55 protein-coding genes and 2 tRNA genes (2 of these 57 cut by a window edge) are annotated in these 55380 nt (G+C 67.1%); 18 read left to right on the top strand and 39 right to left on the bottom strand.

All coding sequences use genetic code 11. The features are described 5' to 3' along the window. The 4 genes from guaA to guaB all read right to left on the bottom strand — a co-directional run. A protein-coding gene (guaA, locus tag ABIC63_RS05655; RefSeq protein WP_354318995.1) for a glutamine-hydrolyzing GMP synthase crosses the window boundary here: on the bottom strand, window positions 1-1060 show its 5' portion. Its footprint begins 560 nt before the window's first position; only the first 1060 of its 1620 coding nucleotides appear in the window; its start codon is at window positions 1058-1060; its stop codon lies off the left edge, out of view. Between the two features lie 44 nt (window positions 1061-1104). Then, window positions 1105-1521 (bottom strand): type II toxin-antitoxin system VapC family toxin, encoded by a 417-nt coding sequence (locus ABIC63_RS05650; RefSeq protein WP_354318994.1) that lies wholly within the window; start codon window positions 1519-1521, stop codon window positions 1105-1107. Beyond that, complete coding sequence (locus ABIC63_RS05645; protein ID WP_354318993.1) at window positions 1508-1852, bottom strand: type II toxin-antitoxin system Phd/YefM family antitoxin; 345 nt, start codon at window positions 1850-1852, stop codon at window positions 1508-1510. The genes ABIC63_RS05650 and ABIC63_RS05645 overlap by 14 nt, the downstream gene beginning before the upstream one ends. A 97-nt stretch (window positions 1853-1949) precedes the next feature. After that, complete coding sequence (gene guaB / locus ABIC63_RS05640) at window positions 1950-3416, bottom strand: IMP dehydrogenase (RefSeq protein ID WP_017760531.1); 1467 nt, start codon at window positions 3414-3416, stop codon at window positions 1950-1952. Between the two features lie 59 nt (window positions 3417-3475). Between guaB and ABIC63_RS05635 the strand changes: the two genes are divergently transcribed. Next, on the top strand, window positions 3476-3967 hold the full coding sequence (locus tag ABIC63_RS05635; protein ID WP_294365060.1) for a DUF4124 domain-containing protein: 492 nt from the start codon (window positions 3476-3478) through the stop codon (window positions 3965-3967). A gap of 67 nt (window positions 3968-4034) precedes the next feature. Here ABIC63_RS05635 and ABIC63_RS05630 read toward each other — a convergent pair whose 3' ends face one another. After that, on the bottom strand, window positions 4035-4364 hold the full coding sequence (locus ABIC63_RS05630; protein ID WP_354318992.1) for an RnfH family protein: 330 nt from the start codon (window positions 4362-4364) through the stop codon (window positions 4035-4037). After that, complete coding sequence (locus ABIC63_RS05625; protein WP_354318991.1) at window positions 4361-4819, bottom strand: type II toxin-antitoxin system RatA family toxin; 459 nt, start codon at window positions 4817-4819, stop codon at window positions 4361-4363. Before ABIC63_RS05625 ends, ABIC63_RS05630 begins: the two co-directional genes overlap by 4 nt. A 62-nt stretch (window positions 4820-4881) precedes the next feature. On the opposite strand from ABIC63_RS05625, the gene smpB reads away from it, so the two are divergent. The 4 genes from smpB to ABIC63_RS05605 all read left to right on the top strand — a co-directional run bounded on the left by smpB (window position 4882) and on the right by ABIC63_RS05605 (window position 7242). Beyond that, the gene (gene smpB, locus ABIC63_RS05620; protein WP_294365049.1) at window positions 4882-5361 is read left to right on the top strand and encodes an SsrA-binding protein SmpB; all 480 of its coding nucleotides are present in this window, start codon (window positions 4882-4884) and stop codon (window positions 5359-5361) included. 113 nt (window positions 5362-5474) lie between these two features. Next, window positions 5475-5999 (top strand): sigma-70 family RNA polymerase sigma factor, encoded by a 525-nt coding sequence (locus tag ABIC63_RS05615; RefSeq protein WP_294365046.1) that lies wholly within the window; start codon window positions 5475-5477, stop codon window positions 5997-5999. Window positions 6000-6015: 16 nt separating this feature from the next. Further along, complete coding sequence (locus tag ABIC63_RS05610; protein ID WP_354318990.1) at window positions 6016-6747, top strand: anti-sigma factor family protein; 732 nt, start codon at window positions 6016-6018, stop codon at window positions 6745-6747. 102 nt (window positions 6748-6849) lie between these two features. Next, complete coding sequence (locus tag ABIC63_RS05605) at window positions 6850-7242, top strand: COG4315 family predicted lipoprotein (RefSeq protein WP_294365040.1); 393 nt, start codon at window positions 6850-6852, stop codon at window positions 7240-7242. Window positions 7243-7358: 116 nt separating this feature from the next. Here the strand turns inward: ABIC63_RS05605 and ABIC63_RS05600 are convergent, their stop codons facing one another. The 12 genes from ABIC63_RS05600 to ABIC63_RS05545 form a co-directional block, all read right to left on the bottom strand. Continuing rightward, window positions 7359-8210, bottom strand: a complete 852-nt coding sequence (locus ABIC63_RS05600; protein WP_294365037.1) for a DMT family transporter — start codon at window positions 8208-8210, stop codon at window positions 7359-7361. Window positions 8211-8262: 52 nt separating this feature from the next. Further along, window positions 8263-10089, bottom strand: a complete 1827-nt coding sequence (gene typA, locus ABIC63_RS05595; RefSeq protein ID WP_294365034.1) for a translational GTPase TypA — start codon at window positions 10087-10089, stop codon at window positions 8263-8265. After that, window positions 10086-11078: a tRNA pseudouridine(55) synthase TruB gene (truB, locus tag ABIC63_RS05590; RefSeq protein WP_294365031.1), complete on the bottom strand. Its 993-nt coding sequence runs from the start codon at window positions 11076-11078 to the stop codon at window positions 10086-10088. Before truB ends, typA begins: the two co-directional genes overlap by 4 nt. Before the next feature lie 4 nt (window positions 11079-11082). Beyond that, window positions 11083-11454 carry a 30S ribosome-binding factor RbfA gene (gene rbfA, locus ABIC63_RS05585; RefSeq protein ID WP_114804132.1) on the bottom strand — a complete coding sequence of 124 codons (372 nt, stop codon included), beginning with the start codon at window positions 11452-11454 and terminating at the stop codon, window positions 11083-11085. Window positions 11455-11478: 24 nt separating this feature from the next. Beyond that, on the bottom strand, window positions 11479-14469 hold the full coding sequence (gene infB / locus ABIC63_RS05580; RefSeq protein ID WP_294365026.1) for a translation initiation factor IF-2: 2991 nt from the start codon (window positions 14467-14469) through the stop codon (window positions 11479-11481). 23 nt (window positions 14470-14492) lie between these two features. Continuing rightward, window positions 14493-15980, bottom strand: a complete 1488-nt coding sequence (gene nusA / locus ABIC63_RS05575; RefSeq protein ID WP_294365023.1) for a transcription termination factor NusA — start codon at window positions 15978-15980, stop codon at window positions 14493-14495. 25 nt (window positions 15981-16005) lie between these two features. Beyond that, entirely contained in the window at window positions 16006-16620 is a 615-nt protein-coding gene (gene rimP, locus ABIC63_RS05570; protein ID WP_294365019.1) for a ribosome maturation factor RimP, read from the bottom strand. Between the two features lie 316 nt (window positions 16621-16936). After that, on the bottom strand, window positions 16937-18073 hold the full coding sequence (locus tag ABIC63_RS05565) for a YbfB/YjiJ family MFS transporter (protein ID WP_354319037.1): 1137 nt from the start codon (window positions 18071-18073) through the stop codon (window positions 16937-16939). 65 nt (window positions 18074-18138) lie between these two features. Further along, on the bottom strand, window positions 18139-19755 hold the full coding sequence (locus ABIC63_RS05560; RefSeq protein ID WP_354318989.1) for an ABC transporter ATP-binding protein: 1617 nt from the start codon (window positions 19753-19755) through the stop codon (window positions 18139-18141). A 3-nt stretch (window positions 19756-19758) separates the two neighbouring features. Then, window positions 19759-20802, bottom strand: a complete 1044-nt coding sequence (locus tag ABIC63_RS05555; protein WP_294365014.1) for an ABC transporter permease — start codon at window positions 20800-20802, stop codon at window positions 19759-19761. 2 nt (window positions 20803-20804) lie between these two features. After that, window positions 20805-21839, bottom strand: coding sequence for a microcin C ABC transporter permease YejB (locus ABIC63_RS05550; protein ID WP_294365011.1), 1035 nt, complete (start codon window positions 21837-21839; stop codon window positions 20805-20807). 10 nt (window positions 21840-21849) lie between these two features. Next, the gene (locus tag ABIC63_RS05545; RefSeq protein WP_354318987.1) at window positions 21850-23646 is read right to left on the bottom strand and encodes an extracellular solute-binding protein; all 1797 of its coding nucleotides are present in this window, start codon (window positions 23644-23646) and stop codon (window positions 21850-21852) included. A gap of 37 nt (window positions 23647-23683) precedes the next feature. On the opposite strand from ABIC63_RS05545, the gene fabI reads away from it, so the two are divergent. From fabI to ABIC63_RS05530, 3 genes are read left to right on the top strand one after another with little or no spacing between them, the layout of a single operon-like run. Continuing rightward, window positions 23684-24478, top strand: a complete 795-nt coding sequence (gene fabI / locus ABIC63_RS05540) for an enoyl-ACP reductase FabI (protein WP_017762261.1) — start codon at window positions 23684-23686, stop codon at window positions 24476-24478. Window positions 24479-24503: 25 nt separating this feature from the next. Further along, window positions 24504-25340 carry a DNA ligase gene (locus ABIC63_RS05535; protein ID WP_294365927.1) on the top strand — a complete coding sequence of 279 codons (837 nt, stop codon included), beginning with the start codon at window positions 24504-24506 and terminating at the stop codon, window positions 25338-25340. A gap of 5 nt (window positions 25341-25345) precedes the next feature. Next, the gene (locus ABIC63_RS05530; RefSeq protein ID WP_294364998.1) at window positions 25346-25765 is read left to right on the top strand and encodes a YbaN family protein; all 420 of its coding nucleotides are present in this window, start codon (window positions 25346-25348) and stop codon (window positions 25763-25765) included. Window positions 25766-25852: 87 nt separating this feature from the next. Here ABIC63_RS05530 and phnX read toward each other — a convergent pair whose 3' ends face one another. From phnX to ABIC63_RS05505, 5 genes are read right to left on the bottom strand one after another with little or no spacing between them, the layout of a single operon-like run. Beyond that, on the bottom strand, window positions 25853-26671 hold the full coding sequence (gene phnX, locus ABIC63_RS05525; RefSeq protein WP_294364997.1) for a phosphonoacetaldehyde hydrolase: 819 nt from the start codon (window positions 26669-26671) through the stop codon (window positions 25853-25855). 20 nt (window positions 26672-26691) lie between these two features. Next, the gene (locus ABIC63_RS05520; protein WP_354318986.1) at window positions 26692-27825 is read right to left on the bottom strand and encodes a TIGR03364 family FAD-dependent oxidoreductase; all 1134 of its coding nucleotides are present in this window, start codon (window positions 27823-27825) and stop codon (window positions 26692-26694) included. 19 nt (window positions 27826-27844) lie between these two features. Further along, window positions 27845-29545, bottom strand: a complete 1701-nt coding sequence (locus tag ABIC63_RS05515) for a putative 2-aminoethylphosphonate ABC transporter permease subunit (protein ID WP_354318985.1) — start codon at window positions 29543-29545, stop codon at window positions 27845-27847. A gap of 2 nt (window positions 29546-29547) precedes the next feature. Beyond that, a complete protein-coding gene (locus ABIC63_RS05510) occupies window positions 29548-30675 on the bottom strand; it encodes a putative 2-aminoethylphosphonate ABC transporter ATP-binding protein (protein WP_354319036.1) in 1128 nt (375 codons plus the stop codon). Window positions 30676-30713: 38 nt separating this feature from the next. Then, the gene (locus tag ABIC63_RS05505; protein ID WP_294364991.1) at window positions 30714-31751 is read right to left on the bottom strand and encodes a putative 2-aminoethylphosphonate ABC transporter substrate-binding protein; all 1038 of its coding nucleotides are present in this window, start codon (window positions 31749-31751) and stop codon (window positions 30714-30716) included. 158 nt (window positions 31752-31909) lie between these two features. On the opposite strand from ABIC63_RS05505, the gene ABIC63_RS05500 reads away from it, so the two are divergent. From ABIC63_RS05500 to ABIC63_RS05490, 3 genes are read left to right on the top strand one after another with little or no spacing between them, the layout of a single operon-like run. Further along, window positions 31910-32647, top strand: coding sequence for a phosphonate utilization associated transcriptional regulator (locus tag ABIC63_RS05500; RefSeq protein ID WP_354318984.1), 738 nt, complete (start codon window positions 31910-31912; stop codon window positions 32645-32647). Window positions 32648-32655: 8 nt separating this feature from the next. Next, window positions 32656-33210 (top strand): phosphonate degradation HD-domain oxygenase, encoded by a 555-nt coding sequence (locus tag ABIC63_RS05495; RefSeq protein WP_294364985.1) that lies wholly within the window; start codon window positions 32656-32658, stop codon window positions 33208-33210. Next, window positions 33207-34073, top strand: coding sequence for an EamA family transporter (locus ABIC63_RS05490; protein WP_354318983.1), 867 nt, complete (start codon window positions 33207-33209; stop codon window positions 34071-34073). The genes ABIC63_RS05495 and ABIC63_RS05490 overlap by 4 nt, the downstream gene beginning before the upstream one ends. 46 nt (window positions 34074-34119) lie before the next feature. Here the strand turns inward: ABIC63_RS05490 and ABIC63_RS05485 are convergent, their stop codons facing one another. Further along, window positions 34120-36414: an Orn/Lys/Arg family decarboxylase gene (locus ABIC63_RS05485; protein WP_354318982.1), complete on the bottom strand. Its 2295-nt coding sequence runs from the start codon at window positions 36412-36414 to the stop codon at window positions 34120-34122. Between the two features lie 135 nt (window positions 36415-36549). On the opposite strand from ABIC63_RS05485, the gene ABIC63_RS05480 reads away from it, so the two are divergent. The 5 genes from ABIC63_RS05480 (at window position 36550) to xth (ending at window position 40000) form a co-directional block, all read left to right on the top strand. Continuing rightward, on the top strand, window positions 36550-36975 hold the full coding sequence (locus ABIC63_RS05480) for an NfeD family protein (protein WP_114804118.1): 426 nt from the start codon (window positions 36550-36552) through the stop codon (window positions 36973-36975). Window positions 36976-37032: 57 nt separating this feature from the next. After that, a complete protein-coding gene (locus ABIC63_RS05475; protein WP_294364976.1) occupies window positions 37033-37959 on the top strand; it encodes an SPFH domain-containing protein in 927 nt (308 codons plus the stop codon). A gap of 15 nt (window positions 37960-37974) precedes the next feature. After that, a tRNA-Ser gene (locus tag ABIC63_RS05470) sits at window positions 37975-38065 on the top strand. Between the two features lie 686 nt (window positions 38066-38751). After that, complete coding sequence (locus tag ABIC63_RS05465) at window positions 38752-39075, top strand: hypothetical protein (protein WP_234194213.1); 324 nt, start codon at window positions 38752-38754, stop codon at window positions 39073-39075. Between the two features lie 145 nt (window positions 39076-39220). Then, window positions 39221-40000 (top strand): exodeoxyribonuclease III, encoded by a 780-nt coding sequence (gene xth / locus ABIC63_RS05460; protein WP_294364973.1) that lies wholly within the window; start codon window positions 39221-39223, stop codon window positions 39998-40000. A gap of 33 nt (window positions 40001-40033) precedes the next feature. Here xth and ntrC read toward each other — a convergent pair whose 3' ends face one another. The 10 genes from ntrC to ABIC63_RS05410 form a co-directional block, all read right to left on the bottom strand. Continuing rightward, window positions 40034-41617: a nitrogen regulation protein NR(I) gene (gene ntrC, locus ABIC63_RS05455; RefSeq protein WP_294364972.1), complete on the bottom strand. Its 1584-nt coding sequence runs from the start codon at window positions 41615-41617 to the stop codon at window positions 40034-40036. Window positions 41618-41641: 24 nt separating this feature from the next. Further along, window positions 41642-42718, bottom strand: a complete 1077-nt coding sequence (glnL, locus tag ABIC63_RS05450) for a nitrogen regulation protein NR(II) (protein ID WP_114804115.1) — start codon at window positions 42716-42718, stop codon at window positions 41642-41644. Beyond that, on the bottom strand, window positions 42718-43215 hold the full coding sequence (locus ABIC63_RS05445; protein WP_294365923.1) for a hypothetical protein: 498 nt from the start codon (window positions 43213-43215) through the stop codon (window positions 42718-42720). Before ABIC63_RS05445 ends, glnL begins: the two co-directional genes overlap by 1 nt. A gap of 167 nt (window positions 43216-43382) precedes the next feature. Then, window positions 43383-44798 carry a type I glutamate--ammonia ligase gene (glnA, locus tag ABIC63_RS05440; protein WP_234194210.1) on the bottom strand — a complete coding sequence of 472 codons (1416 nt, stop codon included), beginning with the start codon at window positions 44796-44798 and terminating at the stop codon, window positions 43383-43385. 153 nt (window positions 44799-44951) lie between these two features. Continuing rightward, window positions 44952-45764 carry a competence/damage-inducible protein A gene (locus ABIC63_RS05435; protein WP_294364964.1) on the bottom strand — a complete coding sequence of 271 codons (813 nt, stop codon included), beginning with the start codon at window positions 45762-45764 and terminating at the stop codon, window positions 44952-44954. Beyond that, the gene (locus ABIC63_RS05430; RefSeq protein WP_354318981.1) at window positions 45761-46651 is read right to left on the bottom strand and encodes an EI24 domain-containing protein; all 891 of its coding nucleotides are present in this window, start codon (window positions 46649-46651) and stop codon (window positions 45761-45763) included. Before ABIC63_RS05430 ends, ABIC63_RS05435 begins: the two co-directional genes overlap by 4 nt. Window positions 46652-46701: 50 nt before the next feature. Then, complete coding sequence (locus ABIC63_RS05425) at window positions 46702-47685, bottom strand: sterol desaturase family protein (RefSeq protein ID WP_354318980.1); 984 nt, start codon at window positions 47683-47685, stop codon at window positions 46702-46704. Window positions 47686-47712: 27 nt separating this feature from the next. Further along, window positions 47713-48534 (bottom strand): polysaccharide deacetylase family protein, encoded by an 822-nt coding sequence (locus tag ABIC63_RS05420; RefSeq protein ID WP_294364955.1) that lies wholly within the window; start codon window positions 48532-48534, stop codon window positions 47713-47715. Beyond that, window positions 48524-49519 carry a YncE family protein gene (locus tag ABIC63_RS05415; protein WP_502935848.1) on the bottom strand — a complete coding sequence of 332 codons (996 nt, stop codon included), beginning with the start codon at window positions 49517-49519 and terminating at the stop codon, window positions 48524-48526. The genes ABIC63_RS05420 and ABIC63_RS05415 overlap by 11 nt, the downstream gene beginning before the upstream one ends. A gap of 35 nt (window positions 49520-49554) precedes the next feature. Continuing rightward, window positions 49555-50319 carry a pseudouridine synthase gene (locus ABIC63_RS05410; protein WP_354318979.1) on the bottom strand — a complete coding sequence of 255 codons (765 nt, stop codon included), beginning with the start codon at window positions 50317-50319 and terminating at the stop codon, window positions 49555-49557. A gap of 109 nt (window positions 50320-50428) precedes the next feature. Here ABIC63_RS05410 and ABIC63_RS05405 point away from each other — a divergent pair, with 109 nt between their 5' ends. Then, the gene (locus ABIC63_RS05405) at window positions 50429-50884 is read left to right on the top strand and encodes a DUF192 domain-containing protein (RefSeq protein ID WP_294364945.1); all 456 of its coding nucleotides are present in this window, start codon (window positions 50429-50431) and stop codon (window positions 50882-50884) included. A 178-nt stretch (window positions 50885-51062) separates the two neighbouring features. Next, a complete protein-coding gene (locus ABIC63_RS05400; protein WP_234194202.1) occupies window positions 51063-51311 on the top strand; it encodes a CsbD family protein in 249 nt (82 codons plus the stop codon). A 6-nt stretch (window positions 51312-51317) separates the two neighbouring features. On the opposite strand, the gene ABIC63_RS05395 is transcribed toward ABIC63_RS05400, so the two are convergent. The 5 genes from ABIC63_RS05395 to hscA form a co-directional block, all read right to left on the bottom strand. Then, window positions 51318-52697, bottom strand: a complete 1380-nt coding sequence (locus ABIC63_RS05395) for a sensor domain-containing protein (RefSeq protein WP_354318978.1) — start codon at window positions 52695-52697, stop codon at window positions 51318-51320. A 153-nt stretch (window positions 52698-52850) separates the two neighbouring features. After that, a tRNA-Val gene (locus tag ABIC63_RS05390) sits at window positions 52851-52925 on the bottom strand. 59 nt (window positions 52926-52984) lie between these two features. Next, the gene (gene dnaQ / locus ABIC63_RS05385; protein ID WP_354318977.1) at window positions 52985-53707 is read right to left on the bottom strand and encodes a DNA polymerase III subunit epsilon; all 723 of its coding nucleotides are present in this window, start codon (window positions 53705-53707) and stop codon (window positions 52985-52987) included. A gap of 46 nt (window positions 53708-53753) precedes the next feature. Beyond that, window positions 53754-54092, bottom strand: a complete 339-nt coding sequence (gene fdx, locus ABIC63_RS05380) for an ISC system 2Fe-2S type ferredoxin (RefSeq protein WP_017756979.1) — start codon at window positions 54090-54092, stop codon at window positions 53754-53756. Between the two features lie 5 nt (window positions 54093-54097). Continuing rightward, on the bottom strand, window positions 54098-55380 hold the 3' portion of the coding sequence (hscA, locus tag ABIC63_RS05375) for a Fe-S protein assembly chaperone HscA (RefSeq protein ID WP_354318976.1). The gene runs 574 nt beyond the window's last position; 1283 of the gene's 1857 nt are visible here — the last part of the coding sequence; the start codon falls outside the window, past its right edge — the gene reads right to left on this strand; it ends in the stop codon at window positions 54098-54100.

Genomic DNA, 55380 nt, shown 5'->3' with positions numbered 1-55380 from the left:
CGCCGCCCGACTCGATCACGTCCGGATAGATGGTGCCCTGGGCCAGGAAGGTCGCGCCCTTGTGTCCGCCGGTGCCGGCCTTGAGCTTGGCGGCCTCGGCCTTAAAAACCTCGACGAACTCGCGGCCGATGATCTTGCGCTTCTGTTCGGGGTCGCTCACGCCCTTCAGGTGCCCCAGGAACTGCTCGCTGGCATCGACATGGATGACGCGCGCATGCAGCTTGCCAGCAAACATCTCCATCACCATCTTGCCTTCGTCCAGGCGCAGCAGGCCGTGATCGACGAACACGCAGGTCAGCTGGTCGCCGATCGCCCGATGGATCAGGGCCGCGGCCACCGACGAATCGACACCGCCCGACAGGCCGAGGATCACCTCTTCGTCGCCGACCTGCTGGCGAATGGCTTCCACCGCCTCGGCGATGTGGTCCTTCATGACCCAGTCGGGCTGGGCCTGGCAGATGCCGAGCACGAAGCGCTCCAGGATCGCCTTGCCCTGCTGGGTGTGCGTGACTTCGGGGTGGAACTGCACCGCGTAGAACTTGCGCGCCTCGTCGGCCATGCCGGCGATGGGGCAGCTGTCGGTGCTGGCCATCAGCTTGAAACCGGGCGGCAGTTCGCTGACCTTGTCGCCATGGCTCATCCAGACGTTGAGCATGCCGTGGCCTTCGTCGGTCGTGAAGTCGGCGATGTCGCGCAGCAGCTCGGTGTGGCCGCGGGCGCGTACCGCCGCGAAGCCGAATTCGCGCTTGTGGCCACCCTCGACCTTGCCGCCCAGCTGGTGTGCCATGGTCTGCATGCCGTAGCAGATGCCCAGCACCGGCACGCCCAGTTCGAAGACGGCCTGGGGTGCCTTGTCGGTGGTCTCTTCGTACACGCTGGCATGGCTGCCCGACAGGATCACGCCCTTGAGCGAACCATCGGCCGCGTATTGGCGCACCCAATCGTCGGTCACGTCGCAGGGATGCACTTCGCTCAGCACATGGGCTTCGCGCACGCGGCGGGCGATCAGCTGCGTGACCTGCGAGCCGAAGTCGAGGATGAGGATCTTGTCGTGTTGCATGGTGGGCTCCGAAAGAAGGGAGATGCGGCCGCGTTGGCGCCGCGTCAGGTCAGGTCGGTGATGACGGGATGGTCCAGCTGAAGGCAGGCGCGGTGCAGCGCAGGCGCCATGGTGACCAGCGGCGCCTTGAGGTCGACGGCCAGCTTGAGGTAGGCCGCATCGTGAGGGCCGAGCTGCATCGACTGCGCCCAGGTCCAGAACTCCAGCGGCGAGATGCGCATGGGCGCCAGGGCCACCGGCAGCCGGCTCAGCAGCCGCAGCACGTGCTGGTGGACGGCCGTCGTGAACCGGCCGGTGGCCAGCGCGCAACCGGTGGCGTGGAGCACATCGAGCGGGAAGGTGGCGGCGCTGGTTGCGCTTTCTTCCTCCGTCATGACGCGGATCAGCGCCTGCGACACGCGATCGCTGCCTTCGGACGGGAAGGCCCAGCGGGTGAAGGCGGAGGCGTCAATGACCAGCATCGTCGTCCTTCGGGTGCCCGGCCGTGGGGGGGTCGCTCTTGACCCATGACCCCGTGCGCGCTGCCTGCGCGGCCTCGTGCTGCTGCCACAGCAGGTCGAAGCCGGCACCCTGCTCTGCCGCCGTCGCGGCCACCTTGGCGCGCAGCGCCTGCAGCTCTGCCACGATGGCCTGTCGACGCGCCTCGATGCTGGGTTGCACCGACTCGGGCTCCTTGATCAGCCGGATCACCCGCTTGCCGTGGCGAGTCAGCACGACTTCCTCTCCGTTCTCGACAGCGCGGATCAGTTCGGAAAGCTGGCTCTTGGCTTGGTGGATCGGGACGGTGTGCATACCGAATCTGGCCCGTCTATGGGGAATTCGGACCATATTCTAACGGAGGAAGAAAAAAGGGCCAGAAAAATCTGGCCCTTTTCAAGATGCAACTGGATCACTCCGCCCGGTAGTTCGGTGCTTCCTTGGTGATTTGCACATCGTGCACATGGCTTTCGCGGATGCCGGCTGCCGTGATTTCCACGAACTCGGCGTTCGACTTCATCTCGTCGATGGTGGCGCAACCGCAGTAGCCCATCGAGGCCCGCAGGCCGCCGGCCATCTGGTAGACGATGGACAGCATCGACCCCTTGTAGGGCACACGGCCTTCGATGCCTTCGGGCACCAGCTTGTCGGCATTGGGGTTGCCCGTGCTCGACTCCTGGAAGTAGCGGTCGGCGCTGCCCTGCTGCATCGCACCGATGGAGCCCATCCCGCGATAGCTCTTGTAGCTGCGGCCCTGGAACAGGATGATCTCGCCCGGCGCCTCTTCGGTGCCGGCAAACATGCCGCCCATCATCACGGTGCTGGCGCCGGCCGCGATGGCCTTGGCGATGTCGCCCGAGTAGCGGATTCCGCCGTCGGCGATCAGCGGAATGCTGTCGCCCAGCGCCGTGGCCACGTTGTCGATGGCCATGATCTGCGGCACGCCCACGCCGGCCACGATGCGCGTGGTACAGATGGAACCCGGGCCGATGCCGACCTTGACCGCATCCGCGCCCGCCTCCGCCAGCGCCTTGGCAGCCGCGCCGGTGGCGATGTTGCCGCCGATCACATCGACCTGCGGATAGTTCTGCTTGACCCAGCGCACGCGCTCGATCACGCCCTTGCTGTGGCCGTGGGCGGTGTCGACCACGATGGCGTCCACGCCGGCCTTGACCAGGGCCTCGACACGTTCCTCGGTGCCTTCGCCCACACCCACCGCCGCGCCCACGCGCAAGCGGCCCGATGCGTCGCGCGCCGCGTTCGGGAAACTGGTCTGCTTGGTGATGTCCTTGACGGTGATCAGGCCCTTGAGCTCGAAGTCGTCGGCCACAACCAGCAGACGTTCGAGCTTGTGCTTGTTCAGCAGTGCCTTGGCCTCGGCGGGCGAGGTGCCCTCGCTCACCGTGATGAGCTTGGCCCGTGGCGTCATGATCTCGGTGACGGGCACGTCGTAGCGGGTCTCGAAGCGCAGGTCACGGCCGGTGACGATGCCGACGACCTTGCCGCCGTCGATCACCGGGAATCCGGAAATGCCCAGCTCTTCCGACAACTGCAGCACCTGCAGCACCGTGTGCTGGGGCGTGATCACGACCGGGTCGCGCAGCACGCCGGATTCGTAACGCTTGACCTTCGCCACCTCGGCCGCCTGCTGCTGGGCCGTGAGGTTCTTGTGCACGATGCCGATGCCGCCTTCCTGGGCGATGGCAATCGCCAGGCGGGCTTCGGTCACGGTGTCCATCGCCGCCGAAACCAGGGGCAGGTTCAGCTCGATGTTGCGGGAAAGGCGGGTCTTGAGGGAGGCGTCCTTGGGCAGGACCTGGGAGAACGCAGGCACCAGCAACACATCGTCGAAGGTGAGCGCTTTGCCGAGAAGGCGCATGGTGAAGCTCCAAAAGACGGATTGTAACGAGCCGCCATTGCTGCCACTACACTGGCCGGATGAGACCCGCAACCTGCGTCCTGTTGGCCCTGCTGGCACTGCCGCTGGCCGCCCAAGCCCAGTGGCAGTGGATCGATGGCAACGGACGCAAGGTGTTCAGCGACCGGCCACCGCCCGCGGATGTTCCGGCGCGCAACATCATCGGCCGGCCGGCAGGCGGCGGCGCTGGCGTGCCGGCGATGGCTGCGCCGCAGGCCCCCGTCCCCGCTGCGCCCGCCTCCGCGCCGCGCGTGGACCGGGCGCTGGAAGAAAAGGCCCGTCAGGCGGAAGAGGCCGAGAAGGCCAAGCGGGCGGAGGCCGAGGCCAAGGCAGCCAAGGCCAGGCAGGACAACTGCGCCCGCGCCCGCCAGGGGCTGGCCACCCTCGACAGCGGCATCCGCATTGCCCGCGTCAATGGCCAGGGCGAACGCGAGATCATGGACGACGCCGCACGCGCGGCCGAACAGCGACGGCTGCAGGGCGTGGTCCAGAGCGATTGCTTGGCGCGCTGAAGTCCGCCGCAGGGATGTGCCGCCGGCGCACCGGCGTCCGCGCTGGCGAAGCCCTGGCCAATGGGCCTCAGTAGCCCGCCTTGGCGCCCTGCCTTCGTTTGGCAAACAGCCCAGCCGTCCGAGAACCTTGCCGTTGAAAGCGTTCGCGCCGCGCCACCTTCGGATCCACCAGCAGAGGGCGGCACAACTCGACGCGGTCTCCAGGACGCAATGGCGTCTCCCAGGGCACTGCTCGCCCCCAGATGCCAGGGCTGGCTTCATGGGCCCAGCCGGGCCACTGCTCGCCCACGGCGCTTGCAGCGGCTGCCTGGCGCAGCGTCGTGCCTTCGGCCAGTTGCAACCGCTGCTCGCCCACCTGTCGCGGCGCGGCCGACCAGCACACGACGATGTCGATCATGCAGCCGGGCCGCCCTCGCCATAGACCTGCTCGGCCCGCTTGACGAAGGCCTCGACCAGCGTCGATGCGATCTTGTCGAACACCGGGCCCACCAGCGCCTGCAGCGCGAAGTTGTCGAAGCCGTAGTTCAGGTCCAGCGTGACGCGGCAAGCCCGTTCACCCTCCTGGCCGACAGGGGCGAACTTCCAGATGCCTTCGAGTTGCGAGAACGGCCCCTTGACGAGCTTGAGTTGCACTTGGCGGCCGGGCACATGGGTGTTGCGCGTGGTGAAGCTCTGACGCATGCCGCCGAAGGCGAGGCCGACTTCGGCCGTCATGCCTGCCTCGTCCTGCTCGATCACCTGGGCCCGGTCGCACCAGGGAAGGAACTCGGGGTAGCGGGCCACATCGGTCACCAGGTCATACATCTCGGTGGCGCTGTACCAGATCAGGACGGACTTATGGACACTTTTCATAGAATCTGCACGTGTGTGCGGGCCGATTGTAGGAATGCCATGCGCCCCCAAATGGAATCCACATGGCCAACAAAAAGCAGGACAACACCAATCCCCGCATCGCCGACAACAAGAAGGCGGCGTACAACTACTTCTTCGAGGAGCGCTACGAGGCCGGCATGGTCCTGGAGGGCTGGGAGGTCAAGGCGCTGCGCGAAGGCAAGGTGCAACTGACCGACGGCTACGTGCTGATCCGCGACGGCGAGATGTTCATCGTCGGCTGCCAGATCAACCCCCTCAAGAGCGCGTCGACCCACGTCAACCCCGACGCCATCCGCACCAAGAAGCTTCTGCTGCACAAGGAAGAGATCCGGCGCCTGACCGGCAAGGTCGAGCAGAAGGGCTACACGCTGGTGCCGCTCAACCTGCACTGGAAGGCCGGCAAGGTCAAATGCGAGATCGCCCTGGCCAAGGGCAAGGCCGAGCACGACAAGCGCGACACCATCAAGGACCGCGAGGGCAAGCGCGAGGTCGAGCGGGCGCTCAAGGTGCACAACCGCTGAGGGCCAGACGGGCGGATGCGCGCCAGCGCGAATCCAGCAGCCGGGCACCGCGCCCGCACACTTTTTTCGGCTCGCCTGGAATAAACCGCGATGCGCTGGCGTTCATGCAGTCAATGAGCGCCTCCCACGCCATCGTCGGCCAGATCCCCGCCCTGCGGCGCTACGCCCGCGCGTTGACGGGCGACGCCTGGGCCGCCGACGATCTGGTGCAGGACACGCTGGAGCGCGCCTGCCACAAGTGGTCGCTGTGGACGCCGGGCACCGATCTGCGGGCTTGGCTGTTCACCCTGATGCACAACCTGCACGCTAGCCAGCTGCGGCGAGCGCCGGCACCCGCGGTGGATATCGACGCGCTGGAAGCGGAACCCGCGGCCATGTCCTCGGCAGCCGACGGATCGCTCGACCTCCAGCGCTGCCTGTTGCTGCTGCCCGACGAACAGCGTGCGGTCCTGCTGCTGGCTGCGCTGGAAGACCTCTCCTATGCCGAGATCGGCCGCGTGCTCGGCGTGCCCATCGGCACCGTGATGTCGCGGCTGTCCCGCGCCCGCGAGCGGCTGCGCCAGCTCATGGATGGCCATCCCCCCGAGCGCGCCGGCGCGGGCCCCAGCGGCCGCCCTGCCCTGCGGCGCCTCAAATGAGCCCCCGACCCGCGCCATGAACCGCCCCGACCCACCGCCAACGCACCACTCCCCCGACGAGGAATGGGATCGCCTGCGCCAGCAGTTGCGGCAGCTGCACGCGCCGGTGCTGGAGGAAGCCCCGCCCGCTGGCCTCCTGGCCGCCGCCAAGGCATTCGAAGAAGCCGTGGCGCGCAAGCGCCGCCAGGCCCAGGCGCTGCGATGGAGCGGCATGGCCGCCGCCCTCGTGCTCGCCTTCGGCGCCGGCTGGTCGGCCAATGGACTGCAAGGTGCAACCGGCGGACACACCATGGCCGCAACCCAGGCGCCGCCCCTGCGTGGCTTCGTCCGCGAAGCCGCGGTGGCCTACAGCCTCTACGTGCCCGAGAAGCGCCACCCTGTCGAAGTCGGGGCCGCGGAGGAGCAGCACCTGGTGCAATGGCTGTCTCGTCGGCTGGATCGGTCCCTGAAACTGCCTGACCTGGTATCGCAAGGCTACGCGCTGGTCGGCGGCCGCCTGCTGCCGGGCACGGCGGGCGCGCGTGCGCAGTTCATGTATCAGAACGCCGAGGGCCAGCGCCTGACGCTCTACCTCGGGCAGCTCGATGCCGGCACACCCGAAGCCAGGGGCGCCGCCTTCCGCTTCGAGGCCGGCCCGCAGCTGTCGACCTTCTATTGGGTGGACGACGGCTTCGGCTATGCGCTGAGCGCGCCCCTCGGCCGCGACCGCCTGCTTGCGCTGGCGCAAACCGTCCATGGGCAGCTGTGAGACAGGCACCGAATTCGCCCTGCGCCTACGCGGCAGGCCCCGACCCCCTTCCTACACTCGTCCCGCTGTCTTTCGTTCAACCAGGAGAACCACATGATTGCCATGAAGAAGACCACCCTGATCGGCGTACCCGCCCTCGCACTGGCTGCGCTGCTGGCCGGCTGCGCCACCACCCCCGCGCCCGACATGCCCACCCGCACCGTGGACGGCGTGCTGATCGGCCCGAACGGCAAGACGCTCTACACCTTCGCCCGCGATGCGCAGAACAGCGGCAAGTCGATGTGCAATGCCCAGTGCGCCGCCAACTGGCCGCCGCTGATGGCCCCGGCCGATCCCAAGCCGATGGGCGGCTACACCATCGTGATGCGCGATGACGGCAGCAAGCAGTGGGCCTACAACGGCTGGCCGCTCTACTACTGGTCCAAGGACGCCAAGCCGGGCGACCGCACCGGCGAAGGCATGCTCAACGGTGCCTGGAAGGTTGCCCGTCCTTGAGAAGAGGCTGAAAAGCGCCGCGGTCGCACTTGAAGGGCGACCAGGTCAACAAAAGCACGAAGGGGGCATTCCGCCCCCTTTTCTTTTGCTGCGCGGCCACGCCGCGCCATTGAGGGTCAGCACGGCCCACGCGCCGCACGCCATCCAAGCCATTCGTTGGCCACCAGCGCACCGATCACCAGCAAGCCACCGCTGAACACCGTCGGCGCCGGCACCTCGCCCGCTCCGACCCAGGCGAGCGCGATGCCGAAGAGCACTTCCAGCAGGGCCAGCAGTGCCACCTCGGGCGCCTTGAGCACGCCCGCGGCCATCATCGACAACATGCACGGAATGGCAAGCTGGAACACGCCCAGAAAGCCCAGCAGCGCCAGGTCGCGTCCGCTGGCCGTGAAGGGCCAGGCCAGCGGCAGCGTGCAGGTGGCCGACACGGCGGCCCCGATGAGCACGGCTGGCAGGAGATCGACGTCAGCCCCGCTGGCATGGGCCTGCTGCACGTTGGTCCAGTGGCAAGCCCCGGCGATGGGCACGCACAGGGCCACCAGCGTGCCCGCCAGCGCGCCGTCGTCGCCGATCTGCGCGCCATACATCCAGGCGATGCCCGCACCGGCCACGGCAATGGCCGCCCAGGTGCGCGCCGGCAGGCGGTGGCCGATGAAGAGGCGCGCCGCCAGGGCCGCGAGCAGCGGCCCGGTAGCCAGCGTGACCAGCACGTTGGCCGTCGTGGTCAGCGTGAGCGCCACCATGAAGGCGGTGAACATCACGCTCCAGCAGGCGCCGGAGATCCAGAGGTGACGTCCGCCCTCGCGCAGGCTGCGCCAGAGGCCACGGCCGCGCCAGGCACCGAGGATCAGCACCATGGCCAGCAGCGTGAAGAAGCTGCGCCAGAAGGTGACCTCGAAGCTGACCGCCCGCTCCAGCTGGCGGGTGACGACGCCAGCCGTCGCCCACATGAGCGTGACCAGCACCATCAGGGCGACAGCGCGCCCATGTGTGAGGCCGCGCCGCGCCGAGCGCGCAGGATCAGGCTTCGCGGCTGGCGCGCTTGCGCTCATGTTCCTTCAGGAAGCGCTTGCGCAGGCGGATGCTCTTGGGCGTGATCTCGACCAGTTCGTCGTCCTCGATGAACTCGACGCCGTATTCGAGCGTCAGGTCGATGGGCGGCGTGATCTTGATCGCGTCTTCCTTGCCGCTGACGCGGAAGTTGGTCAGCTGCTTGGTGCGCGTGGCGTTGACAACCAGGTCGTTGTCGCGGCTGTGGATGCCGACGATCATGCCTTCGTACACCGGATCATTCGCCTTCACGAACATGCGGCCACGGTCGTCCAGCTTGCCCAGGGCGTAGGTGAAGATTTCACCGTCATCCATGGAGATCAGCACACCGTTCTTGCGGCCGCCGATGTCGCCCTTGTGCGGCTCGTAGCTGTCGAAGATGTTGCTGATGAGGCCCGAGCCGCGCGTCAGGTTCAGGAACTCGTTGGTGAAGCCGATCAGGCCGCGCGCCGGAATGCGGTATTCCAGGCGCACACGGCCGCGGCCGTCCGGCTCCATGTTGACCAGCTCGCCCTTGCGCTCGCCCAGGGCCTGCATCACGCCGCCCTGGTGGCCTTCCTCGATGTCGGCCGTCACCAGCTCGATGGGCTCGTGACGCTCGCCATCAATCGTCTTGAAGACCACGCGCGGCTTGGAGACGGCCATTTCATAGCCCTCGCGGCGCATGTTCTCCAGCAGGATGGTCAGGTGCAGTTCGCCGCGGCCCATGACCTCGAACACGCCTTCCTCGTCCGTCTCGTTCACGCGCAGCGCGACGTTGTGCTGCAGTTCCTTCTGCAGGCGGTCCCAGATCTGACGGCTGGTCACGAACTTGCCTTCGCGGCCGGCCAGCGGGCTGGTGTTGACGCAGAAGTTCATGGTCAGGGTGGGCTCGTCCACCTTGAGCATGGGCAGCGGCATCGGGTTGGCCGGGTCGGTCACCGTGACGCCGATGCCGATGTCGGCGATGCCGTTGATCAGCACGATGTCGCCGGGGCCGGCCTCGGTGGCCTGAACGCGGTCCAGGCCCTGGAAGGTCAGCACCTGGTTGACGCGGCCCTTGTAGCTCTTGCCGTCCGGGCCTTCGCACACGAGCACGTCCTGCATGGGCTTGAGCGTGCCCTGGCTGATGCGGCCCACGCCGATGCGGCCCACGAAGGTGGAGAAGTCGAGCGCCGAGATCTGCAGCTGCAGCGGCGCAGACGGGTCGCCCTTCTGCGACGGCACGTGCTTGAGCACGGTGTCGAACAGGGCCGACATGTCGGGGCCCCACTGCTCGCCCGGCGCACCCTCTTCCAGCGAGGACCAGCCGTTGATGCCCGAGGCATAAACGACCGGGAAGTCCAGCTGCTCGTCGGTCGCGCCCAGCTTGTCGAACAGGTCGAAGGCGGCGTTCACCACCTTGTCGGGGTTGGCGCCGGGCTTGTCCACCTTGTTGACCACGACGATGGGCTTGAGGCCGAGGGCGAGGGCCTTCTTGGTCACGAAGCGCGTCTGCGGCATCGGGCCTTCCTGCGCATCGATCAGCAGCAGCACGCCGTCCACCATGGACAGCGCCCGCTCCACCTCGCCGCCGAAGTCCGCGTGGCCGGGGGTGTCGACGATGTTGATGTGGGTGCCCTTCCAGCTCACGGCGCAGTTCTTCGCCAGGATGGTGATGCCCCGTTCCTTTTCGATGGCGTTGTTGTCCATCACCGTGTCGACCACCTTCTCGTGGTCGGCGAAGGTGCCGGACTGGCGCAGCAGCTGGTCCACCATGGTGGTCTTGCCGTGGTCGACGTGGGCGATGATGGCGATGTTGCGGATCTGTCGGGTCATGGTGTCGTTACCTCCTGCGAGGGCTCTGGTGACTTTGAATGGGTTTGCAATAGGGTCTGCTGGATTTCGAGCGGGCTCAGCAGTCGCCCGGGAATCAATTCGCCGGCCTTCACATGGGCACTGCCCAGGAAGGCTTTGGGCTGTGCGCCAAAGACGGCCACCGCCTCGGCATCGGTCCAGTGGCCACGCCGGCGCATGCCGGACAGGAAGCGACCAGCATCGTCCGTGCCCAGCGTGACGGGCACATGGCCGGCCACGAGCGCATCAGTGGGCAGCAGTGCTTCGAGGCGCTGCGCGTCGTCCATGGCCTCCAGCGCCTGCAGCGACACGCACTGGTGGGCCGCGAAGGGTCCGGTGCGAGTGCGGCGCAGGGCCGTCAGGTGGCCGCCGCAGCCCAGCGCCGCGCCGATGTCGGCGCCCAGCGTTCGGATGTAGGTGCCTTTGGAGCACTGCACCGCCAGGCGCAGGAAGGGCTCCGGCCCCTCCAGTTGTGCGTCGAGCAGCGTCAGCGCATGGATCACGACCGCGCGCGGCTCGCGCTCCAGCACGATGCCTTGCCGGGCGTATTCATAGAGCGCCTTGCCGTCCTTCTTGAGGGCGCTGTGCATCGGCGGCACCTGCGAGATGGGTCCGCGAAAGCGCACCAGCACCGCCTGCACTTGCTCGGGCGTGCAGTCGACCGGCTGCTCGCTGGTCACCTCGCCCTCGGCATCGCCCGTGCTCGTCGTGCGGCCCAGGCGGACCGTGGTCTCGTAGCACTTGTCGGCGTCCAGATGCAGCTGGCTGAACTTGGTGGCAGCGCCGAAGCACAGCGGCAGCACGCCGGTCGCAAGCGGATCCAGCGTGCCGGTGTGGCCGGCCTTTTCGGCGCGCAGCAGCCATTTGGCCTTCTGCAGCGCCTGGTTGCTGGACAGGCCCAGCGGCTTGTCGAGCAGCAACACCCCATGCACAGGGCGCCGCTGCACCCTGACACGGGATGGCGACGTCATCGGTCTACTCTTCTTTCGAGCGCGAGGACACCGCCTTGGCGATCAAGGCGTTCATGTCCGCCGCACGCTCGGTGGTGCGATCGAACACGAAATGCAGCGTCGGCACGGTGTGAATGTGCAGCCGCTTGAACAGGCCGTTGCGCAGGAAGCCGGCAGCCTGGTTCAAGGCCTCCTGCGTCTCCTGCGGATCACCCACCAGCAGGCTGAAGAACACCTTGGCGTGGGCATAGTCGGGCGTGACCTCGACGGCCTGCAGGGTGACCATGCCCACGCGCGGATCCTTCAGCTCGCGGGCGATCAGCTCCGACAGATCGCGCTGGATCTGGTCCGCGACCTTGAAGCCGCGGTTGGGGACGGATGACTTCTTCGCTGGCATGGCGTAGGGACCTCTGACCGGCGCTTACAGCGTCCGGGCGATTTCTTTGATCTCGAAGAGCTCCAGCTGATCACCCTCGCGGATGTCGTTGTAGTTCTTGAGCTTGATACCGCACTCGAAGCCTTCGCGCACTTCCTTGACGTCGTCCTTCATGCGCTTGAGCGAATCGAGCTCGCCGGTGTAGATCACCACGTTGTCGCGCAGCAGGCGGAAGTGGGCGTCGCGCTTAACCACGCCGTCCAGCACATACGAGCCGGCCACCGTACCGATCTTCGTGGCCACGAACACCGTGCGGATCTCGGCGTGGCCGATGACCTCTTCGCGACGCTCGGGCGCCAGCATGCCGGCCATCGCAGTCTTCAGCTCGTCCACGGCGTCGTAGATGATGCTGTAGTACTTGATGTCCACGCCATTGCCTTCGGCGAGCTTGCGCGCGCCCGAATCGGCACGCACGTTGAAGCCGATGACGATGCCCTTGGAGGCGATCGCCAGGTTGACGTCCGACTCGCTGATGCCGCCGACACCAGCGTACACCACCTGCACGCGCACCTCTTCGTTGCTCAGCTTGAGCAGCGACTGCGACAGCGCTTCCTGCGAGCCCTGCACGTCCGCCTTGATGATGATCGGCAGCGTCTTGACCTCGCCGGCCGTCATCTCGGAGAACATGTTCTCCAGCTTGGCGGCCTGCTGACGGGCCAGCTTGGTGTTGCGGAACTTGCCCGCACGGTAGGTGGCGATCTCGCGCGCACGGCGCTCGTCGGCCATGACCATGAAATCGTCGCCGGCCTGCGGCACCTCGGTCAGACCCTGGATCTCCACCGGGATGGAGGGACCGGCCGACTTGGTGTTCTTGCCGTCTTCGTCGGTCATGGCACGGACACGGCCGAAGGTCGCGCCCGCCAGCACCACGTCGCCCACCTTGAGCGTGCCCGACTGCACCAGCACCGTGGCCACGGGGCCGCGGCCCTTGTCCAGCTGGGCTTCGATCACCAGACCCTTGGCGGCGGCATCCACCGGCGCCTTGAGCTCCAGCACTTCGGCCTGCAGCAGCACCTGCTCCAGAAGCTCGTCGATGCCCTTGCCGGTCTTTGCCGAGACCTCGACGAAGGGCGAGTCGCCGCCAAATTCTTCCGGCACCACCTCTTCGGCCACCAGCTCGCTGCGCACGCGCTCGGAGTTGGCGTCGGGCTTGTCGATCTTGTTGATCGCCACCACGATCGGCACCTTCGCCGCCTTGGCATGCTTGATGGCTTCCTTGGTCTGGGGCATGACGCCGTCGTCCGCCGCCACCACCAGGATGACGATGTCGGTGGCCTGCGCACCACGGGCACGCATGGCCGTGAAGGCCTCGTGGCCCGGGGTGTCCAGGAAGGACACCATGCCGCGCGGCGTCTCGACGTGGTAGGCGCCGATGTGCTGCGTGATGCCGCCGGCCTCGCCCGCCGCCACCTTGGTGGTGCGGATGCGGTCCAGCAGCGAGGTCTTGCCGTGGTCGACGTGACCCATGACGGTGACCACCGGTGCCCGCGGCAGCGCGTCGGCCGCTGCGGCTTGCACTTCTTCCTCGGTGAAGGCTTCGGGATCGTCCAGCGCGGCCACGACGGCCTTGTGGCCCATTTCCTCGACGAGGATCATGGCCGTGTCCTGGTCCAGCGACTGGTTGATGGTCGCCATCTGGCCCAGCTTCATCAGCTGCTTGATCACCTCGGAGGCCTTGATGGCCATCTTGTGCGCGAGCTCGGAGACGGTGATCGTCTCGGGCACATGCACTTCGATGATGCGTTGCTCGACCGGTGCCGACTGTTGCGGCGAGTCGTCGCGATCACCGCCGCCACGGCGGCTGCGGGGCCCGCTGCGCCAGTTGTTGCGGCCCACGCCGCCGCTGGCATCGCCGCGGGTCTTGATTTCCTTCTTCTTGGCGTTGTCGTTCGCCCAGCTGGAGGACAGCTTGGCCGACTTGACCTCCTTGCCGGCGCCAGGCGCGGCAGCCGGCGCGGCCGTCGTGCCAGCAGGACGCGTGCCGGTACCGGTGGCAGGCTTGTGCAGCGTGCCCTTGACGGCCGGCTTGGCCTCGACGGGCTTCGGCTCTTCCTTCTTGGCGACGAGCACGCGCTTGGGCGCGTTCATCATCTGGCGGATGGCCTCGGCCTCGGCCAGGGCCTTGCGGCGGCGCTCGTCCAGGTCGCGGGCACGGGCGGCCTCGGCGTCGGCGGCCGCCTTGGATTCGGCGGCGGCCTTGGCGCGCGCCTCTTCGCGGGCGTCCTCGCGGGCCTTCTCGGCAGCGGCGCGGTCGGCAGCGACCTTGTCGGCGCTGGCCTTCGCGGCGGCTGCGGCATCGGCTTCAGCCTGGGCGCGGGCACTGGGTGACGACGCCACGCGGGCCTGGTGCGCGGCGGCGTTCAGCGCGGCAGCCTCGGCGCGCGCACGCTCGACCTGCACCTCGCGATCACGGCGGGTACGGTCCACGGCGTCCACGGCATCGGCCTTTGCACGGGCAGCCGCCTCTTCAGCGTCTTCTCTTGCTTGGCGCTCGCGCTCGGCAGCCTCGGCCGCCTCACGCTCGGCGCGCTGCCGGGCGAGTTCCTCTTCCTGCCGGCGCAAGGCCTCGGCGGCCTGACGGGCCTCCTCCTCGCGGCGGGCCAGCTCGGCCGCACGGCGGGCGAGTTCGGCCTCTTCCTCCTGCTGCGCGGCGGCGTTGTCGACCGGCGCATCGTCGCGCTGCATGAAGGTGCGCTTCTTGCGCACCTCCACCTGGATCGTGCGCGCACGGCCCAGGGCGTCGGCCTGCTTGATTTCGCTGGTCGATTTCTTGGTCAGCGTGATCTTCTTGCGCTCAGGCGGCGCGGCAGTGCCATGGCTCGCCTTGAGGTGGCTGAGCAGGCGCTGCTTGTCGCCCTCGGTGAGGGCATCCGAAGCGGCAGACTTGGCCACGCCGGCGCTGCGGAGTTGGTCAAGCAAGGTTTCGGGCGTCTTCTTGAGTTCTTGTGCGAACTCTGCAACGGTAGTGCTGGACATAGGATCTGGTGCCTCCCATCACATCACTCTTGCGCGCCGTCGAACCAATGTTCGCGTGCCTTGAGGATGAGGGACTTTGCTTCGTCGGCGGTCTGGCCGGTGATTTCGGTGAGTTCGTCGACGGCGAGGTCGGCCAGGTCGTCGCGGGTGTGGATGCCGGCTTCCGCCAGCTTGCCGATCAGTTCGGGCGTCAGGCCTTCCAGGTCGCGCAGGTTCTGCGACACGGCCTCCACCTTCTCCTCGCGGGCGATCTCCATCGTGAGCAGCACGTCCTTGGCACGGGCGCGCAATTCGTTGACGGTATCTTCGTCGAAGGCCTCGATCTCGAGCATCTCGGCGATGGGCACGTAGGCCACCTCTTCCAGGCTGGAGAAGCCTTCCTGGATCAGGATGTCGGCGATTTCTTCATCGACATCCAGCTTCTCCATGAAGAGCTGGCGCGTGACGGCGGTTTCCTCGGCCTGTTTCTGGGCCGATTCGTTCGCGTCCATGATGTTGATCTTCCAGCCCGTGAGCTCGGAGGCGAGCCGCACGTTCTGGCCGCCGCGGCCGATGGCGATGGCGAGGTTTTCCTCGTCCACCACCACGTCCATGGCGTGCTTCTCTTCATCGACGACGATGGACTGCACGTTGGCCGGGGCCAGCGCGCCGATGACGAACTGGGCCGGATCCTCCGACCACAGCACGATGTCCACGCGCTCGCCGGCGAGCTCGTTGGTCACGGCGTTGACACGGGTGCCGCGCACGCCGACGCAGGTACCGATGGGGTCCACGCGCTTGTCGTGGCTCAGCACGGCGATCTTGGCGCGGCTGCCGGGGTCGCGGGCGCAGCTCTTGATCTCGAGCAGGCCCTGCTCGATCTCGGGCACTTCGTTGCGGAAGAGCTCCATCATGAACTCCGGCGCCGAGCGCGACAGGATGATCGGCGCGCCACGCAGCGTCAGGTCGACCTCCATGATCATGGCCCGCACGCGGTCGCCATTGCGCAGGTTTTCCTTGGGGATCATCTCGCCGCGGCGCAGGCGCCCCTCGACCCGGCCGGACTCGACGATGATGTCGCCCTTGTCCATGCGCTTGACGGTGCCGGTGAAGATTCGCTCGCCGCGCGACATGAAGTCGTTGAGCAGCATCTCGCGTTCGGCGTCGCGGATCTTCTGCAGGATGACCTGCTTGGCGGCCATGGCGCCGATGCGGCCGATGGGCAGTGACTCGACGGGCTCCTCGATGTATTCGTCGACCTGGATGTCCGCCACTTCTTCCTTGGCTTCGAACAGCAGGATTTCCTGGTCGGGTAGCTGCAGGCCGGCCTCGTCGGGCACGACGTGCCAGCGGCGGAAGGTTTCATAGGCGCCGGTGTCGCGGTCGATGGCCACACGGATGTCCACATCGCCCGGATACAGCTTCTTGGTCGCCTGTGCCAGGGCGGATTCCACGGCGGCGAAGACGACGTCGCGCTCGACGTTCTTCTCGCGCGAGATCGCATCCACCAGCATCAACATTTCGCGATTCATTCGATGACCCTACTGTTCGTTCTTGTCACTGCGGCGTCGCCGCGCCGCTCTTGGGCTTGCGCCCCTTGAAATCCACGATGGGGGCGAGTCGCGCCTCGCGCAACTCGTCCAGGGTGAAACCCAGCGCCTGCAGCGTGGCGGGCGCGCGCTTCTTGCTGATCTTCTGGCCCGGCTTGGCGGGCGTGGGCTCGTCGCTCCAGACGATCTGCCAGCCATGGCTGCCGTCGGCCGCCTCCACGCGCTCGAGCGTGCCGCGGAACTTCTTGCGGTTGGCGCTGACCTGGCCGGCGGCCGCCTGGCCCATGGGCGCCTTGAGCACGATGTCGATGACCTCGCCCACGAAACGCTCGAAATCGCGGTCGTGGCGAAGGGGGCGGTCGATGCCGGGCGAGGAGACCTCGAGCCGCTGGTAGTCGACGCCTTCGACCTCGAGGGTGTATTGCAACTGGCGGGTGACCTTCTCGCAGTCCTCGACGGTCACGAAGGCTTCTTCAACGCCTTCGGCAACGGGGCCCGCCCAGGGCAGATCGATCGTGACACGCAGCAGCCCACCGGCCGAGCGCTCGATCTCGACCAAGTCGTAACCCAGCCCAGACACTGTCTGGGCTACCGTTTTTTCTACCGTCTGCTGCAATGCCACCGTTCGCGTGCGTCCTTCTGACTGAGAGCCCTGGCCGATCTTTGCTGCCGCACCAGAACCGAAGGCCTGCCGGACGGCAGTGCATCCGGCGGGCCTGAACATCAAGTACCCGAGGCGGCGAAGAAGGGGGGACAACCAAAAAAAAAGGGCGGTGAGTACCCGCCCGTTTGGTCGTGAGCCTCCGATTATAGGGAATTTGTGTCGCAATTGCACCTGCTGCGCAGCAGGGCGGCCAACACTCACGCAGAAAGGCAAATAGGAGCCCGAATGGCCGCTCTTTCCTTTCGCATTCCTTGCCGTACCGAGCGCGCCGGATTCAGCGCCCTCGCCCCTTGGATGCAGTGCGGTGCCAGACGATCACGAACAGCAAAGCCCCCAGCATCAGCGCTGCCGCAGCCACCCACAGTGCCGGCGCAAAGCTGCCCCAGCGCTGCGCCACCGGTGCGGCGAAGAGCGGCCCCACGATCTGCCCCAGTCCGTAGGAGGCCGTGGCATAGCCGATCAGTCCGGCCGCGGCATTGCCGCGCAACCGGCGCGCCTCCCGCACCGCGAACAGGGTGACCGCGGTGAAAGGCAGGCCCAGGAGCATGCTGCCGACCGCAAAGCCCGTGATCGTCGGCCACGTCACCGACAGCAGGACACCCAGCGCCTGCATGACATAGCCACTGGCGAGCAGCAACCGATTGTCCCAGTGCTGCGGTGCCCGGCCGCCGATCAGCACCCCCGGCACCACGGCCAGCCCGAAAAGCGGCCAGAACAGGTCGGGCCAGGTCGAGCCCGGCAACGCCTGCCGGGCGATGACCGGCAGGAAGGTCGCCGTGATGATGTAGCCGAAGCCCGCCAGGCCGTAGAGCCCGACCAGCCAGGCCGCCTCGGCGCCGCCGCTGGCCGCGGCCGGCGGGATGGGCGAAGCCGCTGCGGACGCAGGCACTCCCTCGCGCCCATCGTCGAAAACACGCCACACCAGCGCAATCAAGGCCATGGCCAAGCCGCCATATACGCACCAGGCGATCGAAGCCCCCCAACGCCCTGCCGGCCCACCCAGGAAGCCCGTGATCGCAATGCCCAGGCCCGGCCCCGCATAGATGACGCCCCCCAGTCCGGGCGCATGCGCCTCGGCCAGGCGGCGCGCACCCCATCCGCTGGCAAAGACGAAGACCCAGGCGCTCGCGAGCCCGGCCGCCGTGCGCAAGGTGGCCCAGGCGGCAAAGCCATGCAGCAACCCCATGCCGACCAGCAGCGCGGCCGTGGCCATCAGCCCCCCGCGAACCAGCGTGCGCGCAGGCGCACACAGCCAGGCGCTGGACAAGGCGCCGAGGAAATAGCCCAGGTAGTTGAGCGAGGCCAGCACGCCGCCCGCCTGCAGATCGATCTGTCCCTCGCCGAGCATGACCGGCAGCATGGGCGTGAAGGCGAAACGGCCCAGACCCATGGCGACCGCCAGCGCCACCATGCAACCCAGGGCGGCGCGCCAGGCCTGGGCGCTTTCGGAGCGCGGGCCGCCCTGGCCGGCGCCGCTCACGTGGAATGCCCCATCAGCGCCGCGGAGACGAGCTGACGGGTATAGGCATGGACCGGTGCGCCGAGCACGGCATCGACCGGCCCCTGCTCGACGATGCGGCCATCCTTCATGACGACCACGCGATGCGCCATCGCCTGGACGACCTCGACGTCGTGCGTGATGAGCAGGTAGGCCAGGCCCTGCTCGCGCTGCAGCCGCTGCAACAGGGCCAGCACCTGCTTCTGGATGGTGACGTCCAGCGCGCTGGTGGGCTCGTCCAGCACCAGCAGGCGCGGCTGCACGATCAGCGCGCGCGCAATGGCGATGCGCTGGCGCTGTCCGCCCGAGAACTCGTGCGGATAGCGCGACAGCAACTGCGGGAACTGCGCTTCTTCGAGCCCGACTTCTGCGAGCGCCTGCACGACCCGCGCATGCCGTTGCGGCGCCTGCAGTTCGGGGGCGTGGACCGACATGCCCTCCCCCACGATCTGCGCCACCGTCATGCGCGGCGACAGCGACGAAAAAGGATCCTGGAACACGGCCTGCACCTGCCGCCGCAGCGCCCGGTCGGCCCTGGCGCCGCGGCGCCACGCCAGCCCGGCCACGCGCATCTCGCCCGCAAAGGGCAGCAAGCCCAGTGCAGCCAACGCCAAGGTCGACTTGCCGGATCCGGACTCGCCGACGACGCCCAGCGTCTCGCCGGGTCGGATCAGAAGGTCGGCGTCCTGCACCGCGACGAACCGGTCGCGGCCGAACCAGCCGCGAACGCCCGGACGCGGCACGGGATAGCTGACCGCGACCTCGCGGGCCGACAGCACCGGCGCTTCGTCGCCCTTCGCCGGCACCTCGGCCACGCGCCGCTCGGGCCGGCTGTCGATCAGCTTGCAGGTGTAGGGATGCCGCGGCGCGTCGAAGACCTGCCGCACACTCCCCTGCTCCACCATGCGCCCATGCTCCATCACGGCCACACGGTCGGCAAAGCGCCGCACGAGGTTGAGGTCGTGCGTGATCATCAGCACCGCCATGCCATGGCGCTGCTGAAGGGTGTCGAGCAGGTCGAGGATCTGCACGCGCAAGGTGACGTCCAGTGCCGTCGTTGGCTCGTCGGCGAGCAGCAGCCGCGGCTTGCAGGCCAGCGCCATGGCGATCATGGCGCGCTGGCGCTGCCCGCCCGACAGCTGATGCGGAAAGGCGCGCGCGCGCCGCGCCGGCTCCGGCACGCCGGTGTCGGCCAGCAGTTGCACGGCCGCCTCATGGGCGGAGCGGGCGTCGAGGCCTTCGTGCAGCCGCAGCACCTCGGCGATCTGGTCGCCCACCGGGTAGAGCGGGTTCAGGGCCGTCATCGGCTCCTGGAAGATCATGGCGATCTCGCGGCCACGGATGCCGCGCAACGCGCGTTCGGGCAGCGCCAGCAGATCGCGCGGCGGATCGCCCGCCAGCCGGGCCTCGCCGCTGACCTGCGCATCGGGCAGCAGACGCAGCAGACTGAGCGCCGTGACGGTCTTGCCCGAACCGGACTCGCCCACCAGCGCCAGCTTCTCGCCCGGTGCCAGCTCGAAGTCGACGCCATGCACCACCGGTTTGCCGTCGAACGCGATGCGCAGGTTGTTCACACGAAGAAGCGCTTCGGTCATGAATCAGGCCTTCCGCGGATCCATGGCGTCGCGCAGCGCGTCACCCATGAAGGTGAGCAACATCAGCGTCACCACCAGCACACCGAAGGTGGACAGCGAGATCCACCAGGCGTCGATGTTGGCCTTGCCCTGGTTGAGCAGTTCGCCCAGGGACGGCGTGCCCGGTGGCACCCCGAGGCCGAGGAAGTCCAGCGAGGTCAGCGCCAGGATGGCCGCGCTCATGCGAAAGGGCAGGAAGGTCACCACCGGCACCAGGCTATTGGGCAGGATGTGTCGCCACATGATGGCCAGGTTGCCCACGCCCAGGGCGCGGGCCGCGCGCACATAGTCCATCTGTCGGTTACGCAGGAACTCGGCCCGCACATAGTCCGACAGTCCCATCCAGCCGAAGAGCGAGAGCAGCACCAGCAAGAGCGCCACGCTGGGCGCGAAGATCGCGCTGAAGATGATCAGCAGGTAGAGCTCGGGCATGGAGCCCCAGATCTCGATGAAGCGCTGGAAGGCCAGGTCGGTCCTGCCGCCGAAGAAGCCCTGGATGGCGCCGGTGATCACGCCGAGCACCACGCCGATGGCTGTTAGCGCCAGCGCGAACAGCACGCTCACCCTGAAGCCGTAGATGAGCTGTGCCAAGAGGTCGCGGCCGCGGTCGTCGGTGCCCAGCAGGTTCTCGGACGAGGGCGCAGCCGGGTTCGGCCGGCTGGCGAAGTAGTTCAGGGTGCGGGGCCCGTACGGGTTCGGCGCGTACAACGCCCAGTTGCCCCCCTGCGTGATGCGCTCACGGATGAATGGGTCGAGGTAGTCGGCCGGTGTCTCGAAGTCGCCGCCGAAGGTCTTCTCGGAATAGTCGGTCAGCACCGGAAAATAGAGCTGGCCGTCGTAGCGCACCACCAGCGGCCGGTCGGACGACAGCACCTCGGCGAAGAGGCTCAGCACCACCAGCACGGTGAACAGCACCAGGCTGACGAAGCCCAGCCGGTTGCGGCGAAAGCGCCGCCAGGCACGGCGCCCTGGCGACAAGGGAACGGAAGGCGCGGAGGTGTCGCTCATGCTCAGTCGAACTTCACGCGCGGATCCACCCACACGTAGCAGAGGTCGCTGATCAGCTTGGTCACCAGGCCGATCAGCGTGAAGAGGTAGAGCGTGCCCAGCACCACGGGATAGTCGCGGCGGATCACGCTCTCGTAACTGAGCAGGCCCAGGCCGTCGAGCGAGAACAGCGTCTCGATCAGCAATGAGCCGGTGAAGAAGGCACCGATGAAGGCGGCCGGGAAGCCCGTGATGATGGGGATCAGCGCATTGCGCATGACGTGCTTCCACAGGATCTGCTTCTCGCGCAGGCCCTTGGCGCGGGCCGTCAGCACGTACTGCTTGCGGATCTCTTCGAGGAAGGCGTTCTTGGTCAGCATGGCCGTGACGGCAAAGCTGCCCAGCACCATAGCCGTGATGGGCAGCGCGATGTGCCACAGGTAGTCAACGATTCGCGCGCCCCAGGACATCTGCTCCCAGTTGGCCGAGGTGAGCCCGCGCAGCGGAAACCACTGCAACTGGCCGCCAAAGATCACGAGAAGGGCCACGCCAAGTACGAAGCCCGGAATCGCATAGCCCACCAGCACGAGCAGCGTTGTCACGAAGTCGAAGCGCGTGCCCGCCCGCACCGCCTTGGCGACGCCCAGCGGCACGGCGATGAGGTAGCTGATGAAGAAGGTCCACAGGCCCAGGCTGACAGACACCGGCAGCTTCTCCTTGACCAGGTCCCACACCGCCTTGCGCTGGTAGAAGCTCTGGCCGAGGTCGAAGCGCGCGAAGGCTTTAAGCATCTGCCAGAAGCGCTCGGGCGCCGGCTTGTCGAAGCCGTAGAGGGCCTTGATCTCGGCCACCTGCTGCGCGCTGAGCCCTTGCCGGCCGCGGTAGGCCGACCCACCGGCAGAAGGCCCCTCGCCCCCGGCCGATCGGCCCTGCAGTTGCGACACCATCTGCTCGACCGGACCGCCCGGCACGAACTGGATGACCGCGAAGCTCACCAGCAGCACGCCCAGCAGGGTCGGCACCATCAGCAGCAGACGTTTGAGGATGTAGATGGGCATGCCGCGCTGCCTACTTGTTGCTGGGGGACGCCCACCACGTTGCCGCGGCCCAGCTGTCCGGTTCGTAGTAGGGCGGGACGCTCGGCGGCAGCACGAAGCCGGCGGGCCGGTAGCCCACCAGGAAGCCACTGCTGTACCACTGCGGGATGCCGTAGTAGCCGTTGGTGAGCACGCGGTCGAGCGCGCGCATGGCGGCGCCCAGCTCGTCGCGCGTGGTGGCGGCCAGCACGCGGCGAATGAGCGCGTCCACCGCCGGATCCTTCAGGCCCCAGTAGTTGGCCGACCCATGCGTGCCGGCTGCTTCGGAGCCGAAGTATTCGAGCAGTTCGCTGCCCGGCGTGGTCCGTGCCGGGATGCGGATGCTGCCGAGCTCGAAATCGAAGTCGTTCATGCGCTGCTGGTACAGCGCACCGTCGACGTTGCGCACCGTCATCTGGATGCCCAGCTTGGCCATGGCGGCCTGCATCGGCAGCACCAGCCGCACGCCCGAAGGCTGGGCGTTGAGGTATTCGAGCGCGAAGGCTTCGCCCTTGGCATTGCGCAGCGCGCCGTCGCGATAGGTCCAGCCCGCTTGGGCGAGCAGATCGCGGGCCTTGCGCAGGTTCTCGCGCAGGCTGGAGGGCGGCACGGTGCTGGGCGACAGCGGCACCGGCCCGAAGACCTCGGGCCGGAGCTGGCCGCGCAGCGGCTCCAGCAAGGCCAGTTCATCGGCGCCCGGGAGGCCCTTGGCCTGGAAGGGGCTGTTGGGAAACCAACCCTGCACGCGCGTGTAGATGCCATAGAACATCTGGCGGTTCAGCCATTCGAAGTCCATGGTCAGGGCCAGCGCCTGGCGCACCCGCACGTCCTGCAGCTTGGGGTTGCGCAGGTTGAAGATGTAGCCCTGGTAGTCGCCCGGTGCCCCGCTGGGAAAGACCTGCTTCTTCACCTCGCCGCGGTCGAAGGCGCGGCCGGTGTACTGGCGCGCCCAGTTGCGCGAGATGAACTCGCGCTTGAGGTCGTACTCGCCCGCCTTCAGGCCCTCGAAGCGGGCCGTATCGTCCAGGTAGAGCTTGTAGGTGATGCGGTCGAAGTTGTACTGCCCGCGGCGCACCGCGAGGTCACGCCCCCAGTAGTTCTTGTCGCGCACGTAGGTGATGTCACGGCCCAGCCGGGCGCTGGATGGCCGATACGGACCAGAGCCGATGGGCAGTTCGGTGATGACTTGGTCGAAGGGCTTGCCCTGGCCCCAGCGCTGGCTGAAGACCGGGATGCCACCGGCCAGCAGCGGCAACTCGCGGTTGTCCGAATCGAAGTCGAAGCGCACCACGCGCTCACTGACGGCCTTGACGCTGCGGATGCCCGCCAGCAGCGTGCGGTACTGCGGCGCCGCCTGCTTGCTGATGAGCGTACGCCACGAATACACGACGTCTTCGGCCAGCACTGGCGTGCCGTCGCTGAAGCGCGCCTCGGGCCGCAGGCGGAATACGGCAGAGCGATGGTCGGGCGCCACCTCCACATCCTCGGCCAGCAGGCCGTAGGCCGTCGAGGGCTCCTGCAGATTGCCCACGAGCAGCGACTCGAGCACCAGGTCCGTGAGGCCTGCGGGCGCGGTGCCTTTGAGTGTGAAGGGATTGAACTTGTCGAACTGCGTGACCGCGATCGGCGGCACCAGCCGGATCTCCCCGCCCTTGGGTGCGTCCGGATTGACGTAATCGAAGTGGGTGAAGCCGGCGGAGTACTTGATGTCGCCGAACTGGGCATAGGCGTGCGCACCCCACACGGGCAGCGCCGCAACCAGGAGGGCCGGGAGCAGCCAGAGTCGCATGCGAGAATTCTGCCCAAGTTTTTCTCAAGGCAGACCCATGGGCTTTCTCAGCGGCAAGAAACTTCTGATCACCGGCGTCCTCTCCAACCGTTCCATCGCCTACGGCATCGCCAAGGCCTGCCATGCGCAAGGCGCAGAACTCGCCTTCAGCTACGTGGGCGAACGCTTCAAGGACCGCATCACCGAGTTCGCTGCCGACTTCGATTCCAAGCTGGTCTTCGACTGCGACGTGGGCGACGATGCCCAGATCGCCAAGCTGTTCGAGGACCTCTCGCAGACCTGGCCCAAGTTCGACGGCTTCGTCCACAGCATCGGCTTTGCGCCGCGCGAGGCCATCGCCGGCGACTTCCTCGAAGGCCTGTCGCGCGAGGCTTTCAAGATCGCGCACGACATCAGCGCCTACAGCTTCCCGGCCATGGCCAAGGCCGCCCTTCCCTACCTCAACGACCAGGCCGCGTTGCTCACGCTGACCTACCTGGGCGCCGTGCGCGTGGTGCCCAACTACAACACGATGGGCCTGGCCAAGGCCAGCCTGGAAGCCTCGGTGCGCTACCTGGCCGGCTCGCTGGGCCCCAAGGGCGTGCGCGTCAACGGCATCAGCGCCGGCCCCATCAAGACGCTGGCTGCCAGCGGCATCAAGGGATTCGGCAAGCTGCTGCCCGCAGTGGCGGCCGTCTCGCCCATCCGCCGCAACGTGACCATCGACGACGTGGGCAATGTGGCGGCCTTCCTGCTGTCCGACCTGGCCGGTGGCGTGACCGCCGAGATCACCTACGTGGATGGCGGCTTCAGCAACGTGGTCGGCGGCATCGACGAGCCGTCCGAAGGCTGATCATCCATCTCCTCGCGTGACGGTCATGTGGCGTCGCGGTTTTCTGCTGGCGACGTTGTCGGCCGCCCTGTGCGCGCCGGCATGGGCCGCGCCGCCTGCCCTCATGCTGGCAGAGGTCTGGCGCCCGGGCATGCCGCTCGACGGCTACTGGGTCAGCGAGAAGTACGACGGCGTTCGCGGCTTCTGGGACGGGCAGGCCTTGTGGACGCGCGGCGGCGAGCGTATCGCCGCGCCGGCGTGGTTCACGGCCGGCTGGCCGCAGCAGCCCATGGATGGCGAGCTCTGGGCCGGCCGCGGGCGCTTCGAGCATGCCTCCGGCACGGTACGCAGCCAGGCACCTGACGATGCAGCGTGGCGCGCCATGCGCTTCATGGTCTTCGACCTGCCCGCCGAATCCGGTGACTTCGACCATCGGCTGCAGGTGCTGCAGCGGCTGCTGCCGGTCAAGGCCACCCCCTGGCTCGAGCCCGTTCGGCAGGAACGCGCCACCACGGCCGAGGCACTCCGGCGGCAGCTCGACGCCACGGTGCGGGCTGGCGGCGAAGGACTGATGCTGCATCGGGGCAGTTCGCTCTATGGCGCAGGCCGCAGCGCGGACCTGCTCAAGGTCAAGCCCTACGATGATGCCGAGGCGGTGGTGCTCGCGCACCTGCCGGGCCAGGGCCGGCATGCGGGCCGGATGGGCGCGCTGCAGGTGCGAACGCCCGAAGGCCTGGTCTTCAAGCTGGGCGGTGGCTTCACCGATGCACAGCGCGACGATCCGCCGCCGGTGGGCAGCACGGTGACCTACCGCTACAACGGGCTCACGGCACAGGGCGTTCCACGCTTCGCGCGATTCATGCGCGTGCGCACGGACCGCTGAAGCCCGTGGAGCCCAATCCGCCGCCCTCGCCGCCACGGCAGTACGAGGCGCCGCGCCATCTGCGTGGCCCGGCGCGCTGGCTGATGATGGCGCTGGCCGTGGTGGCGTTGGCCCTGGCCGTGGCCGGTGTCGTCCTGCCGGGCCTGCCGACCACGCCCTTCGTGCTGCTGGCCGCCTGGGCGGCCGCCCGCAGTTCGCCGCGGCTCGCGGGCTGGCTCGAAAGGCATCCGCTGTTTGGGCCGCTGATCTTGAACTGGCGCGCCGGCGGCCGCGTCAGCCGACGGGCCAAGCGCAGCGCGGCGGCGGCCATGGTCGTGTGCGCCGTCGTGCTGATCTGGCTGTCGCCCTCCCGCTGGGGGGCCGCCGCAGGGATCGGCGCCATGGCCTGCGTGCTGATCTGGCTCTGGCGGCGGCCGGAGCCTTGAGACTCGGATCGTGTCAGCGGCCGGGGGCATCGACGTGGATGGCCGCCTCGGCGGCACGCCAGGCTCGCGTCGCGCGCCGACAGGGGTTCAGGCCGACGGCCGTTCGCCGCGCGCCATCCGCGCGTCGATGTCGTCCAGCAGCGGCATCAGTTCCGCCACGCTGTCGATCACGTAGTGCGCCCCGGCGCTCTTCAGCTCCGCCGTCGCACGGGTGCGCACTGCTGTCTGGCCTGCGGCATCGAGCGCCTGCCACTCGGCCAGCGTCAGGCCCGCCGCATTGCCGCTGATCGCCAGCCCCACTGCCCAGGCGCCGGCATTCAGGCCCTCCTGCACGCCCACGCCGGTGTCGTCGACCTTCACCACCGTATGGGCCGGCCACACGCCGAGGTCGGCGAAGCAGCGGTACATCATCAAGGGCGAAGGCCGGCCGGCCGCCAGGTCGCCCGCGCACACGAGGTTGTCCGGCACATAGCCGGCTTTCGCGGCGATGGGCGTCACCACCTCCATGATCGGCCGGTTGTAGCCGGTGGTGGAGCCGATGCGCAGGCCACGCGCACGCACGGCGGCCACGGTGTCGAGCGCGCCCGGGATGAAGTCGCAGAAGTCGGGCACCACGGCCGCGTTCATGGGCGTGAACACCTCGTAGAGCTCGTCGATGTCGGCCCGCGTGAAGCCGCGGCCGAAGCGCGCCTCCCACTGGGCCGCCACGCTTGGCAGTTGGCTGAGCGCATGAATGTGGTCCCACTTGGCCACGCCCATGGGGCCGCGCGCCTCGGCGATGCTGAGGTCGATGCCGTAGCGCTCGAACAAGCGCACGAAGGCGCCCATGGGCGCGCAGGAGCCGAAGTCGATGATGGTGCCGGCCCAGTCGAAGACGACGGCCTGGAGTTTTTGCTGGTCAGTCATGGGATATGCGGAGGTCCGGCCTACCAAGCGGCGAAGACTTCTTCGGCGATGCCGAAGGCCGTGCTGGCGCCGGTGCCGCTGGTGACGATCACCAGCCGGGTGGCGTCGTCCGGCGCGTCGATCAGGCAGTCAGTGTCGGGCGACGAGGGATAGGTGCCCACCCAGCGTTGGGTGACGGTGTAGTCGGGCAGGTGCAGCGCCTCCTGCATGTGACGCAGCATCAACGCGTCTACCTGCGTGTCGGCGAAGGGTTCAAGCACCGGGCCGTAGTGGTGGGAGTCCCCCACCACCAGCGAGCCGTCGGCGCTCTGCACCACGATCAGGTGGATGCCATGAGCCAGCGACCCGCCCTCCTCCGCCTCCAGCTGGGCCCGCAGCGCCTGCGCCGCCGGCAGCTTGCTGTAGCCGTGGTAGCGCACCAGGCTCAGGTCGGCCATGACCGAGCCGGGCAGCTTGAACCCCTTGGGTGGCTGAACACGCAGCATGTGCAACTGACACAGCTGCAGGCGATGCGGCGCCAGCCGCTCGGCAAACAGGCCGTTCAGTTCGATGTTGGTGCAGACGACCACGCGCTCCGCATGCAGCGTGGCGCGGGCGGTGCGCACGCGCGGCGTCGCCACCTCCAGCACCTGTTCGCTGAAGCGGAAGACCACGCCATGCGCCTCGGCCAGCCAGGCCGCCAGCAGGCCGATGGCGGTGCGCGACTCCACACGCGCCTCGTGCGGGCTGTAGAGGACCGCACGGGCCGGGCCTTCGGGCCCGTCCAACCGCAACGTCGGTGCGCGCTGCGCGGCCTCGGCCACGTCCAGCAGTTCGCAGCCTTCGGCCATCTCGGTGTCCATGAACTGCTCCAGCACCGCCAGCGCCTTGTCGCGGAAGGCCGTGAGGTACAGGCCCTGGTGGACCACCTCGACGCCAGCCTGCGGCGCCACCTCGCCCCACACCTCGCGTGCGCGTCGGGCGCGGCGCCAGGTGTCGCCGGCGCCCTGTCCGGTCACGGTCACGAAGCCGAAGTTGCGGATGGACGCACCGACGCAGGCGGCGTCCTTCTCGATCACGCAGACATTGAAGCCGCGCCGCGCGGCGGTGTACGCATGGGCCAGGCCGACGATGCCGGCACCGACCACGATCAGGTCGAAATGGGTGTTGCTCATTCGTGGGAATCCCTTTGGCTCATCGCAGCCGCCAGCGCTGGGTGCGGCGGTCCACCCAACGGCCGAGCAGCAGGTACAGCACGTTCACGATCGCCGAGGTCCCGGCGATCAATACCGCCATGGCGGCGGCAGCGCCGATCTCGCCCGCCTCGTCGAGGTTGAGGATGGCGACCGAGGCCAGGCGCGTCTCGGGCGAGTACAGGAAGACGACCGCCGAGATGGTGGTCATCGCGTTGATGAAGAAGTAGCGCGACACGTCCAGCAGCACGGGCAGGCAGATCGGCAGCGTGACGCGGCGCACGGTGGTGAACACCGGCACCTTGAGTGAGGCGGCGACGGCCTCGAACTCGCCGTCGATGGCCTTCAGGGCCGTCACCATGGTCAGGTGACCCGTCGTGTAGAAGTGCACCACCGTGCACAACACCAGCAGGCCCATGGTCTGGTACAGGCCATTGAGCGGGTTCCACGGCGCGTTGAAGAAGAAGATGTAGCCCAGGCCGAGGACCAATCCCGGCACCGCCATGGGCAGCATGGCCATCAGCCGGATCAGGGGACGCAGCACATCCAGGCCGCGCGTCTTCTCCAGCAGGTAGGCGCCGCAGAACACCACGGCTGTGCCGACCACGGACGTACAGGCTGCCAGCAGCAGGCTGTTGAGCACCGCGCCGCCCAGTTCGGCATCGACGATGCCGGCGACGTAATGGTCGAGGCTGGGCGTGAGGTTGTAGGGCCACAGCTTGGCAAAGGAAGCGAACACCGCCATGCCGAACATCGCCACCATCAGTGCGCACACGAGCAGGCAATAGGCAGTCATGGCAGCATCGAAGCCCTTTGCAGGCCGGGGCGCCAGCGCCACGGCGCGCGCCGTGAGCATGGCCGTCTGCTTGCGCTGCACCAGGTGATCGACCGCGAAGGTCAGCAGCGCGGGCGCCAGCAGCAGCAGGGCGACGACGGCGCCACGCTGGAAGTCCTGCTGGCCGATCACCAGCTTGAACACGTCGGTCGCCAGCACGTTGAAGTTGCCGCCGACCACCTTGGGGATGCCGAAGTCGGTGATGACCAGCGTGAACACCACCAAGGCGGCGGAGATCAGCCCGTACTTCGCGCCCGGGAGCGTGATGGTGAAGAAACGCCGCAGGGTGCGCGTGCCCATCGCGTCGGCGGCTTCATAGAGCCGTGCGTCGGCCAGCGACAGCGCCGTCACCAGAATCATCAGCGCATGCGGAAAGGTGGCGAAGCATTCCGCCAGCACGATGCCCGGCGCGCCATAGATGCTCTCGAAGCCCAGCGCCTGCCACAGCCCCTTGGCCGCGCCCTGGTTGCCGAACCAGTAGATCAGCGAGATGGCCGACAGCAGCGAAGGCGCAAGCAGGGGCAGCAGCGTGATGCTGCGCAGCAGGCCCTTGGCGGGCATGCAGCTGCGCGTGAGCGCATAGGCGAAGCCGAAGGCCAGCGGGATGACGAGCGCCGTCACCAGCGCGGACACCCACAGGCTGTTCCAGAGGCTGCCCAGCAAGGCGGGCGATGCGAGGTAGGCACGGAAGTGGCCCCAGCCCGAGCGCCCCTCAGTCTGCTGCAATGCCTGCGACAGGATGGCGCCCAAGGGCAACAGCAGGCCGATGACCAGCAACAGCGCCACGGCCACCAGCAGCAAGTGCGCCACACGGTCGCTCCAGTGCACATACAGCCGGACGGCCGGCAGGCGGATCGCGGTCTGCATGCTCAGGCCTCCGCCGCGGGGAAGGCCCGCAGCCGGTCCAGCCGCAGCGCGAAGCGCAACCGACGGCCCTGCTGCACGCCGAACTCGTCCTTCTGGTTGAGCGAGAACTGCAGCTGCAGCGGCCCCGGCAGCCCCTCCACCACCAGCTCGGCCAGGCAATTGCCGCCGAGGAACTCGATATGCGCCACCGTGCCGATGCACAGGCCCGGATGGTCGGCGTCGAAGCCGGTCATCGCCCGGTCTTCCGGACGCAGGTAGAGCATCACTTCCCGGCCCGGTCGGTAGTCGGCGCCGTGGCCAGCCTCGACCTGCCAGCGCCGGTCGCCGCACCGGAACCAGCGCCCGCCCTCGGCCACGGCGGGCAGCCGGTTGACCTTGCCGACGAACTCGGCCGCGAAGGGCGTCGCGGGCTCGCGATAGACCTGCAACGGCGTGCCCACCTGCTCGATCACGCCATGGTTCATCACCACGATGCGGTCGGCGATGGACAGGGCCTCTTCCTGGTCGTGCGTCACCATGATGGTGGTGACGCCCAGCCGGCGCTGCAGCGCACGGATCTCGTTGCGCAGGTGCACCCGCACGATGGCGTCGAGCGCCGACAGGGGCTCGTCCAGCAGCAGCAGGCCCGGCGAGGCGGCCAGTGCGCGCGCCAGCGCTACCCGCTGCTGCTGGCCGCCGGACATCTGCGCCGGGTACTTGCCGCCGCTGCCGGGCAGGCCCACGAGCTGCAGCAGTTCGTCGACACGCGCGGCGATGTCCTTGCGCGGGCGCCGCTGGTTGACCAGCCCATACGCCACGTTGTCCGCAATGCTCAGGTTGGGAAAGAGCGCATAGGACTGGAAGACGATGCCGTAGTCGCGCTGTGCAGGCGGCAGGCGCGAGATGTCGGTACCGCCCTGCCAGAGCTGGCCGCCCGTCTGCACTTCCAGCCCCGCGATGATGCGCAGCAAGGTGGTCTTGCCACAGCCCGAGGGGCCGAGGAAACACACCAGCTCGCCCTGCGGAATGGTCAAGTCGATGGACTCCAGCGCCGTGAAGGCGCCGAAGCGCTTGTGCACACCCTGCAGCCGCAGGTAGTCGGGCTGGGGCACGCTTTCAACCAGGGACAGCGGCGCCGGCGCAGCACCCATGCTGCGGTCGGCCGCATGGACATGCGCCGGCGCGTTCATCACTTCTTCGCCTCGCTCTTGGCGTCGTAGCGGCGCGTCCACTCGGCCAGGGTGCGCTCGCGGTTGGTGGCGGACTTCTCGAAGTCCATCTTGATCAGGCGGGCCTCGTAGTCGCCGGGGATGCCCGCCAGCTTGGGGGCCACGCCCGGCTGGGCAGTCACGGCGAAGTTCTTGCCGTAGAGCAGCATGGCGTCCTTCGACGTCGCCCAGTTCGCCAGCTTCTTCGCGGCGTCCAGCTTCTTGGTGCCTTTGTAGATGCCGACGGCCTCCAGGTCCCAGCCCAGGCCCTCCTTGGGGAACACCAGCTCGATGGGCGCGCCCTTGGCCTTGTTGGTGTAGCCGCGGTACTCGAAGGAGATGCCCGCCACGTATTCGCCGGAGGCCGCCATGTTGCAGGGCTTGGAGCCGGAGTGCGTGTACTGCGCGATGTTCTCGTGCAGCGCATCCATGTACTTCCAGCCGCCGCCCTTGCCGGCGTCGTCGCCCCACAGTTGCAGCCAGGCCGCGACGTCGAAGTAGCCGGTGCCCGACGAGGCGGGGTTGGGCATCACCACCTGGCCCTTGTACTCGGGTTTGGTGAGGTCCTTCCAGGTGGTGGGGACGGGGATGTTCTTCTTCTTGGCTTCGACCGTGTTGAAGCACACGACGGCACCGAACACGTCCATGCCGACCCAGGCGGGCGGGTTCTTCTTGTCGCGGTACTGCGGCATCACCGCGTCCAGGTTCAGTGGCGCATAGGGCTCGAGCATGCCCTGCTTGTCGAACAGCGCCATGCTGGAGGCGGCCACACCCCACACCACATCGGCCTGCGGATTGGCCTTCTCGGCCAGCAGCTTGGCAGTGATCACACCGGTGGAGTCGCGCACCCACTTGATCTCGATGTCGGGCTCGACCTTGTTGAAGGCACTCTGGTAGGCCTTGAGCTGGTCGGTCTCCAGCGCGGTGTAGACCGTCAGCTGGGTCTTCTGCGCGAAGGCCGCGCCGGTAGCGGCCAGGCCGATGAGGGCGGTCGCGATGGTCTTGACGGAAAAGTGCATGGGCAGGCTCCTCGATGAAATGACCGGGCGAATGTGCCGCCGCGAAACGACATCTTCGTGACACGGTCGCCAAGCAAAATCGGGGCCTGCTCCACCTCTTTGTCTATTGTTCTTTGTAGATCGTAGACAATCTACGCTCTCGAACCTACCATCGCGCCATGCCTGCCGCCCCTGCCAAGAAGGTCTCTTCCCATCCCGTCATCGCACAGCTTCAGTGCCATTCGCTGGCGAATGTGGTGCAGGCAGAAATCGAACGCATGATCCTGGACGGCGAGCTCGGCCCCGGCGCCAAGCTCACCGAGGCCACGCTGGCCGACCAGTTGGGCGTCTCGCGCGGGCCGGTGCGCGAGGCCTTCCGCATGCTGGAGGAAGGCGGCCTGGTACGCACCGAAAAGAACCGCGGCGTCTTCGTGCGCGATGTGCCCATCGAGGAAGCGCTGGAGATCTTCGAGGTGCGTGCCGTGATGGACCTGTATGTGGGCCGCAAGCTGGCCGAGACAGCCGCCCCGGCCCAGGTGCGCGAACTGCGGCAGCTGGTCGAGGCCATGGACCAGGCGGTGAAAGCGGGCGACGCCAAGGACTACCACCGCTTCAACCTCGCCTTCCATGACCGCCTGCTGGAGCTGGCCGGCAACGCCAAGCTGGTCGCCACCTATCGCAAGCTGGTGAACGAGCTGTCGCTGTTCCGCCGGCAAAACCTCACCGACGAATCGATGGCCGTCTACTCGCGCGAGCATCGCGCCATCCTCAAGGCCATCGCCTCCGGTGACCCGGATGCCGCGGGCCAGGCCATGTACCAACATGTGATGAACAGCCGCGAGCGCACGCGCCTCAACTGGGAGAAACAGCGCGGCTCGACCACGGGCAGCGGCGCTGCCTCGCTCGCCGCGTCCTGAGGCCCGCCATGTTGACCCTTCACGACATCGAGAACCTCTTCGCGCGCCGCGGCGCCGAGCAGTACAGCGGCGAACCCGTGACCCAGTTGGAACATGCGCTGCAGAGTGCCTACCTGGCCGAGCAGGAAGATGCCGACGACGCGCTCGTCACGGCCGCCCTGCTTCACGACATCGGCCACCTGCTCAACGACCAGGGCGAGACGCCCACGCTGCGCGGCATCGACGACCGGCACCAGTTCCATGCCCTGCCCTTCCTCCGCGGGCTCTTTCCGGATCGGGTCCTCGACGCCATTGCCTGGCACGTCGACGCCAAGCGCTACCTGTGCGCGACCCGTCCGGACTACTGGGCCGCCCTCTCGGACGACTCCAAGCGCAGCCTGGTTCTACAGGGCGGCGTATTCAGCGACGAAGAAGCCATGCGCTTCATGCAGCGCCCGCATGCGCAGGAGGCGGTCCGCCTGCGGCTGTGGGACGACACGGCCAAGCAGGCCGACCTCGCCACCCCCGACCTGCCGCACTACCTGGCGCGCGCGCGTCGCTGCATGCTGGCCCCAGGCGCATGACGCTGACGGGCCCTGTCGCGCTGGCCGTGCTGTTCGGCGCGGTGCTCCATGCCAGCTGGAATGCACTCATCAAGTCGGCGTCGGACAAGTCGCTGGACACGGCACTGATCCACAGCCTCGGACTGTTCATCGCGCTACCCATCCTGGCCTTCACCGGCCTGCCGGCCACCGCTTCGTGGCCTTATCTGGCCGCCTCGGTCGTGATCCATGTGGGCTACTACGTGGCCCTGGCCGGCGCGTACAAGCACGGTGACCTGGGGCTGGCCTACCCGGTGATGCGCGGCAGCGCGCCACTGCTGGTGGCCCTCAGCAGCCTCACGGTGATGGGCGAGCGCCTCTCGGGGCTCGCATGGTTCGGTGTGGCCGGCATCTGTGCTGGCGTACTCACGCTCGGTCTTTCACCCGGTCATCTGCACACGTCAGGGCACCGCGGCAAGGCCCTGGGCTTCGCGCTGGCCAACGCCTGCATCATCGCGCTCTATACGGTCGTGGACGGCCTCGGCGTGCGGGCCAGCGGCAACGCCGCCGCATACGTCGCCCTGCTCTTCGTCTTCGACGGCCTGCCCTTCATGCTGCTGGTGCTGTGGCGGCGCGGTCCGCAGGGGCGGCGTGATGCTCTCGCCTACATGCGTGGCCGCCTGGGTGTGGCGTGGCTGGGCACGGCGGCCTCGCTGGCCAGCTATGGCATCGCGCTCTGGGCCATGACGCGGGCGCCCGTGGCGGTGGTGGCGGCACTGCGCGAGACCTCGGTGCTTTTCGCCGCGCTCATCGGCACGCTGTGGCTGCGGGAGCGCTTCGGGCTGCAGCGCGCCCTCGGTACCGCCGTGGTGGTCGGCGGCGTGATGGCACTGCGGTTCGGATGACACGGGCGCGCAGCGCACAAAAGGCGGCGCCCCGTCGAGCACAGGGTCAGCGCTTGACGCAATCCGCGTAGTAGCGCTTCTTGCCCTTCTCGTCCACGCGGGCCACCAGGCCGTGGATGTCGGTCTCGAACCCCGGGCACTCCAGGTTGAACTGGCGCGCGAACTTCAGGTAGTCCACGATCTTCTTGTTGAAGACCTCGCCCGGGATCAGCAGCGGAATGCCGGGCGGATACGGCGTGATCAGGCTGGTGGTGATGCGGCCTTCGAGGTGGTCGATCTCCACGCGCTCGGTCTTGCGGTGCGCGATGTGGGCGAAGGCCTCGCTGGGCTTCATAGCCGGCTCCAGGTCCGACAGGTACATCTCGGTGGTCAGCCGGGCGATGCCGTACTTGGCATACAGCTCGTGCACGCGCTGGCACAGGTCGCGCAGGCCCATGCGCTCGTAGATGGGATGCTGCTGGCAGAACTCCGGCAGGATGCGCCACATGGGCTGGTTGCGGGCATAGTCGTCCTTGAACTGCTGCAGCGCCGTCAGCAGCGTGTTCCAGCGGCCCTTGGTGATGCCGATGGTGAACATGATGAAGAAGCTGTACAGGCCCGTCTTCTCCACGATCACACCATGCTCGGCCAGGAACTTGGTGACGATGCTCGCCGGGATGCCGGTGGGCGCGAACTTGCCGTCGAGGTCCAGGCCGGGCGTCACGATGGTCGACTTGATCGGGTCGAGCATGTTGAAGCCGTCGGCCAACTTGCCGAAGCCGTGCCAGTTGCGCGCGCCGTTCTTCTTGCCGCCGTTGCCGGCGCGGGTCTCGCCCTTGATGATCCAGTCGTCGGCGCGACCGATGCCTTCCTCGACCAGGTGCTCCGGGCCCCAGACCTTGAACCACCATTCGTCCTTGCCGAACTCCTCCTCCACCTTGCGCATGGCGCGACGGAAGTCCAGGGCCTCGAGGATGCTCTCTTCCACCAGCGCGGTGCCGCCGGGCGGCTCCATCATGGCGGCCGCCACGTCGCAACTGGCGATGATGGCGTACTGCGGGCTGGTGGACGAATGCATCAGGTAGGCCTCGTTGAAGAGGTCCCGGTCCAGCTGGCGGTTCTGCGAGTCCTGCACCAGCACATGGCTGGCCTGGCTGATGCCGGCCAGCAGCTTGTGCGTGGACTGGGTGGCGAACACCAGCGATTCCTTGGGCCGCGCACGGCGCTTGCCCATGGCGTGGTACGGCCCGTAGAAGGGATGGAAGGCCGCATGCGGCAGCCAGGCCTCGTCGAAGTGCAGCGTGTCGACGTAGCCGTCGAGCATCGTCTTGATGGTCTCGGTGTTGTAGATCACGCCGTCGTAGGTGGACTGCGTGAGCGTCAGCACGCGCGGCTTGACGGTGTCGGCGTCGACGTCCTTGAGCAGCGGGTTGGCGCAGATCTTGGCCTTGATGGCCTCGGGCTCGAACTCGCTCTTGGGGATCGGGCCGATGATGCCGTAGTGGTTGCGCGTGGGCTTCATGAACACCGGGATGGCGCCGGTCATGATGATCGCGTGCAGGATCGACTTGTGGCAGTTGCGGTCCACCACCACCACATCGCCGGGCGCCACCGTGTGGTGCCACACCATCTTGTTGGACGTGGACGTGCCGTTGGTGACGAAGAAGCAATGGTCGGCGTTGAAGATGCGTGCCGCATTGCGCTCGCTGGCGGCGACGGGGCCCGTGTGGTCCAGGAGCTGGCCCAGTTCTTCCACCGCATTGCAGACGTCCGCACGCAGCATGTTCTCGCCGAAGAACTGATGGAACATCTGACCGACGGGGCTCTTGAGGAAGGCCACGCCGCCCGAGTGGCCCGGGCAGTGCCACGAATAGGAGCCATCTTCCGCGTAGTCGATCAGTGCCTTGAAGAACGGCGGCTGCACCGTCTCGAGGTAGCTCTTGGCCTCGCGGATGATGTGCTTGGCCACGAACTCCGGCGTGTCCTCGAACATATGGATGAAGCCATGCAGTTCGCGCAGGATGTCGTTGGGCAGGTGCCGGCTGGTCTTGGTCTCGCCGTAGATGTAGATCGGCACGTCGGTGTTCTTGCGTCGCACCTCGCCGATGAAGGTGCGAAGGTTCAGCACGGCCGGGTCGAGGTCTGGGCCGATGGTGAATTCCTCGTCGTCGATCGACAGGATGAAGGCGCTCGCCCGGCTTTGCTGCTGCGCGAACTGCGACAGGTCTCCGTAGCTGGTCACGCCCAGCACCTCGAAGCCCTCGCTTTCGATGGCCTGGGCCAGGGCGCGGATGCCCAGTCCGGAGGTGTTCTCGGAGCGGAAGTCCTCGTCGATGATGACGATGGGAAAGCGGAATTTCATGGGCTGTCGGGCTCCGGCTTTTGGGGGGTGCGCAAAGAAGGCGCGAAGTGTAAGGAATCCAGATGACGGCCGCGTCATGCGACGTGCCCCAGAATGTGGGGCTTCCCGCCACCTCTTTGCTGTAGGAACTCGTCCATGGCTCAATCGACGCTCTGGTGGCTGCTGGCCGGTGCAGCCGTCGCGCTGGAACTGGTCTCCGGCACCATCTACCTTCTGCTGACGGCCGTAGCCTTCGCGGCCGCGGCCGTCGCAGCGCATCTGGGTGCCGCGCTGCCCGTCCAACTGGTCGTGGCCGCCGTGGTCGGCGTGGGCACGGTGGGCGCCTGGTATCTCAAGCAGCGCGCGCGCCCCGCTGGACCGCCGCCGCAGGCCAGCCCCGACATGAACCTCGACATCGGCGAACGCGTGCAGGTCGACGCCTGGCTCGCGGATGGCACGGCGCTCGTGCGTCACCGGGGTGCGCAATGGACGGCCGTGCTCCGCGCCGGCGGCCGCGGCCAGCCGGGAGCGCACCGCGTCGTCGAGTTGCAGGGCAACCGTCTTGTGCTGGAGCCTCTCTGATCATTCGGGACTGCGCCGAGCTCGCGGAACCTTTCAATCTCACTTCATCGAACTGCCATGGAAATCGCCCTCGTCATCCTGGTCATCGCCGTCATCTTCATCTGGCAGTCCATCAAGTTCGTGCCCCAGCAGAACGCCTGGGTCCGTGAACGGCTGGGCAAGTACCACAGCACGATGACGCCGGGGCCCAACTTCCTCATCCCCTTCATCGACCGCGTGGCCTACAAGCACAGCCTGAAGGAGATCCCGCTCGATGTGCCCAGCCAGATCTGCATCACGCGTGACAACACGCAGTTGCAGGTGGACGGCATCCTCTACTTCCAGGTGACCGATCCGATGCGGGCGAGCTACGGCTCCTCCAACTACATCGTGGCCGTCACCCAGCTGGCGCAGACCTCGCTGCGCAGCGTGATCGGCAAGCTGGAACTGGACAAGACCTTCGAGGAGCGCGACATCATCAACGCCCAGGTCGTGGCCGCCATCGACGAGGCCGCGCTCAACTGGGGCGTGAAGGTGCTGCGCTATGAGATCAAGGACCTGACGCCGCCCGCCGAGATCCTGCGCGCCATGCAGGCGCAGATCACGGCAGAGCGCGAGAAGCGGGCGCTGATTGCCGCCTCCGAGGGCCGGCGCCAGGAGCAGATCAACATCGCCACTGGCGAACGCGAGGCCTACATCGCCCGCTCCGAGGGCGAGAAGCAGGCGGCCATCAACAACGCACAGGGCGAGGCCGCCTCCATCACCGCAGTGGCCGAGGCCACGGCGCTCGCGATCGAGCGCATCGCGGCCGCCATCCGGCAGCCAGGGGGCGATCAAGCCGTGCAGTTGAAGGTCGCCGAGCGCGCCGTCGATGCCTACAGCAAGGTCGCGGCGGACGCCAAGACCACCCTGATCGTGCCCAGCAACATGACCGACACCGCCGGATTGATCGCCTCGGCGATGCAGATGGTTCGCGCGGGCCGCAGCGGCTCAAATCCGGGTTAGAATCATGGGCTCCACGGAGCGGTGGATGAGTGGTTTAAGTCGCACGCCTGGAAAGCGTGTGTGGGTTAATAGCCCACCGCGGGTTCGAATCCCGCCTGCTCCGCCAAATACGAAACCCGTTGCATGCGCAACGGGTTTTTTTATGTCTGCAGCGCTGCCATCTGCTCCCCAGAGATGCTCCACTTTTGCGCAATTGTCGACTGTCTTAATTTTTGCGCACACTTTTGTTTACAGCGCAACGAGGGCGAGTTCACAATCGCGAAACAGCACGTAAGGAGCGCAACAGCATGGACAGCAGGTCAAACAGCGGCGCGGGTGATGGGGGTTCGGATCCGCGCGGGGGATCCACGGAATCCGGAGGAGGCGATCTCCGGCACCTTTTCCAATCCAAGATGTCCGAGGGTGCCAAGCGCAACTATCTGCTGAAGTTGCGAAACGCCGCGTTCGGACGTCTGCGCGAGCGCTCCGCCCGCAAACGCCAAGTCTGATCCGCCTCGCGCCAGAGTGCGCAGGCTGCCCTGACAGTCGCCCCGCCAGGCCTCCTGCGCTGCCAGACACGACCCGGCACGCACAGCCGTCCAGGATCGGTCGCGGTGCGGCACCGGTACTCGCGCGCGAATCCGCGCCGGCCTATTGATTCCTCGCACCGCCGCAACCCGAAGGCATGGCGCCACCACGCGCTGAGCCACTCCTGCAGACGCCCTGCCCCGCCTGTTGAAACGCCCGTGGTGCGTGGGGCAAGAACTGCCCGAAAGAATGGCCGCCCCGTAACTCCGAGGCAACGGCCAAGGCATGACCAATGACGAACTCGCAGCCAAGCTCAACACGCTGCGCAACGAAGTACTGACGATGCGACTTGAACGGCGGGGACTGCTCTTCGCCCTCATGGCCATCATTTCGACCCACCCCCGGCACGAAGACTGCCAGTTCCTGCTCGACCACTACCTGAACGGCCACCTGGAAAAGTCCGAGACGGGGCGATCGCTGCCGGATGGCGCCAGGGAACATCTGCGGGCCTACGTGCGCTCCCTCCAGGACGCCGCGTCGCCCCATACCCCGGAGGCCGTCCAGGCCCTGCGCTCCAAGCTCTTCCCATGGGAAAGCGATCCGCCGTGACATGGAGGCCTCCGCTGCCGCACGACGGGCACACCTGCCGATAGGATGGCGGGCCGGCACGCCACGGAAGCCTCACTCGGCTCGCCGCTGGCCCGTGCTCCCCCGCCACCTCAACCCGTCGACCGACTGGGACCAACGTCGCCTCATGAAAATCGCCACCTGGAACGTCAACTCTCTCACGGCCCGCCTGCAGCATGTGCTGGATTGGCTGATCGCCAACCCCGTCGATCTCCTGTGCCTGCAGGAGCTCAAGATGACCGACGACAAGTTTCCGCTGGAGGTGCTCAAGTCCGCCGGCTACGAGGCCGCGAGCTTCGGCCAGAAGACCTACAACGGCGTCGCGCTGCTGAGCCTGTCGCCGCTGCGCGAGGTCCAGCGCAACATCGGCGGCTTCGAGGACGAGCATTCGCGCGTGATCAGCGCGACCGTCGACACGCCCACCGGCCCGCTGCGCGTGGTCAACGGCTACTTCGTCAACGGCCAGGCGCCGGGCTCCGACAAGTTCGCCTACAAGATGCGCTGGCTGGACGCACTGCGCGACTGGCTGCGCGCCGAGATGGCCGCACATCCGCGGCTGGTGCTCCTGGGCGACTTCAACATCACGCCGGAGGACCGTGACAGCTACGACCCGGTGGGCCTCAAGGAGACGATCCACCACACGACCGAAGAGCGTCAGCATTTCCAGGCGCTGCTGCAACTGGGCCTGGTCGACGGCTTCCGCCTGTTCGAGCAGCCCGAGAAAAGCTTCTCGTGGTGGGACTACCGCATGCTCGGCTACCAGAAGAACCGTGGCCTGCGCATCGACCACATTCTGGTCAGCGAGCCGCTGGTTCCCGAGGTGCGTTCATGCACCATCGACCGTGTGCCGCGCAAATGGGAGAAGCCCAGCGACCATGCCCCCGTGGTGATGGAGTTGGGCGGCTGAGCTTGTACCGCGGGCCGGCAGTGCCGGACGCGATCAGGCGTCGTCCTGATCCAGTCCGAGTTCGGCGATCTTTCGCGTGATGGTGTTGCGGCCGATGCCGAGCTTCTGCGCCGCCTCGATGCGGCGGCCACGCGTGAAGGACAGTGCGGTCAGGATGAGATGCGATTCGAAGCGCCGCGAGAGGGCATCCCAGACGTCCGGCTGACCGGCCGCCAGCATCGCCTGCGCTTCCGCGTCGAGCCCCTGCTCCCAACTGGCCGTCGCAGCCGCGGCCACCGTCGCCATGGGCGTCGCCGCTGGAGCCGCTGCGACCATTGGCATGGACACCGGCATTGCCGCGGCAGCGCCAGCGGCAGGCTCGAAGGCGGCCGTCTCCACCGGCGTCGTGACGGACGGCACGCCCGCCTGGAGCGGCGCGCCTGTGCCGAGGCCCGCCTCCGACGCCGCGTTCGACAGCACCTCGGGCGGCAGGTCCTTCGGCTCGATCAACTGGGCTGGCGCCATCACCGTGAGCCAGTGGCAGATGTTTTCCAGCTGCCGCACGTTGCCCGGGAAGTTGAAGGCCGACAGCTGCGACAGGGCCGCATCGGAGATGCGCTTGGGCTCCACGCCCAGTTGCTTGGCACTTTGCTGCAGGAAGTGGCGCGTGAGCGAAGGCACGTCCTCCTTGCGCTCGCGCAAGGCCGGCAGCCGCAGGCGGATGACGTTGAGGCGGTGGAACAAGTCCTCGCGGAACACACCCTGCTTCACCCGCTGCTCGAGGTCCTGGTGGGTGGCCGCGATCACGCGCACATTGGCCTTGACCGCGTTGTGCCCGCCGACCCGGTAGAAGTGCCCGTCCGACAGCACGCGCAGCAGGCGGGTCTGCAGATCGAAGGGCATGTCGCCGATTTCGTCGAGGAACAGCGTGCCGCCGTCGGCCTGCTCGAAGCGGCCGCGGCGCATGGTCTGTGCGCCCGTGAAGGCGCCGCGCTCATGGCCGAAGAGCTCGCTCTCCAGCAGGTCCTTGGGGATCGCCGCCGTATTGATGGCCACGAAGGGCCCGTTGGACCGAGGCGAATGCTTGTGCAGCGCGCGCGCCACCAGTTCCTTGCCCGAGCCCGATTCGCCGGTGATCAGCACCGTCACATTGCTCTGCGACAGGCGGCCGATGGCGCGGAACACGTCCTGCATCGCAGGCGCCTGGCCGAGCATCTCGGGCGTGGCCTGCATGCGCTCCTCGGCCACCTCCTCGCGCTGGCTCTCGTCCACCGCGCGGCGGATGAGCTCGACCGCACGCGGCAGGTCGAAGGGCTTGGGCAGGTACTCGAAGGCGCCCCCCTGGAAGGCCGACACGGCGCTGTCCAGGTCGGAGAAGGCCGTCATGATGATGACCGGCAGGCCGGGATGCTTCTGCTTGATCTTGTCCAGCAGGTCCAGGCCCGAACCACCCGGCATGCGGATGTCGCTGACCAGCACCTGCGGTCCCTGCATCTCGTCGTCGTTGGCGGCTTCGAGCGCGGCGAGGACTTCGCGGGTATTGGTGAAGCTGCGCGTCGGCAGGTCCTCTCGCAACAGCGCCTTTTCAAGCACGAAGCGTATCGATTGGTCGTCGTCCACTATCCAGATCGGCTTCATGCAGCTCCTTGTTGTCCTTTCCTGCTACGGCAGCGGTATCAATATCGTGAAGTCGGTACGGCCGGGCACGCTGTCGCATTCGATGACCCCATGGTGCTGTTGCACGAAGGTCTGCGCCAGCGTCAGGCCCAATCCGGTTCCGCCTTCCCGGCCCGAGACGAGCGGATAGAAGATGCGGTCCTTGATCGAGTCCGGGACGCCCGGGCCGTTGTCGATGACATGCAATTCCAGTGCCAGTCGCCACCACTGCTTGTTGAGGATGACCTGGCGGGCGATGCGCGTGCGGAAGGTGATGCGTGCATCGCCGGCCGCACGGCGCTCGGCCAGCGCCTGCGCCGCGTTGTGCGCGATGTTGAGCGTGGCCTGGATCAGCTGTTCGCGGTCCCCGCGGAACTCGGGAATGGACGGATCGAAGTCGCGCTCGACCTCCAGGTCATGCGGAAACTCCGCCAGCAGCACCGAGCGCACGCGCTCGCAGACCTCGTGGATATTGACGTCGCCCACCACATGAGGCCTGCGGTGCGGGGCCAGGAGGCGATCCACCAGCGATTGCAGGCGGTCGGCTTCATGGATGATGACCTGCGTGTACTCGATCAGGTCGCGCGACTCGATCTCCATCTGCAGCAGTTGCGCCGCGCCGCGGATGCCGCCCAGCGGGTTCTTGATCTCGTGCGCGAGGTTGCGGATCAGCTCCTTGTTGGCCTGGGCCTGGTCGAGCAGCCGCACCTCGCGATCCTGCCGCACCTGCTGCTCCTGCGGCGACATCTCCAGCAGCAGTTCGGCCTTGCGGTCCGTCTGGGCCAGCGTGACCTGCACGGGCAGCGGCTCCTGCGTACCACGGCGCAGCTGTGCTTCGTAGCGCAACGTGGCGAAGTCGTTGGTGCGGGCGCCATCGATGGCCGTGCGCAAGGTCCCGGCATCGACGAAGAAGTTGCCCAGGGCTGCGCCTTCGAGCGTGCGACGCGATGTGCCCAGCGCATCCTCCAGGGCCGAATTGGCGAAGACGATGGTGCCGTCGTGGCGGATCACCACCACCAGGGTGGCAAGCAGATCGAAGGCCTGGAAGCGCTTGCTGGCGCGCGCAACCGTACCGAAGGCCATCAGCGCGACGCCGGCAGGCGGTCCAGTTCACGGCGCAGACTGGCCAAGTCGGCCTCGTTGCGCGCAATCTCGGCCTTCATCTCGGCCACGCGGTCCAGGTACTTCTGGTAGTTTCGCGCCTCGCTGCCCTGCTTCTCCGGCTCGCCGTTGTTGTAGTCCTTCATCAGTTCGGACTGGCGCGCCTCCAGCCGGCGCAGTTCGCCTTCAAGCACGCGACGGGCGTCGCTGTCGCGCGCCCGCTGCTCCGGCGAATCGACGCGAGGGCCGCTGCCGGCGGGCCGCGGGGAGGCGGTGGACGAAGGGGTGGACGCGCCGGCGGGCCGCGTCCCTTGCACGACGGTCACATTGCCGCCTTCGACGACCTTGCAGCCACGGCGTTGCGCATCGGCGGCGTTGTTGGTGTATTCGTTGCCGCAGCGCCAGATGCGCTCCTGCGCCTGCACGCCAAGAGAGCCGCCGAGGCCGAGCAACACAAGAAGAGGCAGGTAGGGTTTCATCATCGCGACCGGAGAGAAAGAGCTTGGCGCGCCATGGGCGATGCCACGCAACATTGTCTTGCAATTGGAAGACAGGCCGGCAGGCCGGTTCCCGCACCAAAGAAAAAGGACGGCCCGGGGGCCGTCCTTGTGCGCGATACCGCCGGGCGCCGAAGCGCCCGTGGCCATCACAGCGAGTAGTACATGTCGAACTCGACCGGGTGCGGAGCCATGCGGAAGCGCGTGACTTCGCCCATCTTCAGGTCGATGTAGGCGTCGATCATGGAGTCGGTGAACACGCCGCCCTTGGTCAGGAAGGCACGGTCCTTGTCGAGGTACTCGAGGGCTTGGTCCAGGCTGTGGCAGACGGTCGGCACCAGCGCGTCTTCTTCGGGCGGCAGATGGTACAGATCCTTGGTGGCGGCTTCGCCCGGGTGGATCTTGTTCTCGATGCCGTCCAGACCAGCCATCAGCAGGGCCGAGAAGCACAGGTACGGGTTGGCCGAGGGATCGGGGAAGCGCGCTTCGATGCGGCGACCCTTCGGGTTGGCGACGAAGGGGATGCGGATCGAGGCCGAGCGGTTCTTGGCCGAGTAGGCCAGCTTCACCGGCGCTTCGAAGCCAGGGACCAGCCGCTTGTAGCTGTTGGTGCCGGGGTTGGTGATGGCGTTCAGTGCACGGGCGTGCTTGATGATGCCGCCGATGTAGTACAGGGCGGTGTCCGACAGGCCGGCATAGCCGTCGCCGGCGAACAGGTTTTTGCCGTCCTTCCAGATGGACTGGTGCACGTGCATGCCGGAGCCGTTGTCACCGGCGTACGGCTTGGGCATGAAGGTGGCGGTCTTGCCGTAGCTGTTCGCCACGTTCCAGACCACGTACTTCAGGACCTGCGTCCAGTCGGCGCGCTCGACGAGTGTCGAGAACTTGGTGCCGATCTCGTTCTGGCCAGCGCCAGCCACTTCGTGGTGGAACACTTCGACCGGGATGCCCAGGCTTTCCAGCACCAGCACCATCTCGGCGCGCATGTCCTGGGTGCTGTCGACCGGCGGAACGGGGAAGTAGCCGCCCTTGGTGGTGGGACGGTGGCCGCGGTTGCCGCCTTCCATCTTCGCGCCGCTGTTCCAGGGGGCTTCGTATTCGTCGATCTCGCTGAACACGCGGCCGGCCTCATTGCTCCAGCGCACGCTGTCGAAGATGAAGAACTCCGGCTCGGGACCGAAGTAGGCGGTGTCGCCCAGGCCGGTGGACTTCAGATAGGCCTCGGCCTTCTTGGCGACCGAGCGGGGGTCGCGGTCGTAGGGCTTGCCGTCGGCGGGCTCGAGGACGTCGCACTGCAGGAACAGCGTCGTCTCTTCGTAGAAGGGGTCGATGTTGGCCGTGCTCGGGTCGGGCATCAGCTGCATGTCGGAGGCTTCGATGCCCTTCCAGCCGGCGATCGAGGAACCATCGAAGGCATGACCCGCGGTGAACTTGTCTTCATCAAAGGCCGAAACCGGCACGGTGACGTGCTGCTCCTTGCCGCGGGTGTCGGTGAATCGGAAGTCGACGAACTTGACCTCGTTTTCCTTGACGAGTTTCATGACGTCGGCGACGGTCTTTGCCATCAGGTTCTCCTGGGGGATTGGAAGGGTTGACGAAATTTGCGAGCAGGACGAACGCAGGTTCTATGCCATTTTCATTCGTTGTCCTACGCGGCACGTACGGCAGCGTTTGACGCTGGCGGTAGTAGCGTATGCACCGATATGATGCATCACAACTCAGCGCACCAATTCTGCGCCTATTGATGCACCAAAGTCGGACACACCTTGTTTCAGGCGTGCATATGCCGGTTCAAGTTGGCGCGTCTCGCCCTTGACGCCGAGTTCGATGTGGCGGCCGTACTTCGGGTGATCCACACTGGGCAGACTGAATACCTTGATGCCCGAGAACTCGCGCTCGACCGCCTCCATGAGGGGCGTGAGGCTGGCTTCCATCGCACCGAAAACGATCAGCGAACGCTCGGCGATCGCCACCTCACGGTGCAGGGGCGCGTAGCGTTGGTCCAGCACCCACTCGACCATGGGCCACGCCATGACAGGGAAGCCCGGCACGAAATGCACATCGCGGACGCTGAAGCCGGGGATCTTGTTGTACGGGTTGGGGATGATTGAGGCCCCCTGCGGAAACACGCCCATATTGAGGCGATGCACGTTGTCGGCGCGGTCGGGCTCGTAGGGCACCCCCTGCTCGCGTGCGGTGTCCTGCATACGCTCGCGAATCAATTCGGCGGCCTCGGGGTGGAGCGCGAGGGGCACGCCGAGCGCCGCGGCTGCGCACTGGCGGGTGTGGTCGTCGGGTGTGGCCCCGATGCCGCCGGTTGAGAAGACGATGTCGGACCCGGCGAACGCCCGTCGCAGGGCCGCCGTGATGCGCGCGGGATCGTCGCCAACGTATTCGGCCCACGACAGCGACAGCCCCCGCGCACCGAGCAATTCGATGACGCGGGCCATGTGTTTGTCGGTGCGCTTGCCCGAGAGGATCTCGTCGCCGACGATGATCAGGCCGAAGGCGGGGCGTTCAGTGGAACTCATGGTGCGGGGGGATCGGAGGAAGGCAGGGCCGGCGGGGCGACGTCAGGCGGCGATCCCGCGGACGGAAGCAGTGTGGATGGCCCAGCGCCCGCCGCCTCCCGCCGCAGCTGCGACAGCGCCTCCAGCGCGTAATGGGCGAACCAAAGGGCGGAGAAGGCGAACACCAGCGTGTAGATCCACATCGCCACGGGAATCAGGATGAAGAAGGCCGCCGCGAACACCAAGCCGGAGGCCCAGACGATGCTCGGCGCCGCGCCGAGATAGCCGCACAGGATGCCGATGGTGAGCAGGCGCAGTCGATGGCGGCGCACGATGATGCGCCGCTCGTCTGCACTGGCATGCTCCGCCAGGGCGTCGAAACTCATCACGCGGCAGGTGAGCCAACCCCAGATCAGCGGTGGCAGCACGAGCACCAGCGGCGGCACCAGCCACAGCGGCATCGACACGAGCAGGGCCACCACAGCTGCCACCGTCAGCGCCACCGAGCGCACCACGCTGGCAACCATGCCTGCACCGTGCTTCTTTTCCAGGGTCGGAAAGCGCCGTTCGGCCACGAGACGCGTCAGTGCGGGCGCCATGAAGGCCGCCACGACGACCAGCGACACCATCGCCAGCACCGGGGTTGCGGCCAGCAGCACGATCAGGGGCGCCAGCAGGTTGCGGACATCGCCGACGAAGAGACGTTGGAGCCAGTTCCAGAAGCCGGCCAGCAGGGGCCAGGCATCCAGCGCGCCGCGCATCCAGCCGACCGCAGGCTCCCAGTAGAAGTAGGACAGGCCCACCGAGGCCGCCACCATCAGCGCCAGCGGCACGAGCGACAGCAGGATGACACGCGGATGCAGGCAGTAGGCGGCCGCGCGCCAGCAGGAATCAGCGAGAAGACGCATCGGCGCGCAGCATAACCGCTGCCCGTGCGCCCTCGATGGAGCCGGGTGCGTCAGGCACGGCCCACAAGCCGTCGCAAGCCGAGCCACTGCTGCGACCAGAAGCCCCTGCCGTAGTCGCGCAGGCGGCCCTGGGCATCGGGCTCCACCTGGTCGCGGACGCCCGTGGGCAGATACCGCAGATCGAAGTTGGCCGTGCGCAGCAGCATGTCCCACCATGGCAGGAGCACGCCGAAATTGCAGCCCCCCAGCACGCCGGGGCGGCCCACCTCCTCATGGCCCACGCCGATCGCATGATGCAGCCGATGGAAGCGCGGGCTGACCCACAACCGCTCGCCCACTCGACCAAAGTGCAGCCGAAGATTGGCATGTTGCAGGCTCTGGCTGAGTTGGGTCAGCGCCACCAGGACGACGAACTGTCCAGGCGGCACACCGATGAGCTGGGCGACCACGACGACGATGGTGCTGTGGATGATGTCGTCCAGCAGGTGATTGCGGGCGTCGCTCCACATCGTCATCTGCCGCTGCGAATGATGCAGCGCATGCAGCCGCCACCACCAGTCGATGGTGTGCTGCCCGCGGTGGATCAGGTACTCGACGAAATCCAGCACGACCAGGTACAGCAGGAAGGTGACCCATGGCCGATCGGTCACACCGGGCCATAGCGCGTCGAGCTGCATCGTGCCCCAGCCAGCGGCACGCACGTGGCCGAGCGCCATGTCGAACAGCGGCTGCAGCACGAAGAAGATCCCCACCCGAAACAGGCCCAGCCGGTGGATCAGTGTATAGATCACATCCACACGCACGGCCCGGCGGTCCCGCAACGGCTCCACCGGACGCCAACGCTGGAGCGGCGCGAAGATCGCCAGCATCACGGCGATCTCGAGCAGGCCCACCAGCAGCCAGCCGGTGGCATCGAAGCCATCCTCCAGCAGGTTGCCCATGCCCGCCGCGAACATCACCGGCTGGACCACGGTTTCGAACAGCCACTGTTGCATCAGGCCGAACGGGTCGGTCAGCCAGGCATGCCATTCCATCGGAAGCTCTCCGTCCTTGTTCGTGACTCAGGGGTGCGCCGCAATCCAGGCGCGGTAGTCAGGATGATCGCGCAGTGTGCGGAAGCAGAAGCCGCGTTGCTGCAGGCCCGCAACCAGCGGCTCGAGCACGGCTGGCGCCCACGGATCCTGGCGCGACCAGATGCCCAGATGGGCCAGCAGGATGTCGCCGGGGCGGATGCGCTCCAGCGCCTGGGCCAGCAGCTTCTGGTTCGGATACTTGTCGCTGGGCAACTCGTCGCCCAGAAAGCCCGCAGGCGACCAACCCACGTACATGTAGCCGCACGCGCGTGCGGCCTCCAGAAGCTTGGGCGAGGTCTTGCCGCCCGGCGCGCGATACAAGGGCAGCGGCGTCTTGCCGGTGATCTGCGCCAGGCGCTCGCTGGACTTGCGGATGTTTTGGCAATACTGCGCCTGCGTCCAGGTCAGGCGCTGACCCGATTGCGGTCCAGCCGACGGCTGGATGATGAAGCGCTTCTGGCCGTTCTCGTCAGGCAGGTCGGCGCGCCAGTAGGCGTGGTCGTAGGTGTGCGAAGCGAACTCGTCGCCGTCGGCTGCCCTCGCCTTCCACCACGGTGCCCAATGGTCGTCCAGGCTGTCGCCCCCGTCCTTGGTGCGCTCGGCGGCGGCAAAGAAGGTCACATGCACATCGTGGCGTTTGAGCACATCGGCCACCAGCGGCGCCACGCCCATGTGGCCCGTGTCGAACGTCAGGTAGACCGGCTTGCTGCAATCGGCCGCAGCCGCAGCGACGACGGATGCGCCGCCCGCGGCAGCCACCACCGCGACAGCCACGCGGCGGGCGGCGCGGCCCAGGCGTTCAACGCGCATGGTCGAGGGTCCAGACACCGTGCGGCGACTTGCCGACGGGTACCTGCTTCATGAGCTGGCCGGTCTGCAGGTCCACCACGCTGAGCTTCTTGGCCCAACGCGAGGTCACGTAGAGGCGCTTGCCGTCGGCGGAGACATCCATGCAGTCGGGGCCGCCGGGCACGGCGTAATTGGCCACCACCTTGAGGGTGGCGAAATCGATGCGGCTGATGGTGTTGGCCACACGGTTGCTGACGAACACCGTCTTGCCATCGCCCGCCGCCCGGAAGGCGTGCGCGCCCTTGCCCGTCGGCAGGATGCCCACGGCCTTCGGCTCGCGGCCTGCCACGTCGAACACCTGTACGCCCTCGCCGCCGGTCAGGCCGACCAGCAGCGTCTTGTCGTCATGGACGCCGAAGATGTCGGCAGGCATCGGCCCGGTGGCGACGCGCCAGCGAATGGTCTGGGTGGGGATGTCGACGGCGATCAACTCGTCGCTGTCCTGCATCGAGACATAGGCCGTGGTGCTCTTGGAATCGATCCAGATGTGGCTGGGTGTCTTGCCGGTGACGAGGCGCTTGGCCAGTTGCAGGTTACTGCCATCCCAGCGGTAGATGTCGACATGGTTCAGCCGGTTCGCGGCGGTGACGAACCACTTCATGTCGGGGGAAAAGCGCAACTGGTAGGGGTCGATGATGCCGTTGACGGTGCGCTGGATCTCGCCCGTCTTCGGGTCGAAGAAGGTCAGCGAGTCGCCAGCCGAGTTGGCCACGATGACCGAGCGCTGGTCCGGCGTCAGGTAGATGTGGTGAGGCTCCTTGCCCACCGAGACCCTGCGCATCTCGGTCCAGGAGGTGGGATCGATCAGGCTCACGGTCGCATCCAGCGAATTGAGCACGAAGATGGGCGGGGGAGCCGCCGCCGCGAGGCCCGGCAGACAACTGCAGGCCAGGGACAGCAAAACGGCCGCGAGGCGGCCGGCACGAAGGGAATGAGCGCGCAAGATTCAACCTGTGGAGGCGGGACGAAAAATACTAACGGTCAGCCCCCAACAGAGGATGACTTCGTGGTCAGCTTCTTGACCTGGAACAGCGATTCGACCTCTGCGGCGGTGAGCCAGCGCCACTCGCCCGGCGCGAGCTCCGGGGGCAATTGCAGTTGCCCGACACGCGCCCGGTGCAGCGCCTCGACGCGATTGCCTGCTGCCGCCACCATGCGCTTGACCTGGTGGTACTTGCCCTCGTCGAGCGTCAACTGCAGCAGTCGCTCCTCCAGCCGCTCGGCGGCCAGCGCCCGCACCGGCCTGGGATCGTCATCGAGCACCACGCCTTCGCACAGCCGCGCCAGTTGCGCCTCATCCAGCGGGTGCTTCAACGCGGCCTCGTACACCTTGGGAACATGGTGACGCGGCGAAGCCATGCGGTGCAGGAACTTGCCGTCGTCCGACAACAGTAGCAAGCCGGTCGTGTCCTGGTCGAGCCTTCCAACGGCCTGAACCCCGTCCACACCGCCCTTGACCGGCCGCTGGCGCAACGGATCCGGCAGCAGCGTGTAGACCGAAGGCCAGGTCGAAGGCTTTTGCGAGCACTCCGTCCCCGCCGGCTTGTTCAGGACCACGTAGGCCTTGGCGTGGTATTCCCACGGCTTGCCCTGAACCGTGTAGCGAAGACCTTCCTGGGCGTCGACATCGAAGGCAGCGTCGGTGACGGCCTGTCCGTCGAGCGTGACGTGGCCATGCTGGATCAGGCCGGCGCACACGCGCCGCGTTCCGAACCCCTGGCTGAAAAGCAGTTCTTGCAGTTGCATGGTGGGCGCGGATGTTAGTCGACGCCCATCCGCGTGCTGGACCACAATCCGGCGCAGCACGCCCCGGGTCGGCCGGGAACGCGCCCTACTTCACCGCATCGAAGCAGCCATGCTCCATCATCTTCTCCGCTCCCTTGCCGCAGCCGCGCTCGCCGGGACCGCCGCCCTCGCCTTCGCGCAGCCGCAACTCGATCTGCCCCGCGTGCCCCTCACGGCCGGCATGTACCGGATCGATGCGCAAGTGGCCGCCACGCCGCAGCAGCGGCAGACGGGCCTGATGTTCCGCGAGAACCTGCCCCAGCAGGAAGGCATGCTCTTCGTGTTCGAGGAGCCCGCCGTGCAGTGCTTCTGGATGAAGAACACGCTCGTGCCGCTGACGGCCGCCTTCGTGGCCGACGACGGCCGCATCGTGAACCTGGCCGACATGCAGCCGCAGACCACCGACAGCCACTGCTCCGAGGCGCCGGTGCGCTACGTGCTCGAAATGAATCAGGGCTGGTTCGCCAAGAAGGGGCTGCGCAAAGGTGCCAAGCTGGCGGGAGCGCCGTTCGCGGCCGGTCGCTGATCGCCGCCCATGCGCCCAGGCTCGCGCGCCTGGACGCTGACAGCCTCGCGCGCCTTCCTACTACGCGAGGGCGTCGAGCACCACCTACATCGATGCCATCCAGGCCCAACGATCCTTCAGACCAGACCCCGGCGGCAATGTGGCAGCCGGGCCACTGGCAACACTCAAAGGATCTTCGATGTTCGAACAAGCACAAGGCGCTTTCCAACGCGTGGCAGGCAAGGCCCAGGATGCGCTGGGCGAAGTGACCAACGACTCGGGCATGCAGGCCGAGGGCAAGATGCGCGAGGCACAAGGCGTTGTTCAGCAGAGCTATGGGCAGGCGCTGGACGAAATCCGCGAAATGGCCGTGAAGCACCCTCTGGGACTCGTCGGCGGCGTCGCCGCTGCGGCGTTCCTGATGGGAATGATCTGCGCCCGCCGCTGACGCGCTTCAGTCCGTAGACCGAAAGAACGGCTCAGCTGCAGCGCTCGCTGGAGTGCTGTGGCCAGGCCTACCCATCTCCTGGGCGGCAGGTTCACGCCTTGCCGCTCTTTGGCGTTTGACCGCGTACATCGCCGCGTCCGCATGGCCGAGCAACTCCTCCGCATCCTTCCCATCGGCCGGAAAGCGCGCGGCCCCGATGCTCGGCCGTACCACCAAGGTCGCATCGCCCACCACGAAGGGCTGGATGAAGGCTTGCTCGATGCGGCTGCTCAACAGGTAGGCGCCGCGGCCGCCGACGTCCGGCTCCAGCAGCACCACGAATTCGTCGCCGCCAAGCCGCGCCAACACATCGGCGCTCCTAACCGTTGCACCCAGCCGGTCAGCCACGGACTGCAGCAGGTGGTCGCCCATCGCGTGGCCCATGCTGTCGTTCACCTGCTTGAATTCGTCCAGATCGAGGAAGAGCAACGACAGCTCCAAATCGCGCTCCTGCGCCGCGCGTACCGCGGCGGACAGGCGCTCGACAAAGGAGCGGCGGTTGAGCAATTGGGTCAACTGGTCTCGCTGGGCGAGGGTCTGCAGACCCACATGGAGCCGCTTGCGTTCGATCGCGGTCGCCACCTGGGATGCGATGAAATGCAGCAGTTCGGCATCGGCGGCCCCATAGCCCTTCTCGCGATCCTCGCTGCGCAGCACCAGTGCGCCGATCGGCCCGTCCTGCGTGGGCAGCGCGGCAGCCAGCAGCCCCGGCGGCGACTCGCAATCCCCCTCCTCGGCTGACGCCTGGCCAAGCAGACGCGCCAGCCAGGGCGCATCTGCCGGGCTCACCGGCCCAGGCGCCCTGCCCATCACGTCGACCTGGTAGGCAGGGTGCAGCAACTGCCTTGCGTCATCGAAGAGCAGTACCGCGAAGTTCCTCGCGTCGAGCAAAGTACCGACGATGCCGTGCACGCTTTCGAACAAGGAGAACAGGTCCTGAGCCGTATGCGCAGCTTCGGAGATGGCGTAGAGCGCCGCCTGCAAGGCGCGACTCTGATGCAGCTCGGTGATGTCGTGCGCGACGGCCACGCGCAGGCCGGCACTCTCCACCCACTGTGCCGTCCACCGGACGTGGACGACGCCCCCATCCTTGCGGATGTAGCGGTTCTCGAAGTGGAGTTGCAGATGTCCCTGCATCACCCGACGGGCGGCCTCCAGGGTGGGCGCCCGATCATCCGGATGCACGAACTCCATCATGTTCCGACCCACGACCTCTTGCGTGCCGTAGCCGAAGATTCGCTCGAACGCCGCGTTCACGAAAACGAAGTCACCCGACGGCGTGACCGCACAGACGGCATCGAGCAACAGATCCAGGAAGTTTTCGGAAACGAATCGGCGCATAGGCATGGGAAGCCGGGCTTGAAACCCAGAGGCCCATTGTCCCGCCATTCGCCCCCAAAGGAGGGCTTGAGCGTGTCACGCCCCGCCGATGGAGACACACCACCGCAGTGATGCCGACGAACAAAAACGCCACCGGATGGTGACGTTTTCTTGGAATGGTGGTGGGCGGTGAGGGCTTTGAACCCCCGACCCCAGCAGTGTGAATGCTGTGCTCTACCCCTGAGCTAACCGCCCGTAGAGAAGGATTTTTGTCTTTCTCTGCAGTTTCGTGCAGTGCTGCGCGAAGCCTTAGATTATGCCATGCTTTTTTGATCTTGCAACCGAAAAATGGTTTTTCCGCCGCTGGCCTTGTCGAGATCGAGCAGAGCCTGCTCATGCGAAACCAGCTCGTCCGCAGTCGCGGTCAGCACAGGAAGGACGAACTGGCGCAGGTCGATATCGACGACGATGCCTTGCTCCTCGTGCTCCCCCGTGTCGATGTCGATCAGCAGCGCGTCCTGGCCGCGCGTGAGATTGATGTAGACGTCGGCCAACAGCTGCGCGTCGAGCTTGGCGCCGTGAAAGGTCCGGTTCGACCGGTCCACGCCGAAACGATCGCACAACGCATCGAGGGAGTTGCGCTTGCCCGGGAAGAGCTGTTTGGCCATGACCAATGTGTCGGTCACCTCAGCCACGTAGTCGCGCAACGGTTGCAGGCCCGCCCGTTCGAATTCCTTGTTGAGGAAGCCGACGTCGAAGGCCGCGTTGTGAATGATCAGCTCGGCCCCACGCAGGTACTCCACCACGTCGCGCGCCATGGTGACGAACTTTGGCTTGTCGCGCAGGAACTCGGTGGTCAACCCGTGGACCCGGAGCGCATCCTCGTGGCTCTCGCGTTCCGGGTTGAAGTACAGATGCAGGTCGTTGCCGGTCAGCTTGCGGTTGACCAGTTCGACGCAACCCAGCTCGATCACCCGGTCGCCGTTCTCCGCCGACAGGCCGGTGGTCTCCGTGTCGAGGACGATCAGGCGCGACATGCACTCTCCTTGCAGGGCATCCCGGGGTTGGAAGACGCCGCCATAGTCAGTGGTTTTCCTTGGCGTGGTTGATCGTGTACTTGGGAATCTCCACGACCAGGTCCTTCTGCGCCAGGATCGCCTGACACGACAGGCGCGACTGCGGCGTCAGGCCCCAGGCACGGTCGAGCAGGTCTTCCTCTTCTTCCTCGGCCTCGTTCAGAGAAGCGAGGCCTTCTCGCACGATCACATGGCACGTCGTGCAGGCGCAGCTCATCTCGCAGGCATGCTCGATCTCGATGCCGTTTTCGAGCAGCGCTTCGCAGATGGAGGTGCCGGCCGGCGCCTGGATCTCGGTGCCCTGCGGACAGTACTCGGCGTGGGGAAGGATCTTGATGATGGGCATGGGTATCAAACGGATTCGATGCTGCGGCCCGCCAGCGCCTGGGCGATGCCCTTGTTCATGCGTTGCGCGGCGAAGGCCTCAGTGCCATGGGCCAGCGCCTCGGTGGCCTCGGTGATGGCCGACTTGTCGTCGCCATCACGCACGGCAGCCAAGGCGTCCAGCAACTGATCGATGGTCTGACGCTCCGGCGCGCTCAGAAGCGCGCCGTCGGCTGCCAGTGCGGTGCGGGTCGCCTGCAACATGCGGTCGGCCTCGACGCGCGCCTCGATCAACGCGCGCTGCTGCATGTCGGCTTGCGCGGTCGCAAAGCCCTCCTGCAGCATGGTGGCGATCTGGTCGTCCGACAGGCCATAGGAAGGCTTGACGGTGACGCTGGCCTCGACGCCGCTGCTCTGCTCCTTGGCGGAAACGGAAAGCAGGCCGTCGGCATCCACGGTGAAGGTCACGCGGATGCGCGCGGCGCCGGCCGCCATCGGCGGAATGCCACGCAGCGTGAAGCGCGCCAGGCTGCGGCAGTCGGCAACCAGATCGCGCTCGCCCTGCACCACATGCAGCGCCAGCGCGGTCTGGCCGTCCTGGTAGGTGGTGAAGTCCTGCGCCATCGCGGTGGGGATGGTTGTGTTGCGCGGCACGATGCGCTCCACCAGTCCGCCCATGGTCTCGAGGCCGAGCGACAGCGGGATCACGTCCAGCAACAGCAGGTTTCCCGCGCCATCGTTGCCAGCCAGTTGATTGGCCTGGATCGCCGCGCCGAGCGCCACGACCTCGTCCGGGTTGAGGTTGGTGAGCGGCGGACGCCCAAAGAAATCGCCCACGGCCTGCCGGATCTGCGGCATGCGCGTGGCGCCACCCACCAGCACGATGCCCTGCAATTCGTTCGGCGCCAGCCGTGCATCGCGCAGCGCCTTGCGCACGGCCACGAGGGTGCGCTGCGTCAGGGGTTGCGTGGCGGCGTCGAAGTCGGTGCGCGTGATGGTCAGCTCATGTGTCGCACCTGCCAGTTCGACCGTGAGCGGCGCCGTGTCGGCACCGGTCAAGGCCTCCTTGCAGTGACGCGCGGCAACCAGCATCCGTGCCCGCTCCTCGTCGTTGCCCGGCACCCGTCCCAGGCGCTGGCTCACCAGGTCTGCCAGCGCATGGTCGTAGTCGTCGCCGCCCAGGGCCGAGTCACCGCCGGTGGCAATGACCTCGAACACGCCCTGCGTCAGCCGCAGCACCGAGATGTCGAAGGTGCCCCCACCCAGGTCGTAGACGGCATAGACACCCTCGCTGCCGTTGTCGAGCCCAT

The sequence above is a fragment of the Pseudacidovorax sp. 1753 genome (assembly GCF_040544975.1).
GTDB lineage: Bacteria > Pseudomonadota > Gammaproteobacteria > Burkholderiales > Burkholderiaceae_C > Xenophilus.
This window is presented reverse-complemented; position numbering and strand designations above follow the sequence as displayed.

Excerpts from the sequence above, each read along its gene's own strand:
- ABIC63_RS05635 (WP_294365060.1), top strand. The coding sequence starts at position 3,476 with ATGAGACCCGCAACCTGCGTCCTGTTGGCCCTGCTGGCACTGCCGCTG.
- ABIC63_RS05550 (WP_294365011.1), bottom strand. The coding sequence starts at position 21,839 with ATGCCCATCTACATCCTCAAACGTCTGCTGCTGATGGTGCCGACCCTG.
- ABIC63_RS05505 (WP_294364991.1), bottom strand. The coding sequence starts at position 31,751 with ATGCACTTTTCCGTCAAGACCATCGCGACCGCCCTCATCGGCCTGGCC.
- ABIC63_RS05510 (WP_354319036.1), bottom strand. The coding sequence starts at position 30,675 with ATGGGTGCTGCGCCGGCGCCGCTGTCCCTGGTTGAAAGCGTGCCCCAG.
- ABIC63_RS05565 (WP_354319037.1), bottom strand. The coding sequence starts at position 18,073 with ATGGTGGCGCTGGCGGTCGCCATGGGTCTGGGCCGTTTCGCCTTCACG.
- phnX (WP_294364997.1), bottom strand. The coding sequence starts at position 26,671 with ATGACTGACCAGCAAAAACTCCAGGCCGTCGTCTTCGACTGGGCCGGC.
- ABIC63_RS05405 (WP_294364945.1), top strand. The coding sequence starts at position 50,429 with ATGCTCCATCATCTTCTCCGCTCCCTTGCCGCAGCCGCGCTCGCCGGG.
- ABIC63_RS05420 (WP_294364955.1), bottom strand. The coding sequence starts at position 48,534 with ATGCGCGTTGAACGCCTGGGCCGCGCCGCCCGCCGCGTGGCTGTCGCG.
- ABIC63_RS05545 (WP_354318987.1), bottom strand. The coding sequence starts at position 23,646 with ATGCGACTCTGGCTGCTCCCGGCCCTCCTGGTTGCGGCGCTGCCCGTG.
- dnaQ (WP_354318977.1), bottom strand. The coding sequence starts at position 53,707 with ATGTCGCGCCTGATCGTCCTCGACACGGAGACCACCGGCCTGTCGGCG.
- ABIC63_RS05555 (WP_294365014.1), bottom strand. The coding sequence starts at position 20,802 with ATGAGCGACACCTCCGCGCCTTCCGTTCCCTTGTCGCCAGGGCGCCGT.
- ABIC63_RS05425 (WP_354318980.1), bottom strand. The coding sequence starts at position 47,685 with ATGGAATGGCATGCCTGGCTGACCGACCCGTTCGGCCTGATGCAACAG.
- ABIC63_RS05490 (WP_354318983.1), top strand. The coding sequence starts at position 33,207 with ATGACGCTGACGGGCCCTGTCGCGCTGGCCGTGCTGTTCGGCGCGGTG.
- nusA (WP_294365023.1), bottom strand. The coding sequence starts at position 15,980 with ATGAATCGCGAAATGTTGATGCTGGTGGATGCGATCTCGCGCGAGAAG.
- ABIC63_RS05630 (WP_354318992.1), bottom strand. The coding sequence starts at position 4,364 with ATGATCGACATCGTCGTGTGCTGGTCGGCCGCGCCGCGACAGGTGGGC.
- ABIC63_RS05515 (WP_354318985.1), bottom strand. The coding sequence starts at position 29,545 with ATGCAGACCGCGATCCGCCTGCCGGCCGTCCGGCTGTATGTGCACTGG.
- ABIC63_RS05535 (WP_294365927.1), top strand. The coding sequence starts at position 24,504 with ATGTGGCGTCGCGGTTTTCTGCTGGCGACGTTGTCGGCCGCCCTGTGC.
- fdx (WP_017756979.1), bottom strand. The coding sequence starts at position 54,092 with ATGCCCATCATCAAGATCCTTCCCCACGCCGAGTACTGTCCGCAGGGC.
- ABIC63_RS05600 (WP_294365037.1), bottom strand. The coding sequence starts at position 8,210 with ATGGTGCTGGTCACGCTCATGTGGGCGACGGCTGGCGTCGTCACCCGC.
- ABIC63_RS05560 (WP_354318989.1), bottom strand. The coding sequence starts at position 19,755 with ATGACCGAAGCGCTTCTTCGTGTGAACAACCTGCGCATCGCGTTCGAC.
- ABIC63_RS05605 (WP_294365040.1), top strand. The coding sequence starts at position 6,850 with ATGAAGAAGACCACCCTGATCGGCGTACCCGCCCTCGCACTGGCTGCG.
- glnL (WP_114804115.1), bottom strand. The coding sequence starts at position 42,718 with ATGGCCTTCGGTACGGTTGCGCGCGCCAGCAAGCGCTTCCAGGCCTTC.
- xth (WP_294364973.1), top strand. The coding sequence starts at position 39,221 with ATGAAAATCGCCACCTGGAACGTCAACTCTCTCACGGCCCGCCTGCAG.
- ABIC63_RS05610 (WP_354318990.1), top strand. The coding sequence starts at position 6,016 with ATGAACCGCCCCGACCCACCGCCAACGCACCACTCCCCCGACGAGGAA.
- fabI (WP_017762261.1), top strand. The coding sequence starts at position 23,684 with ATGGGCTTTCTCAGCGGCAAGAAACTTCTGATCACCGGCGTCCTCTCC.
- guaB (WP_017760531.1), bottom strand. The coding sequence starts at position 3,416 with ATGCGCCTTCTCGGCAAAGCGCTCACCTTCGACGATGTGTTGCTGGTG.
- ABIC63_RS05645 (WP_354318993.1), bottom strand. The coding sequence starts at position 1,852 with ATGCACACCGTCCCGATCCACCAAGCCAAGAGCCAGCTTTCCGAACTG.
- smpB (WP_294365049.1), top strand. The coding sequence starts at position 4,882 with ATGGCCAACAAAAAGCAGGACAACACCAATCCCCGCATCGCCGACAAC.
- glnA (WP_234194210.1), bottom strand. The coding sequence starts at position 44,798 with ATGGCAAAGACCGTCGCCGACGTCATGAAACTCGTCAAGGAAAACGAG.
- truB (WP_294365031.1), bottom strand. The coding sequence starts at position 11,078 with ATGACGTCGCCATCCCGTGTCAGGGTGCAGCGGCGCCCTGTGCATGGG.
- ABIC63_RS05625 (WP_354318991.1), bottom strand. The coding sequence starts at position 4,819 with ATGAAAAGTGTCCATAAGTCCGTCCTGATCTGGTACAGCGCCACCGAG.
- ntrC (WP_294364972.1), bottom strand. The coding sequence starts at position 41,617 with ATGAAGCCGATCTGGATAGTGGACGACGACCAATCGATACGCTTCGTG.
- ABIC63_RS05430 (WP_354318981.1), bottom strand. The coding sequence starts at position 46,651 with ATGCGTCTTCTCGCTGATTCCTGCTGGCGCGCGGCCGCCTACTGCCTG.
- ABIC63_RS05485 (WP_354318982.1), bottom strand. The coding sequence starts at position 36,414 with ATGAAATTCCGCTTTCCCATCGTCATCATCGACGAGGACTTCCGCTCC.
- ABIC63_RS05500 (WP_354318984.1), top strand. The coding sequence starts at position 31,910 with ATGCCTGCCGCCCCTGCCAAGAAGGTCTCTTCCCATCCCGTCATCGCA.
- ABIC63_RS05395 (WP_354318978.1), bottom strand. The coding sequence starts at position 52,697 with ATGCCTATGCGCCGATTCGTTTCCGAAAACTTCCTGGATCTGTTGCTC.
- ABIC63_RS05410 (WP_354318979.1), bottom strand. The coding sequence starts at position 50,319 with ATGCAACTGCAAGAACTGCTTTTCAGCCAGGGGTTCGGAACGCGGCGC.
- infB (WP_294365026.1), bottom strand. The coding sequence starts at position 14,469 with ATGTCCAGCACTACCGTTGCAGAGTTCGCACAAGAACTCAAGAAGACG.
- ABIC63_RS05480 (WP_114804118.1), top strand. The coding sequence starts at position 36,550 with ATGGCTCAATCGACGCTCTGGTGGCTGCTGGCCGGTGCAGCCGTCGCG.
- ABIC63_RS05445 (WP_294365923.1), bottom strand. The coding sequence starts at position 43,215 with ATGAAACCCTACCTGCCTCTTCTTGTGTTGCTCGGCCTCGGCGGCTCT.
- ABIC63_RS05435 (WP_294364964.1), bottom strand. The coding sequence starts at position 45,764 with ATGAGTTCCACTGAACGCCCCGCCTTCGGCCTGATCATCGTCGGCGAC.
- ABIC63_RS05520 (WP_354318986.1), bottom strand. The coding sequence starts at position 27,825 with ATGAGCAACACCCATTTCGACCTGATCGTGGTCGGTGCCGGCATCGTC.
- typA (WP_294365034.1), bottom strand. The coding sequence starts at position 10,089 with ATGACCCGACAGATCCGCAACATCGCCATCATCGCCCACGTCGACCAC.
- ABIC63_RS05475 (WP_294364976.1), top strand. The coding sequence starts at position 37,033 with ATGGAAATCGCCCTCGTCATCCTGGTCATCGCCGTCATCTTCATCTGG.
- ABIC63_RS05465 (WP_234194213.1), top strand. The coding sequence starts at position 38,752 with ATGACCAATGACGAACTCGCAGCCAAGCTCAACACGCTGCGCAACGAA.
- ABIC63_RS05650 (WP_354318994.1), bottom strand. The coding sequence starts at position 1,521 with ATGCTGGTCATTGACGCCTCCGCCTTCACCCGCTGGGCCTTCCCGTCC.
- ABIC63_RS05400 (WP_234194202.1), top strand. The coding sequence starts at position 51,063 with ATGTTCGAACAAGCACAAGGCGCTTTCCAACGCGTGGCAGGCAAGGCC.
- rbfA (WP_114804132.1), bottom strand. The coding sequence starts at position 11,454 with ATGCCAGCGAAGAAGTCATCCGTCCCCAACCGCGGCTTCAAGGTCGCG.
- ABIC63_RS05615 (WP_294365046.1), top strand. The coding sequence starts at position 5,475 with ATGAGCGCCTCCCACGCCATCGTCGGCCAGATCCCCGCCCTGCGGCGC.
- ABIC63_RS05495 (WP_294364985.1), top strand. The coding sequence starts at position 32,656 with ATGTTGACCCTTCACGACATCGAGAACCTCTTCGCGCGCCGCGGCGCC.